This is a genomic window from Pseudomonas sp. GW821-FHT03C07 (assembly GCF_059420925.1).
The window spans coordinates 228,535-283,295 of sequence record NZ_JBWKUQ010000008.1; the positions used below are offsets into that span (position 1 = coordinate 228,535).

Below are 54,761 nucleotides of genomic sequence, written 5' to 3' on the forward strand. Positions count from 1 at the left end.
CATTGTCTTCATTCTCGGCGAAAGCTGGATCAATCAACTGGTGGTCGAGCAATGGCGCGGGCGTCTGGTGGCCCTGTATGGCAGCACCTATGCGCTGAGCCAACTGTCCGGTCCGTTGCTGCTGGCTGCCGTGGGCACCGAGGGTGATTACGGTTTCTGGGTCGGCGTGGGCTTGCTGGTGGCTGCGCCGTTCTTGTTGCTGGGGCGCAGCGGGGCGCCCACCTCGGAGTCCAGTCGCGTGACCCTGATGGACTTGCTGGGCTTCTGCCGGGGGTTGCCGGCCATTGCCTGGGCCATTTCGCTGTTTGCCGCCTTCGAGGCGATGATTCTGACGTTGCTGCCGGTTTACTGCCTGCGTCAGGGCTTCACGGCGGATATTGCCCTGGCCATGGTCAGCACCGTGGTGGTGGGCGATGCCCTGCTGCAGTTGCCGATTGGCGCCTTGGCCGACCGCGTGTCCCGGCGCGCGCTATTCAGCGGTTGTGCCCTGGCGCTGATGCTGTCGAGCCTGGCGGTGCCGTGGTTGATCGATACCTTGCTGATCTGGCCGTTATGGGTGTTGTTCGGGGCCAGTGCGGGCGGGTTGTTTACCTTGTCGTTGATCCTGATCGGCGAGCGTTATCGCGACGACGCGCTGGTGCGGGCCAACGCCCATGTGGCGCAGCTGTGGGGCATCGGCTGTCTGATCGGGCCGTTGGTGGCGGGAGCGGGCAGCCAGTGGGTCAGCGGGCATGCCTTGCCGTTGTTCATGGCCGCAGGGGCCTTGGGCTTGCTGGTGTTGGTGTTGCGCCAAGGGGCCTTCGGCACGACACAGCCGGCTACGCCCCTGTAGGAGCAAGCTTGCTCGCGATGACGGGCTCCCGGGCACCGATGAAACATCAGCCTGCCGGCTGATCGCGAGCAAACTTGCTCCTACCCATGACCGTGTGTATCAGGTAGTGGCGACGCGGACGCTATGAGCCTTCAGAGCATGCGCTCCAGCCCGATATGGTTGGCAAACCAGGCGTTGAACCGACGCCACCAGTTGCCCGGCTCGTGCCGCAGCTTGTGGAGCTGGCCGTTATCTTCGGTGAGCCAGACAATCTGCCCCTGCTCCAGATACGGCTGGTAGCTCAGGGCCGGGGCCATCCCGCGCAAGGCCAGGGCCCGAACCTGTTCCGCCAGCTCCGGGCTGTCCACCAGGACGCCGACTTCGGTGTTCCACAGCACCGAACGCGGGTCAAAGTTGAAGGAGCCGATAAAGGACTTCTGTCGGTCGAAAATCATCGCCTTGCTGTGCAGGCTGGAGTCCGAACCCTTGTAGGACGCGCTATGAAACAGATGTGGTCCGCTGCCGCCACGCTCTCCGGGCTGGCGCCGCAGTTCGAAGAGTTTCACGCCGTGTGCCAGCAAGGCCTTGCGGTAGGGGGCATAACCGCCGTGCACGGCCGGTACGTCGGTGGCCTCCAGTGAGTTGGTCAGCAGGCTGACCGAGACCCCGGCGTCGGCCTGCCCGGTCAGGTAGATCAGCCCTGGCTGACCGGGCACGAAGTAGGCGCAAATCATCATCAGTTCGGTATGAACGTTCCGCAGTTCCGGTGCCAACTGGGTCGTCAGCAACAGTCGTGGATCTGGCTCGTCCCTGGCCAGGACCTTGCTGGGCGCGTCCCACAGCGCCTGGTTCCAGGCCCAGATCAGTTCGTGGCGCCAGAGGTCCATGTGCGGTTCGCTCTTGTAGGCCCGGAGTCTCAGGTACAGGACGGTATTGTGCTGGCGATAGCTGCCCAGCGAGTCCTCGAGTCGCCGCCGGGCCTTGGCCAGTTCCACCGCGGACGGCGAGCTGGAGAGGAAGTCGCCGATGGGCGCGCTCAGGGTACTGTTCCAGTACTGGTCGAAGCTGTGTCCGAGCTGTTCGGCCACGGGCCCGAAACCGAGCAGGTCGATATCGGTGAAGTTCAGGTCCGGCTCGGCGCCGAAATATTCGTCCCCCAGGTTGCGCCCGCCGACGATGGCCGCGCTGTTGTCGGCCAGCCACAGCTTGTTGTGCATCCGTCGGTGTTGCTGCGACAGGTTGAACAAGCGGCCCAGGGTGCGGGTGGCACGGGTGCCGCGGCCGAGGTTCAGCGGGTTGAACAGGCGAATCTGGATATTCGGATGCGCGACCAGCGTGCCGATGACCGCGTCGAGCCCGTCGCTGGCGGTATCGTCCAGCAGGATGCGCACCCGTACGCCGCGATCGGCGGCCTTGAGCAACTCATCCACCAGCATGCGGGTGCTCAGACCGTCGTGGACGATGTAGTACTGCAGATCCAGGCTGACCTGAGCATTGCGGATCAGTTCGGCCCGGGCCCTGAACGCCTCGCTGCCATTGGCCAGCAGGCGAAAGCCCGAGCGTCCCTGCCAGGGCGCGGCCTGGGCCTGGATCGAACGGCCAAAGGCCGAGTCACTCGCTGGCAGGGCCTGGCTGGGAAACCGTGGGACCGCCAGGGAGGCGCATCCGCTCAACAGCACGGCAATGAGCAGCAAACAGGCTTTCAATGGGCATCGCCCCAGGTCATGGCAGGTGTCGGCATATGGACGCTGTCTGGCGGGTCAGGGTCAATCGATACTGCTCTCGTTTTGTGCCAGTAATTTGATCGCGGCCGCGCCGACTTTGCGCACGGCCTCTTCGATCAGCGCTGTCGGCTTGGCAGCGTAGTTCATGCGCAGGCAGTTACGGTATTTGCCTGAGGCCGAAAAGATACTACCCACCGCGATCTGCACGCCCTGGTCCTGCAGTGCGCGGTTCAGGCGCAAGGCATCGAAGCCCTCGGGCAGTTCGACCCAGAGCATGAAGCTGCCCTGGGGGCGGCTGGCCCGGGTGCCAGCGGGAAAGTAGCGACTGATCCAGTCGATCATCAGGTCGCGATTGCGCTGGTATTGGCTGCGCATGCGGCGCAGGTGCGGCTCGAAGTGGCCGTTTTTCAGGAAGTCGGCGATGGCCAGCTGAGGCTGCGGGGCGGTGGAGCCGGTGCTGATGTACTTCATGTGCAGCACTCGCTCGAGGTAACGACCAGGTGCCACCCAGCCGATGCGCAGGCCCGGGGCGAGGGTCTTGGAGAAAGAACTGCAGAGCAGCACGCGGCCGTCTTCATCGAAGGACTTGATGGTGCGCGGACGGGGGTAGGTGTAGGCCAGTTCGCCATACACATCGTCCTCGATAATCGCCACGTCAAAGCGCTGGGCCAGGGTCAGCAGGGCCCGCTTGCGTGACTCCGGCATGATGTAGCCCAGCGGATTGTTGCAGTTGGGGGTCAACTGTATGGCCTTGATCGGCCACTGTTCCAGGGCCAGTTCGAGGGCGTCGAGGCTGATGCCGGTGAGTGGGTCGGTGGGGATTTCCAGGGCCTTCATGCCCAGCCCCTTGAGGGTCTGCATGGCGCCGTGGAAGCTCGGGGAGTCCACCGCGACGATATCCCCCGGCTCGCAGATGGAGCGGATGCTGGTGGACAGGGCCTCGTGGCAGCCGGTGGTGATCACCAGGTCGTTGGGACCGAGCTGGCAGCCCGAGTCGAGCAGCAGTCGCGCCACCTGCTCGCGCAGCCCGAGGTTGCCGTGGATATTGTCGTAGGACAGGCCGCGCATGTCCTGGCGGCGGCTGATTTGCGCCAGGCTGCGCAGCAGCGGTTTCAGGGTCGGGCTGTCGATGTCCGGCATGCCGCGACCCAACTGTACGGTGTCCTCGCGGGGGACAGAGCGGATCAGTTCGAGCACCTGCTCCCACTGTGAAATATCCACGGGACGCTGCGCCGGACGCCCCACCACTGGCAAGGCTGGCAGTTCGCGGCCTACGGGCACGAAATAGCCGGACTTGGGTTTCGGTTGGGCCAGCCCGCTGTCTTCCAGGACCCGGTAGGCCTGCTGCACCGTACTCAGACTGACACCGTGCTCCACACTCAGCGCCCGTACAGAAGGCAGGCGATCGCCGGGGCGATAGAAGCCTTGTTCTATGCGGGTTCCAAGCAATTCGGCGAGGTTGATGTAGAGAGTCATGGCGCAGTTCTCGGGTGAGGTGGAAAGCAGTGGCCGGTACAGATAAGGTGAAAATACAGGATTCAGTCACGCTTTGGCGAGATCTGTATTGAGTTAATAAAAATTGATTGAATCTGTAATGGTTTTGGCCGTTCACCCATCCTGTGTACTCATGGCAACCGGGTAACAAAGGAGTAGAGGTAATGAACGGCATGAGCGATGTGCGTCTGGTGTTGCACAGTCAGGAACTGGTGATCGAGCACGAGCGGGTAGTCAAGGCGTTCTCCGCCCGCCGCTGCCCCCCGGCCTTCGGTTCCATGGGTCTGGCCTGGCATCGCCTGCGTACCCGCAGGGCCTTGCTTGGACTCACATCCGAGGAACTGCGTGATATCGGATTGAGCCCGGAGCAGGCATGGGAAGAGGGCTTGAAACCGTTCTGGCGCTCCTAGCACGAAACGTATAGGCGCCAGCTTGCTGGCGATGGCGGCCGATCAGACGATGCAAGACTGACGGGCCCCATCGCCGGCAAGCTGACGCCAAAGGGGCGATCGCGTTTCTTCAGATGCACAGGTTTGCTGCCGGGCGCGGCCTTTTCAGGCAAAATCCGCGTTCATTCTTCTTTCCGGTCGTTATTCGATGAGCTGCAACAGTCAGAAAATCCGCTTTCTGCGCCAGCAAATCCCGTCTTTCGAATGCGTGCCGGGCTGCCACGACTGCTGTGGGCCGGTGACCACCTCTTCCGCGGAGATGGCCCGCCTGCCGCGCAAGACCGCCGCCGAGCAGGAAGCTGCGCTGGACGAACTCAATTGCGTGCACCTGGGACCGAACGGTTGCACGGTGTATGACGAGCGCCCGCTGATCTGTCGTTTGTTCGGGACGACGCCGACGCTGCCATGCCCCAATGGCCGACGTCCCGTGGAGATGATTCATCCACGGGCCGAACAACAGGTGCACGAGTACATTGCCAGTACCCGGCAGGTACTGGTCTAGCGTCAATCCGGAATCGGCAGGTTCAGGCTCTCTTTCACTTCTTCCATCACGATATAGCTCTTGGATTCCCGCACATGGGGCAGCTTGAGCAGGATGTCGCCGAGCAATTTGCGGTAGGAGGCCATCTCGGAAATCCGCGCTTTCACCAGGTAGTCGAAGTCCCCCGACACCAGGTGGCATTCCAGCACATGCGGCAACTTCAGCACGGCACGTCGGAACTCTTCGAAGGTGTCGCCCGATTTGTAGTCGAGGCTGATCTCGACGAACACCAGCAGGCTGCCCTTGAGGTGCTGCGGGTTCAACCGGGCGTTGTAGCCCATGATGATGCCTTCGCGTTCCAGCCGGCGCACCCGTTCGGTACAGGGCGTGGTGGACAGGCCGACCTTTTCGCCAAGCTCGGTGAACGAGATGCGCCCGTCGGCCTGCAGGATGCGCAGGATGTTGCGGTCGATTTTGTCCAGCTCGCGCTTGGTCTGATGGTTGGTTCTCATTAGGGAATGCCCCTCCGTCAAAAGCGATAGTGCCGAGAATTCTCGCCAAATATAGGCACTTATATAGTGAAAAGCACTGGCTATTGTTTTTTACACTGCGCGCATCTTGATTTTGAACATTAAACACCGGCGGCTGGCCGCGGATTGAGGGATAGACACATGCGAGTTCTGGTATTGGGTAGCGGTGTCATTGGTACCACCAGTGCTTATTATCTGGCCCGGGCTGGTTTCGAGGTGGTGGTGGTCGACCGTCAGCCGGCCGCCGCCATGGAAACCAGTTTCGCCAACGCCGGCCAGGTCTCGCCCGGCTATGCCTCGCCCTGGGCCGCCCCGGGCGTGCCGCTCAAGGCCATCAAGTGGTTGCTGCAGCGCCATGCGCCGCTGGCGATCAAGGCCACCGCCGATATCGACCAGTACCTGTGGATGGCGCAGATGCTGCGTAACTGCACCGCCAGCCGCTATGCCGTGAACAAGGAGCGCATGGTCCGCCTGTCCGAGTACAGCCGTGACTGCCTCGACGAACTGCGCGCCGAAACCGGAATTGCCTACGAAGGCCGCAGCCTGGGCACCACCCAGCTGTTCCGCACCCAGGCGCAACTCGATGGCGCGGCGAAAGATATCGCGGTGCTGAAAGAGTCCGGCGTGCCTTACGAATTGCTCGACCGTGCCGGCATTGCCCGGGTCGAACCGGCCCTGGCCAGCGTCACCGATATCCTCGCCGGGGCCCTGCGCCTGCCGAACGACCAGACCGGCGACTGCCAGATGTTCACCAGCCGCCTGGCCGAAATGGCCGTCAAGCTGGGTGTGGAGTTCCGCTTCGGCCAGGACATTCAACGGCTCGACCATGCGGGCGAGCGCATCAACGGCGTGTGGATCGACGGCAAGCTGGAAACCGCCGACCGCTACGTGCTCGCGCTGGGCAGTTATTCGCCGCAGTTGCTCAAGCCGCTGGGGATCAAGGCACCGGTCTACCCGCTCAAGGGCTATTCGCTGACCGTGCCGATCACCAACCCGGCCATGGCCCCGACTTCGACTATCCTTGACGAGACCTACAAGGTCGCGATCACCCGTTTCGACAACCGCATCCGTGTCGGTGGCATGGCGGAAATCGCCGGTTTTGACCTGTCGCTGAATCCGAAACGGCGCGAAACGCTGGAGATGATCGTCGGCGATCTTTATCCTCAGGGCGGCGACCTCGAGCAAGCCAGCTTCTGGACCGGTTTGCGTCCGACTACACCGGATGGCACGCCGATCGTGGGGGCAACCGCCTTCCGCAATCTGTTCCTGAACACCGGTCACGGTACGCTCGGCTGGACCATGGCTTGTGGCTCCGGTCGCCTGTTGGCTGACCTGATGGCGAAGAAAAAACCGCAGATCAGTGCCGAAGGCCTCGATATTTCCCGTTACGGCAAAATGCCCCAGGAGACTGCAAAACATGGCAATCCAGCGCCAGCTCACCAATGAACGCATGAGCCAGATCGTTGTGCACAGCGGTACCGTGTATCTGGCAGGGCAGGTCGGTGACGACATGAGCGCCGGGATTGAAACCCAGACCCGTGAAGCCCTTGGCAATATCGAGCGTTTGCTGGATCTGGCGGGTACCGACAAGAGCAGGTTGTTGTCGGTGACGATTTACTTGAAAGACATCGATGCGGACTTCGCCGGCATGAATTCGGTCTGGGACAAGTGGCTGCCAAAAGGCGTCGCGCCGGCCCGTGCCACGGTTGAAGCGAAGCTGTGCGAAGCGCAAATCCTGGTCGAGCTGTCGGTTGTGGCCGCTCTGCCTTAAGTGCGATCCCTCTCCCGGTGCGTGGTGGTTTGATTGCCGTTCGCACCGGTTTTTTATTCCCTCCCTTGACTGTCCAGAAGTTTGCCGCCATGCGTCCTGCCCGTGCCCTGATCGACCTCCAAGCCCTGCGTCACAACTACCAATTGGCCCGTGAAGTGTCGGGCGCCCGAGCCCTTGCGGTGATCAAGGCCGATGCCTACGGTCATGGCGCGGTGCGCTGTGCCCAGGCCCTGGAGGCCGAGGCCGATGGTTTCGCCGTGGCCTGTATCGAGGAAGCGCTCGAGTTACGGGCCGCGGGTATTCGCGCGCCGATCCTGTTGCTGGAAGGCTTTTTCGAGGCCGACGAACTGGCCTTGATCGTCGAGCACGATTTCTGGTGCGTGGTGCATGCGCTGTGGCAGTTGGAAGCCATCGAGCAGGCAGTGCTGGCCAAGCCGATCAACGTCTGGCTCAAGCTCGACTCGGGCATGCACCGGGTGGGACTGGAGCCCGCGGACTACCAGGCGGCTTACCAGCGCCTGCAGGCGAGCGGCAAGGTGGCGAAGATCGTGCTGATGAGCCACTTCGCCCGCGCCGACGAACTGGGTAGCCAGCGCAGCGCCGAACAGGTGGCGATCTTCGACGCCGCGTGCCAGGGTTTGTCGGCCGAGGTCAGCCTGCGCAACTCTCCGGCGCTGCTCGGTTGGCCGCAGATTCCCAGCGACTGGGTACGTCCCGGCATCCTGCTGTTCGGCTCGACACCCTTCGAAGAAGAAAACCCGCTGGCCGCGCGCTTGCAGCCGGTCATGACCCTGGAGTCGAAAGTCATCAGTGTGCGCGAGCTGCCAGCGGGAGAGCCGGTGGGCTACGGTGGCCTGTTCGTGACGTCCAGGCCGACGCGGGTCGGCGTGGTTGCCATGGGTTATGCCGACGGCTATCCGCGGCATGCGCCGACCGGCACGCCGGTGCTGGTGGCAGGCCAGCGCAGCCAGTTGCTGGGGCGGGTATCGATGGACATGTTGTGCATCGATCTGACCGATGTGCCCCAGGCCGGGCTGGGTTCGACGGTGGAGTTGTGGGGCAAAAACGTCCTGGCCAGCGAGGTTGCGGTCCGGGCCCAGACCATTCCCTATCAGATTTTTTGCAACCTGCGCCGGGTACCACGGCTCTACACCGGGAGCTAGGGGGCAGCCGCGCCGCGCCACAGGTCGTCCCACCGAGTCGGATTCGGGCTCGAGTGTTGTAAATACTGAACGCTATGCCATGATATCGCTCAATTACAACATCGCCTGAATCCCTGGGAGACTGCCGTATTGGACGTCGGTGAACGACTGCAATCCATCCGTAAACTGAAAGGTCTGTCTCAGCGTGAACTCGCCAAACGCGCGGGCGTCACCAATAGCACCATTTCAATGATTGAAAAAAACAGTGTCAGCCCTTCGATCAGTTCGCTGAGAAAGGTGCTTGGCGGCATTCCCATGTCCATGGTCGAGTTCTTTTCCGAGGAAATCCTCCAGGAAAAACCGACCCAGATCGTCTACAAGGCCAACGAGCTGATCGATATCTCCGATGGCGCCGTGACCATGAAGCTGGTCGGGCGTGCCCATCCCAGTCGTGCCATCGCCTTCCTCAACGAGATCTATCCTCCGGGTGCCGATACCGGAGCGGAAATGCTCACCCACGAAGGTGAGGAGACGGGCATTTTGTTGGAAGGACGACTGGAACTGGTGGTTGGTGCAGAAACTTTCGTTCTCGAGGCGGGCGACAGCTACTATTTTGAAAGCACCAAGCCGCATCGCTTCCGCAATCCGTTCGATACTCCAGCGCGACTAATCAGCGCAGCGACACCGGCGAACTTTTAACAGCGAGAGGCGCCACGTCAGGGATTTCAAGGCGCCCGGCAGTATTGATTGGCCATGGGTTAATACCCCTGTAACTCTAGGGGTTGTTTCGCAGGGACAGTCGAACCGCTATACTCACGCCCGCCTGCGAAACCGTGGTTCGCGGCGTGATTAGCCACCATTGAGGGTGTACGCGTGAATCCAATTATGAAAATGCTGGCCGTACCAGCAACCGTAGTCGCCCTGTGGGCCGTCAGCGCTCAGGCAACGACAATCAATGACGATATCGCCAAGCGTCTGGAGCCGGTGGGCAAGGTGTGTATCCAGGGCGCAGAGTGCAAGGGGATGGAAGTGGCCGCTACCGTGGGCGGTGGCGGCGGAGCCAAGACACCGGATGAAGTGATCGCCAAGCATTGCAACGCTTGCCATGGCACCGGCCTGCTGGGTTCGCCGAAAATCGGTGATGCCGCGGCCTGGAAAGACCGCGCGGATCACCAGGGTGGCCTCAGTGGCCTGCTGGCCAAGGCCATCACCGGTCTTAACGCGATGCCGCCAAAAGGCACCTGCGCCGACTGCTCCGATGACGAGCTCAAAGGTGCGATCGAGAAAATGTCCGGGCTGAAATAAGACCGATCTTCTCTGAAAAAGCCGCTTACGAGCGGCTTTTTTGCTTTTGGTGAACGCGGGACCTGTGGGAGCCGGCTTGCCGGCGATGAGGCCCTTGAGTCAGGTGCTGCATTCACGGACGCCATCGCCGGCAAGGGCGGTGTTTCGACGCGAGGAATGGGGACAGCATGATGCCTGCGGGCTCGGGCTGTCATTTTCAGCAAATTCCCGGCAAGCTCGGTCCAACCTCAATTCATGGAAAGGCGAGGAGGGTCCGATGGTGCAGTGCTGTTCTATCGAGCGTGCGGTCGATGAGGTGTTGGCGCGACTGCCGGCGCATATTCACATGGCCAGCCCCCTGGGCCTGGGCAAACCCAATCGGTTTATCAATGCGCTCTACCAGCGCATCAGGCAATTGCCGGAGCGTCGGCTGACGATCTACACCGCTTTGAGCCTCGGCCGCCCGGCCCTGGGTGACGGCTTGCAACGGCGGTTCCTCGAACCCTTTGTCGAACGGGTGTTCGGCGATTATCCCGAACTGGATTTCCTCGCCGACCTGCGTCGGGACAGCCTGCCGCCGAATATCCACGTCCGGCAGTTCTTCATGCAACCCGGCAGCCTGTTGCACAGCACGCAAGCCCAGCAGGATTACGTCAGCAGCAACTACAGCCATGCCGCCCGCGACATCAACGCCGCCGGCCTGAACCTGATCGCGCAACTGGTGGCCGAGGCCCCGGAACATCCCGGGTACCTGAGCCTGAGCTGCAACCCGGACATCACCCTCGACCTGCTGCCGATGATCGCCCGGCGCCGCGCTGGCGGAGAAACCATCCTGATGCTGGCGCAGGCTCACAGCCACTTGCCGTACATGCCTGGGGATTCGGAGATCAGCCGTGACGCCTTTGACCTGCTGATCGACGAGCCGGAACGCAGCACCCTGTTCTCCACCCCGAACATGCCGGTGGATACCCAGGATCATTTTATCGGCCTGCACGCCAGCACCCTGGTGCGCGATGGCGGCACCTTGCAGATCGGCATTGGTGCCATGGGCGACGCCTTGACCGCCGCGTTGCTGGCCCGTCAGGCGGACAACGAGGGTTACCAAGCGTTGCTGGCGGATATCGATCTGTCGCCCTGGAAAGCCTTGCTCGACAAGGAAGGCGGTATCGAAGCTTTTGCCAAGGGGCTTTACGGTTGCAGCGAGATGTTCGTCAACGGCCTGCTGGTCCTGGTGGACGCGGGCATCGTGCGGCGCAAGGTCCATGCCGACCTTGAGCGGCAACGCCAGGCCAATGCCGGTGTCGTGCAAACCGGTGGCATCATGGTGCATGGCGGTTTCTTTCTCGGGCCGCGCAGTTTCTATCAGCGCCTGCACGAGCTGTCCCGGGACCAGCTGGGCGAATTCAATATGACCGCCATCAGCTACATCAACGAACTGTTTGGCGAGGAAGAACTCAAGCGCCTGCAGCGCCTCGACGCGCGGTTTATCAACAGTGCCTTCACCATGACCCTGCTGGGGGCGGGTGTGGCGGACCAGCTCGAAGACGGGCGGGTGCTCAGCGGGGTCGGCGGGCAGTACAACTTCGTGGCCCAGGGTCATGCGCTGGAGGGCGCGCGGTCGATCCTGATCTTGCGCAGTTGGCGCGAGGCGGGCGGTGAGGTCAGTTCGAATATCGTCTGGGAGTATGGGCATTGCACCATCCCCCGGCACCTGCGCGATATCGTGGTGACCGAGTACGGTATGGCCGACCTGCGCGGCAAGACCGACGCCGAGGTGATCGAAGCGCTGTTGAATATCGCCGATTCACGCTTTCAGTCGGGGTTGATCGAACAGGCGCAACAGGCTGGCAAGCTGCCGGGGGATTTCCGTCTCGACCCGCGTTTTACCGATAATCGTCCGCAGCGCTTGCAGGCGATTCGGACACGGCATCCGCATTTGTTTCCGGAGTATCCGCTGGGCAGTGATTTCAGCGCGGAAGAGCGGGATCTGCTGCGGGCGCTGAACTGGCTCAAAAGCAAATTCAAGCTCACCGAGATGCTTGAGCTGGGCAAGGCGGCGCTGGATGCCCCCGAGCCGGCGGCCTTTGCCGTGCATCTGGAGCGCATGCGCCTGACCCACCCGGAGGGGTTGAAGGAGGAGCTTTTTCAGCGGTTTCTGCTGGCGGGGTTGCAGGAGACGCTGCCTGACTGAAGCTCCGCGAAATCGGGTACGACACACCCTTGTAGGCGCCAGCTTGCTGGCGATGGCGTCCGGATAGGCGCCGCAAGGCTCAAGGGCTTCATCGCTGCGCTGCGGCGTCCCGACAAGCCAGCCCCTACAGTTTCCGTGTTGACCGTTGTTGCAAGTCAGGGGCAATGGTGGTGTTGAGGTGTGGCCTTATTCGATAAAGCTCACAACACCGCCGGCCAGGGACTTCACCCGGGCCAGCGATTCCACGCGATAACCCTGCGCGTCCAGTTCGGCCCGGCCGCCCTGGAAGGATTTCTCGATGACGATACCCAGGCCCGCCACGGTCGCGCCGGCCTGCTTGATGATCGAGATCAGCGCCTGGGACGCTTTGCCGTTGGCCAGGAAGTCATCGATGATCAGCACGCGATCACTGCTGGTCAGGTGGCGCGGGGAAATCGCCACGGTGCTTTCAACCTGCTTGGTGAAGGAGTACACCGTCGCCGACAGCAGGTTTTCCGTCAGGGTCAGGGACTGGTGCTTGCGGGCGAAAATCACCGGCACGCCGAGGTTCAGCCCGGTCATGATCGCCGGGGCAATCCCCGAGGCTTCGATGGTGACGATCTTGGTAATGCCCGAGTCGGCGAACAGTGTGGCGAATTCGTCACCGATCAGTTTCATCAACTGCGGGTCGATCTGGTGGTTCAGGAAGGCGTCGACCTTCAGTACCTGATCGGAAAGCACGATGCCTTCTTCGCGAATTTTCTTGTGCAGTGCTTCCACGGAACGTCCTCGAATAGCGCCTTTGCGCTGAAGATAGATTAAAAAATGCGCAATTCTAGCGCTTTAACATCGCGCGTATATCCGCCAGCGCCGAATTGCCGCGTACGGCTTTGACTTCGGTCGGCGTGTCGTCGTTACCTTCCCAGGCCAGGTCGTCCGGTGGCAGTTCATCGAGGAAACGGCTCGGCGCACAGTCGATGACCTCGCCGTACTGCTTGCGCTTGGCGGCAAAGGTGAAGGCCAGGGTCTGACGGGCTCGGGTAATGCCGACATAGGCCAGGCGCCGTTCTTCCTCGATGGTGTCGGCCTCGATGCTGGAGCGGTGCGGGAGGATTTCCTCCTCCATGCCCATGATGAACACGTAGGGGAATTCCAGCCCCTTGGACGCATGCAGGGTCATCATTTGCACGCCTTCGGCGCCGTCCTCTTCTTCCTGCTGGCGTTCGAGCATGTCACGCAGCACCAGCTTGCCGATGGCGTCCTCGACGGTCATATCGCCGTCTTCGTCTTTTTCCAGGGTGTTCTTCAGCGCTTCGATCAGGAACCAGACGTTACCCATCCGGTAGTCCGCGGCCTTGTCGCTGGAGCTGTTGGTACGCAGCCAGTTCTCGTAGTCGATGTCCATGACCATACTGCGCAGGGCGGCAATCGGATCTTCGCCAGCGCACTGCTCACGCACCCGGTCCATAAAGCGCTTGAAGCGCGCCAGGCGGTCGGTGAAGCGGCTGTCGAGGTGTTCGCCCAGACCGATTTCGTCGGTGGCGGCGTACATCGAGATCTTGCGTTCGGTGGCGTAGTTGCCGAGCTTTTCCAGGGTGGTCGAGCCGATCTCCCGGCGTGGCACGTTGATCACCCGCAGGAAGGCGTTGTCGTCGTCCGGGTTGACGATCAGGCGGAAGTAGGCCATCAGATCCTTGACTTCCTGGCGCCCGAAAAAGCTGTTGCCCCCCGACAGCCGATAGGGAATCTGGTGGTGCTGCAGCTTCAGCTCGATCAGCTTGGCCTGGTAGTTGCCCCGGTAGAGGATGGCGAAATCACTGTAGGGCCGGTCGGTGCGCAGGTGCAGGCTGAGAATCTCCATGGCCACGCGTTCGGCCTCGGCATCCTCGTTACGGCAACGGATGACACGGATCTCATCACCGTGACCCATTTCGCTCCACAGTTGCTTTTCGAATTCGTGCGGGTTGTTCGAGATCAGCACGTTGGCGCAGCGCAGGATCCGGCTGGTGGAGCGGTAGTTCTGCTCCAGCATCACCACTTTCAGGGACGGGTAGTCGTCCTTGAGCAGCATCAGGTTTTCCGGCCGCGCACCGCGCCAGGCGTAGATCGACTGGTCGTCGTCACCCACCACGGTGAACTGGTTGCGCGTGCCGATGAGCATTTTCACCAGCAGGTACTGGCTGGCGTTGGTGTCCTGGTATTCGTCCACCAGCAGGTAACGGACCTTGTTCTGCCACTTTTCCAGGATGTCGGCATGTTCCTCGAACAGCTTTACCGGCAGCAGGATCAGGTCGTCGAAGTCCACCGCGTTGAACGCCTTGAGCGTGCGCTGGTAGTGGGTGTAGACGATGGCCGCGGTCTGCTCCTTGGGATTACGCGCATTCTCCAGGGCTTGGGGCGGCAGGATCAGGTCGTTTTTCCACGAGCCGATCATGTTCTTGATCTCGTCGACGCCGTCGTCGCCCGAGTATTCCTTCTGCATGATGTCGGTCATCAAGGCCTTGACGTCGGCCTCGTCGAAGATCGAGAAGCCCGGCTTGTAGCCCAGCCGCGCATGCTCCTTGCGGATGATGTTGAGCCCCAGGTTGTGGAAGGTCGATACCGTCAGGCCACGGCCTTCGCCGCCCTTGAGCAGGGTACCGACGCGCTCCTTCATTTCTCGCGCGGCCTTGTTGGTGAAGGTCATGGCGACGATGTATTGGGCGCGGATGCCGCAGTTCTGGATCAGGTGGGCGATCTTGCGGGTGATCACGCTGGTCTTGCCGGAGCCGGCGCCGGCGAGCACCAAAAGAGGGCCGCCGACGTAGTTCACGGCTTCTTGCTGCCGGGGATTGAGTCGGGACATGACGGCGTCAGGAGTCTGTTGCGAAAAGGGCGGGCATTTTAACAGGCTGAACGGATTCTGCCGCGACTCTCCGACACTGTGACGTGCGCCGCTATCTAAATTTGCCGGTTTTGTTACTTTGCCGCAGGATGCGCAGCATATTCCCGGCTATTGTTCAGAATTGTGTTACACAAAAAAGCACTTGATAATCAATCCTACTTAAGTCTCCCGAGCGTGTCGCAATGTTGATCGTCAACGTTTTTTGCAGAGTCTAGGGAGTCAGCTTGCCTACGTCTGTCGAACCCTTGCGTTTGCTGCTACTGGCCGATGAGCCTGAGTGGGCGGCCTTGTTGCGCGAGTGTCTGGCTCCTCTGGGAGACTCGGCCGTGCTGATCCATGCGCCGTCCTGGGAGGTGGTCAGCCGCCTGTTCGAGGCCGACCGCACGGCGCTGTTGTTGACGGTGCCGAACTTGCAGCCGGCGCCGGGACGCTGCAACCTGCCAACCATCCTGTTGTTGGAAGAAGAACCGTTGATCGCACCCCTGGGGGTCAGCGACTGGCTGGTTCGCCAGGGACTCGATACGCCGACCTTGCGTCGCTGTCTGCGCCATGTGCGTGAGCGCGGCGTACTGGAAAACACCTTGCAGCGCCTGGCCGAGCAGGACCCGCTGACCGGCATCGCCAATCGCCAGGGCTTCCAGACCCTGCTGGCGGCGCGGCTGGCCGAGAACGAAGGGCGCGGCCTGGCCCTCGGGCACCTGGACCTGGACAATTTCCGCCATGCCAACGACGCCCTGGGTCACCAGGCCGGCGACCGGCTGATCCTGCAGGTGGTGGCGCGGCTCAAGAGCCAGCTTGAGGCGGGTGACCAGTTGGCGCGCCTGGGCAGCGACGAATTCGCCCTGCTGATCGACACCCGTCGTGCACCCCAGCGCGCCGAGAGTGTGGCCGAACGGATTGTCGAGGCCATGGCCGAACCTTACTGGGTCGACGGTGAGAGCCTGTTGATCGGTTGCAGCCTGGGCATCGCCCATACCCGTGCCAATGCCGGTGCCGATCCACTGATGTGGCATGCGCATATCGCCATGCAGCAGGCCAAGAGTACCCAGGGCTGCACCTTTCATACCTTCAATGAGCGGATCAATCGTAACGCCCGTAGCCTCGCCGACCTGGAAAGCGAGCTACGCCGGGCCCTGCGCCGTGACGAACTGGAACTGCATTACCAGCCGCGCCTGGACCTGGGCAGCGGCCAGATCGTCGGCCTCGAGGCCCTGGTGCGCTGGCGGCATGGCGAGCGCGGGTTGTTGCCGCCCAGCGAGTTCGTACCCCTGGCCGAGCAAAGCGGCCTGATCGTGCCGTTGGGCTACTGGGTGATTTCCCGGGCGCTGCGGGATATGCAGGCCTTGCGCGCGCTGGGGCTGGCGCCGCTGCACATGGCGGTCAACCTGTCGTTCCGGCAGTTCCAGGACAGCCAGTTGCTCCCGACCTTGAGCCGGCTGATTGCCGAGCGCGGCGTTGAGGCGCAGTGGCTGGAGTTCGAGCTCACCGAAACTGCGGTGATGCGTCGTAGCGACCTGGTCAAGCAGACCATGGATGCCCTGGGGCGGTTGGGGGTGCGTTTTTCCCTGGATGACTTCGGCACCGGGTTTTCTTCCTTCGTGCACCTCAACAGTCTGCCGATCGCCTTGCTCAAGGTGGACAAGAGTTTTGTCGGTGGCATGGAGTTGCGTGAGGAAAACCGCAAGCTGGTGCATGCCATGGTCAACCTGGCCCACAACCTTCATCTGGAGGTGGTGGCCGAAGGGGTTGAAACCCCGGAGCAACTGGCCTTGCTGCGCGAGTTCGGCTGCGACCAGGCCCAGGGTTACCTGATCAGCAAGCCGTTGCCGCTGGCGGAGCTGGTGGAGTACCTGACCTTTGGTGCCGCTCAGCCAGTGGCGCAGGAGGTGGTTTGACGCCGCGGGATGCAGTCTGTCGACTCAGGCGGCATCCATGACGCTGCGTTGTGGGCTTTGTGCCGAATGGCGTCCGAGCATCCGCTTCATCCGCCATTCAAACGCCAGCGTCAGGCTTACTGCCGCGCAAGCCAGGCCCAGCGCCAGGCCCCACCAGACACCGGTTGCTCCGCCATTGAAGTCGAACGCCAGCAACCATGCCGCCGGGGCGCCGATCAGCCAGTAGCAGGCGAGACCGACGAGGAAGGTGGTCTTGGCGTCTTTCAGGCCCCGGATCGCGCCCATGGCGATGGTCTGGGTGCCATCGAACAGCTCGAACCAGGCGGCCACCGCCAGCAGCCTGACGGCCAGTTCGATAACCGGTTGGAACGCCGGGTCGTTGCGATCCAGGAACAGTCCCACCAGTGGGTTCGGCGCCAGCCAGAACAGCGCGGCAAAGGCCAGCATGGCGGCCGCCCCGAAAGCGATGCCGACCCTTCCGGCCAGGCGCGCGTCCAGCAGTTGCCCGGCGCCGTAGTGCAGACCGATGCGCAGGGTGATGGCGTAGGAGATCCCCGCCGGCACCATAAAGGCCGCCGAGACGATCTGCAGGGCGATCTGGTGCGCGGCCAGTTGCGTACTGCCCATGGTGCCCATGCACAGCGCGGCAAAGGCGAACAGCCCGACCTCCACGGCATAGGTACCGCCAATCGGCAGACCCAGGCGCCAGAGTTCGCGCAGATACTGCCAATTGGGCCGCGACAGGCCCCGCAGCAAGGGGTAGTGGCGGTACGCCGGGTGCCGCTTGATATGCCAGGCCAGCGCCAGGGCCATGCAGCTGGCGACCAGCGCCGTGACCAGGCCGATCCCCACCAGGCCCAGCTTGGGCAGGCCGAACATCCCGGTGATCAGGGCATAGTTGAGGGAAAAGTTGGCCACGGTGCCGCACAGGCTGATCACCATCACCGGGGTCGCGCGGCCCAGGGCGCTGGTGAACCCGCGCAGGGCCATGAAGCTCAGGTAGCCGGGCAGGGCGAACGGCAGCACCGTCAGGAACTGCGTGGCGGCGTGCACGTTGGTGGGGGTCTGGCCGAACATCAGCAGCAGCGGCTTGAGGTTCCACAACAGCAGGCCGGCCACCAGGGCCATGGCCCAGGCCAGCCACAGCCCGGCCTGGGTCAGCCGGGTCGCGCCTTCGATATCGCCGGCGCCCTGGCGAATGGAGACCAGGGTGCCGACGGCCGCGATCACGCCAATGCAGAAAATCGACACGAACGAATAACTCGCCGCGCCCAGGCCGCCACCGGCCAAGGCCTCGGGGCTGAGTCGGGCCATCATCAGGGTGTCGGTCAATACCATCAGCATATGCGCCAACTGCGAGGCGATCAGCGGCCCGGACAGCCGCAGGATGGCCCGGAGTTCGGTGCGTGCTGAATGCTTCATGATCATCAGGCTCGACAGGTGGAAGGCAGTGAGAACCGTTGATTCTCAGGGTTCCCAGGCATTTGCACAAAGGGATAAAACCGATTGCTCGCATGATAAAAACTCATGCAAGGAGGTTTCTGCTAGGGTTGCCGCATTGCGTTATCGGAGCGCTCCCCATGTCTCGTCGTCTGCCCCCCCTGTATGCCTTGCGCGCTTTCGAAGCTGCGGCCCGCCACAGCTCGTTCACCCGGGCGGCGGAGGAGCTGTCCATTACCCAAAGTGCGGTCAGCCGGCATATTCGTACGCTCGAAGAGCACTTTGCCTGCCGGCTGTTTCAGCGTAACGGGCGCAATCTGCAACTGACCGAGTCCGCGCGCTTGCTGCTGCCGGGGATCCGCGAGGGCTTCGGCGCCCTGGAGCGGGCTTGCAATACCTTGCGCGCTGAAGACGACATCCTGCGCATGAAAGCGCCGTCGACCCTGACCATGCGCTGGCTGCTGGCGCGGCTGAGCCGTTTCCGGCATTTGCAGGAAGGCAATGAGGTGCAGCTCACCAGTGCCTGGATGGATGTCGACAGCGTGGACTTCAACCAGGAGCCATTTGATTGTGCGGTGTTGCTCAGCAACGGCCATTTCCCGCCTGACTGGGAGGCCAGTTACCTGTTTTCCGAGTGGTTGATTCCGGTGGGAGCACCTACGCTGCTCAATGAGCAGCCTTGGGATGCCGAGCGTCTGGCCAGCGTCGAGCTGTTGCACCCGACGCCCGATCGGCGAGACTGGCGCAGTTGGCTGGAGCGCATGGGCCTGTCCGAACGGATCTCCCTCAAGGGCGGCCAGCTGTTCGATACCCTGGAGCTGGGCATGATTGCCGCGGCGCGGGGTTACGGGGTGTCTATGGGGGACCTGCTGATGGTGGCCGAGGACGTGGCCCAGGGACGTTTGAGTTTGCCGTGGCCGACCGCCGTCGATAGTGGTGAGCAATATTACCTGGTCTGGCCGAAAACCCGGCCGGGCGGCGAGCGCCTGCGGCGGCTCAGCGATTTTCTTCAGGGCGAGGTCGCGGCCATGGTCTTGCCCGATGTCGAGCGCCTGGGCTGATACGCTGTTTTTGGCGGCCACTGATATCCGTTCAAATGACTCAAGTATTCGCTGGCGCCGCCGAATCTACCGACATGGAACCGCCGTCCCAAGCGGTTCGCTCATGCCTTGTTCATTGGAAATGTTTCCGCGCGGCCTGACAGTACCCACAGGATTCGCCGCCCGCCCAGGAGCCTCATCATGTCTCGACCTCGTGCCCGTATAGCCTCGCAGCTGGGGTTGGCACTCGCCGTTATCCTGGCGCTGGTGATCAGTGGTAGCACCGTGTTTGCCCTGCGTTCGCTGGACTCGGCCAACCTCGACACCCGCGAGGAACACCTGGCCAGCGAGGCGCGCCTGCTGGCCGACCAGTTGAACACCTTCCACGGCACCTTGCGCGAAAGTACCCAGCGCCTGAGCGGGCTGTTCGAAAAGCGTTTCAGCAGTGGCCTGAGCGTGCGCCCCGAGCAAATGATCGCTGTGGGCAGCGTGCAAGCTCCGGGCCTGTACCTGGGCACTGAGCTGCTGAACAACAATTTCACCGAAGTGGACACGTTCAAGCAGATGTCCGCGGGTGTCGCGACTCTATTCGTGCGTAGCGGTGAAGATTTCGTCCGGGTCAGCACCTCTCTGACCAAGCAGGACGGCAGTCGCGCCATCGGCACCTTGCTCGATCACCAGCATCCGGCCTACCAGCGTTTGCTGGCGGGCCAGGCGTACGTCGGGCGGGCACTGCTGTTCGACCGCTCCTACATGACCCAGTACACCCCGGTGCGCGATGCCGACGGTAAGGTGATCGCTGTGCTGTTCGTCGGTTTCGACTACACCGATGCGCAGAATGCGCAGTTCGACAACCTCAAGCGCTTTCGCATCGGCACGACCGGTTCCCTGGCCTTGCTCGATGAGCAGAAGCATTGGCTGGTGCCGCCTGCCGGGGTGACGGATCTTGCACCGGCAATCCCGGTGGTCGTCGATCTGGTCCGGCAACCGGGCCATGGGCGCTTCTGGAGTGACAAAAGCGAGGATTTCTACAGCGTGGCGGTGACCTTTGAAGGGGGGCCGTGGACCGTAGTGGCGAGCATGCCCAAGGCCGAGATCCGCGCCGTGACCTGGAGTGTCGGCATTCGACTGGTGATTGGCAGCCTGCTGGCCATGCTGCTGGCGGTCGGCGCGGCGATCTGGCTGCTGCGCAGCAAGTTGCGCCCCTTGGGCGACTTGGTGCGCCAGGCGCAAGCCCTGGGGGCCGGGGATTTGAGCGTACGTCTGAACCTGTCCAGTCATGACGAGATTGGCCAGTTGGCCGACAGCTTCAACCAGATGGGGCAGGCGCTGTCATCGATGGTCGAACACATCCGCAAGGCGGCTGCCGAGGTCAGCAGCCGTGCCCATGTACTTACCGGCTTGTCCGGCGGTGCCTATGAAGGGATCGAACAGCAATCCGGCGAGATCAGCAGCATGGCCGGTGCCGTGAAGCAGTTCAGTGCCACCTCGCTGAATATCGCCGACAACATGGGCAATACTGAGCGGCTGGCCCAGGAGAATGCCCGGCAGACGCGCATCGGGCGCACCGCCATGGAGGAGGCCTCGACGTCCCTGGAACAGATCGCCGGTTCCCTCGGCAGCACGGCGCAGGTGATCAACGCCCTGGGGCAACGCTCCGAGGAGATCGGCGGGATTGTCGGGGTGATCACCTCGATTGCCGATCAGACCAATCTGTTGGCGCTGAACGCGGCCATCGAAGCCGCCCGTGCCGGTGAGCAGGGCCGCGGCTTTGCCGTGGTGGCGGATGAGGTGCGTAGCCTGGCGGGGCGTACCCGTGAGGCCACCGAGCAAATCTCCGGGATGATCCAGAGCATCCAGCAACAGACCGATCACGCCATCAACACCATGGAAGAGGGCAATCGGCTGATGCAGGAAGGTCTGTCGCGCAATGCCAACGTGGCTTCGGCCTTGGCGCAGATTGACGAGCAGAGCCGTTCGGCCGGGCAGCAGTTCGCCGTTATCACCACCGCAACCCAGGAACAGAGCAGCACCGCGACCCGGCTCAGCGGCAACCTGCAGGGCATTGCCCTGGCCAACAGCGAGCAACGCGAGGTGGTGTCCAATCTGGCGGTCACGGCCCGGGAGCTGGAGACCCTGGCGACGGAGCTGCGTCAGGAGGTGGATCAGTTTCGCTGAGGCGGCGCCTCGTCGCAGACGCTGAAATACGGGGGAGTACAGGCGGTCCTCGAGCTGACGGATATTTGTTTGGCTGACTTGCTGAAACGTTTCATCAGCGCTATAAAAGTCGAACAACTCCAATAAGGACAGCCCATGACTTCTCTCCGCTTGCTCTTCGGCGTTACCGCCCTGACCGCTGCTTCCCACGCCATGGCCTGGGACTACGTGCTGCTCGACAGCGACACGCCCGCGCAGAACCGGCAGATCACCAGTCAACAACTGGGGATCAAGACCGCCAAGCCTTTCTCCATCACGATGCGCACCTTGCACGGTGGTCGCCAGGAAGGGGTCAGCATCGTCGACATCGATAACGGCACGATGAAACTCTCAGTGGTCCCGACGCGCGGCATGAACGTCCTGCACGCGTCCGTGGGCGATGTGCGCCTGGGCTGGGACTCGCCCGTTAAGGAAGTGGTCAATCCGGCCTTTATCGAGCTCAATGGCCGTGGTGGCTTGGGCTGGCTGGAGGGTTTCAACGAGTTGGTGGTGCGTTGCGGCTATGAGTGGGTCGGGCATCCGGGGCTCGATAACGGTGAACTGCTGACCTTGCACGGGCGGGCGGCGAATATTCCGGCCAGCAAGGTCTCGCTGCATATCGACGAGAAGCCACCTTATGCCATTCGTTTGCAGGGTGAGCTGAAGGAGCAGGCGTTCAAGAAAGTCGACTTCTCGGTGGTCACCGAGCTGTTGACGGTGCCTGGCAGCGTGAGCTTTGCGCTCAACGACACGCTGACCAACAACGGCGACTATCCCAAGGAATACCAGGCGCTGTACCACAGCAACTTCAGCACCCCGTTCCTGGAGCAGGGCGCGCGTTTCGTGGCGCCGGTGAAGCAGGTCTCGCCGTTCAACGACAAGGCCAAGGGCGACCTGGCGGACTGGCAGACCTATCGCGCGCCGACCAAGGACTATGACGAGACCGTCTACAACGTCGTGCCGTATGCCGATGCCAAGGGCGACACCCTGGCGGTGTTGCACAACAAGGCCGGCAGTCTCGGGGTTTCGCTCGGGTTCAATACCCAGCAACTGCCGGTGTTCTCCCTGTGGAAAAACACCGATACCCAGGGCCAGGGTTATGTCACCGGGCTGGAGCCGGGGACCAGCTTCTCCTATAACCGCCATTACCAGCGTCCGCTGGGGCTGGTGCCGACTATCGAGGCCGGGCAGAAACGCCAGTTTCAGATCAGTTACAGCCTGCTGGCGGACAAAGCGGCTGTGGATAAGGCGGTGCAGCGGGTGACGCAGATTCAGGATGGACGCAAGACGGAGGTGCGGGGCACGCCATTGGTGGATTTGAGCAAGGAATAACCCTTTGGGGATGGGCCGGCCGATAACGCAATGTTTCGGCCCGGCCTGGTTCAAGTGACGTCCTGCCTATTGGGACACTGGACGGTACTGAAGCGCTTCGGCCAAGTGTTCACGCTCGATATGTTCCACCTGTTCCAGATCGGCCAAAGTGCGCGCCACCTTGAGCAACCGATGGGCTGCCCGCAGCGAAAGTGTCAGTCGTTCACAGGCCGTCTCCAACCATTTTTCATCGCCTGTGGATAACTTGCAGTGCGCGCGCAGTGCCGGTAAATCGAGAAATGCATTGGCACAGCCTTGACGCTGTTGCTGGCGTTGCCGGGCTTCGGCGACTCGGGCGGCGGCCTGGGCGGTGTTGTCGCCATCTTGCTGGCTGGGGCTGAGCGCCGTGGCTTCTCGGGCCACTGTCAGGTGCAGGTCGATGCGGTCCAGCAGCGGGCCGGAGAGTTTGTTGCTGTAGCGCTGGATCTGTTCCGGGGTACAGCGGCAACGTCCACTGGGATCGCCAAGATATCCACAGGGGCAGGGATTCATCGCCGCTACCAGTTGGAAGCGTGCCGGGAAGCGCACCCGGTCGCGGGCCCGGGAAATCACGATATGGCCGGACTCCAGTGGTTCGCGCAACACCTCCAATACCTTGCGGTCGAATTCCGGCAATTCATCGAGGAACAGCACGCCGTGATGGGCCAGGGTAATTTCACCGGGTCGCGGTCGAGGGCCACCACCCACCAGCGCCGGGCCCGACGCGGAATGGTGGGGTTGGCGAAACGGTCGCTGCGGCCAACTGCTCAAGGGTACATGGCTGGCAACCGACTGGATGGCCGCGACCTCCAGCGCTTCCTGTTCGTCCAGCGGCGGTAGCAGGCCGGGGAGGCGGCTGGCGAGCAGGGTCTTGCCGGTGCCAGGCGGGCCGCTGAGCAGCAGGTTATGTGCTCCGGCGGCGGCGATCAGCAGGGCGCGCTTGGCGGCGAGTTGGCCTTGTACTTCGCTCAGGTCCGGGTAGGGCTTGCTCAGGTGCAACAGGCCATTGGATTCGAAGGGTGTGATCGGCGCATGCCCGTTGAGATGGGCCACCAGTTGCAGCAGATGGTCGACGGCAATCACCGTCAGCCCGGAGGCCAGCGAGGCCTCTTCGGCATTGGCTTGCGGCACCACCAGCGTGCGCCCGGCGGCACGTGCGGCCAGGGCCGCCGGCAACACGCCTTGCACCGGGCGGATGGCGCCGGACAAGGCCAGTTCGCCCAGGCATTCCAAATTGTCCAGGGTCAGGGCTGGCACCTGCACACTGGCGGCGAGGATGCCGAGGGCGATTGCCAGGTCGAAGCGTCCGCCGTCCTTGGGCAGGTCGGCTGGGGCGAGGTTGAGGGTGATGCGTCGTGCCGGAAAGTCGAGAGCCGAGTTGAGGATCGCACTGCGGACCCGGTCCTTGCTTTCCTTCACGGCGGTTTCGGGCAGCCCGACCAGCGTCAGCATCGGCAGGCCGTTGGCCAGATGGGTTTCGACGGTGACGGCGGGGGCTTCCACGCCCACCTGGGCGCGACTGTGGACGATGGCCAGGGACATGCTCTTTCCTTGAACGCGAAGGGGCCGCTTCCTGCGGTTCTGGAAGACTAGTTGAACGGAGGGAAGGGCTTGGGGGCTTTTATGTGTCCAGACGATTCGTTGTCTTTTTGTGGACGCGTGACGCTGGATTAACGTCGGGCAGTGAGGTCGCCAGAAACAAGTAGGCCCCGCATGACGGGGCCACATATACCTAGGTTCTTCACCGTTTCAGTCGCCCGGGAGTGGAATGGCTAGGGCGGCGAAGAAATTGTATTGGAATCTTTTTCTCTTGGTAGTGATGGCAACAGTGGACCGCACGCTCACTGTGTCCAGTCCGTGGCTCCCAAGGGCGGCTCAATGTTGCTCAACTGCGTACGAAGACCATAAGTGGGGTGTAATCGCCGGCATCGGCGTCACGGAGGGACTGGATATAGCGATTACGCACCTCATTGGTCGAAACCGGATTCCCGTTACCCCAGGAGAAATCAGTGCAACCGCACTGCCTTAGAAGAGCATCGGTCATGTAACGAGCATGCCGGCCATTTCCGTTTGGGAAGGGGTGTATCGACACGAGCTGGTGATGAAAGCGAGCCGCTATTTCATCAGGTGTGAACGTCTCGTTCTCTACCCAGTACGCGACATTACCTAGAAGCTGATCCAGCTTGATCGAGATCTGTATCGGATCACAGCCGATGTTTTTTTCAGTTCTACGAAATGTGCCAGCCCAGACCCATGTGTCGCTGAACATCTTCTTGTGAAGGTCGCGGCAGAAGTGTTCGTTAAGCACCTCAAGCTTTTTCTGGCGATTCAGCCATTGCCGGGCCTTGAGTAAGTTTTCCGCTTCCCACTCGTCAAGCTCGCCCTGGGTACTGATATGTTTTGGCTTGAGGCCTGCGGCTTCGTCAGGATCCAGAGGGGTTTGGCCGGGTTTCAGTTCGAGTTCTACCGCCATAGTCGAGCCCACGTTCCAGCCAGGAGTTCCTGGCGCCGTTCAGTTACCTTGCGCTCGATGAATGAGTCGGACGGCCGTTGGTCTTCAAGGGTCATCATGTGCGAAACCCCCATGACTTCTTTCCGGGCCAACGATTCTGCGCGCTCTTCGACCATGTCATGCAAAGGCTTCTTCGGTATCAGTGCATAGACAAGCTCGCAGTCCAGTCCATTGGCCAGTTTTCTCAGTTGCCCAAGGGTAATTCGGTCATCTGCCTCCGATTGCTCGGATTTTTGAAGCGTAGCGGGCGCCACGCCGAGCAGAGCAGCCTGACTGCGCACAGTTCTACCCAGGGATTCTCGAATCGAGCGCAGCCAGCCACCACGAGGGATAGTTTTCCCTTTGAGGGTTACGAAGGGCTCGAGGGCCCGTTCCACCTGGGCCAGGCGCAGGTTACTGAGTGAGGAATTACGCATAAAATCTCCTTTTTGACAGCCTATAAGCTATCAAAATAGGCATTTATGTATGCCTATAGGCTAACAGTTTAGCATTTTTGTTAGCCTATAGACTAACGAAGTATTATGTTTGACAGCCTATAGGTGTACAGAAATAGATATCTTGTATGCCTATAGGCTAACAATTTTAGCGATGGCTTGAACATTAAAGCGGGTGCCGGTGGCTCTGTGCAGTCCTCCGGTGCGTCGAGGAGGCCCCAACCTCACGAAAACGATGGAAGCAGGCGTGACGCTCGTTTCCACCACGGTGCGTTTCGGGCAGTCCAACCAGTGTAAGCATCGGAAGGCCGCTGGCCAGATGGGTTTCGACGGTGACGGCGGGTGCTTCCACGCCCACTTGGGCGCGGCTGTGGACGATGGCCGGGGACATACTCTTTCCTTGAACGCAAAGGGGCCGCTTCCTGCGGTTCTGGAAGATTAGTTGAGCGGGGGAGGGGCCTTGGGGCTTTTATGTGTCCAGACGATTCGTTGTCTGGTTCATCAGGGAGGATCATGCCGGGATCGTTGGTAATTTCTGAGGTGAGAAATGATCAGAAAGGAGGCACCCCCGAGGGAGTGAACAAGAGTGCAATTAATTTTGCACTTAGGTAGCGATGTAGCCAAAATAATTGCACTTGAGTGGTATTAGTTAAGTGCTATTATTCCTTCACTTACTTCGCTTAAGTGAAGGAATAACAGTATGGCCAAGAAAATTGCACCGCTTTTACCGGTAACCGAGCGCCTGCTTGCAGACCTCGGTGAACGGCTTAAACTCGCCCGATTGCGGCGCAAAATCACGGCCAAACAGGCTGCCGAACGCGCCGGCATGTCCCAGATGACCCTGCGCGCCCTTGAGCACGGTTCGTCCGGCAGCACCATCGGCGCTTATTTGGCTGTCATGCAGGTGCTGGGGCTTGAGAAGGACCTGGCCAAGCTCGCTGGCGAGGACGAGCTTGGCCGTCACCTGCAAGATGTGAGTCTTCTTCCGAGCAAGAAAAAAACACTGACCTCCGCACGAGCCCCAGGCGAAGCGCCGAGACTTCAAAAGAACACGCCGCAGGATCCGTTGGGGAAAGACACGGTTCACAAGGCGCGTGTTCCCAAGAAGGCTGCGGCCTCCCAGGTTGTAATCCAAAGCGACAACGGCGCAATTAGCGGTGACTCACTGGCAGCCTTGATCCCGCCTCGTCGAAGGGCTGACAAACAATGAGTACCATGATTGGGGTTTACGCCGACTGGGACGGGCTGGATGAGCCTCAGCGTCTCGGCTGGCTGCATGCTCGGAAGACGCGCCAATTAGAGAAGTTCGAGTACGAAAATGACCCGCTGGCGCTGAAAAATCCCGTATTGAGCACCGTTCAGATCGACCCGAGTATTGGCCCCTACGCTGGAGCTCAGTATCCAGGCGGTGGCCGCGACATGTTTGGGGTATTCGGCGACTCCTGTCCTGATCGCTGGGGCCGACTGCTTATGAAGCGTCGCCTGGAGCGCGATATCCGTGACGGCTTGGCTCCTGCGAACAAGAGACTGGGTGAGTCGGACTTTCTGCTCGGTGTCCATGACCTCTATCGGGTTGGCGCCCTTCGGTATCGACTGAATGATGAGGGCGGTTTTCTCGACGACCAGCACAATGTAGCCGCTCCACCCTTCGTTGAAATTTACGCTCTTGAGCGCGCCAGCCGTGAGTTGGAGCTCGACCCGGACAACAGGGCGGCGGATGGCCGGGAATGGTTGCGCATGCTGATCGCACCCGGTGGTTCACTTGGTGGCGCCCGGCCAAAGGCTAGCGTGGCTGACGATGACGGGCATTTGTGGATCGCCAAGCTCCCCTCTACGCGAGACACCTACGATGTCGGTGGGTGGGAGTTGGTGGTCAATGCGCTCGCGCAAGCCTGCGGTCTGAACGTCGCCTCGGCAATGGCCAAGCGCTATGCGAGCAACTATCACTGCTTCATGGTCAAGCGCTTCGACCGGACCGCGGCCGGCAGCCGCCTCCATTTTGCATCTGCCATGACGCTCACCGGTCACGTCGACGGTGATGACGCTGGCAGTGGTGTCAGTTATATGGAGCTGGCTGAAGTTCTGATGCGAAATGGCTCAGATACCAAGCGGGATCTGGAGGAGCTCTGGACGCGCATCGTGTTCAATATTCTGGTTTCGAACACGGATGACCACTTGCGTAATCATGGCTTCATCCTTGAGCCAGGCAAGGGCTGGCGTCTGTCCAACGCATACGACTTGAATCCCGTGCCCGATGGCGACGGTCTGAAGCTCAATATCACCGAGTACGACAACGCCCTGGATCTTGAACTCGCCAGAGAGGTGGCCGGTTTTTTTCGGGTGGGTATGGGGGACGCGGATGAGATCATCGCCGACTGCGTTGATGCTGTTAGCCAATGGCGAACGGTTGCTCAAGCCCTGGGCCTTTCGCAGCGTGAGCAAGACTACATGGCTCCTGCCTTCGCGAGAGCGCAAGGCTAGTGCGCCGTCCCTCACAGTGGGGTTGTCAGCCTATAGGCATACAGGAATCTGTTTTTTGTACGCCTATAGGCTAACAACCTTGGCGGTGGCTCGAACATCAACGCTGGCGATCGGATTTTCACCGCGCCCTTTCTTACCTAAACAGGTGATGGAGGATTGAAATAAACCGCGTCAGAAAGCGATAAGGTCGACTTGATAAAACGAGTGCCTTCGTCGGCCAACACTTCTAACTCGCCAGATTCCAGCCCTGCGAAAGCGACACGAGCCACGACTTCAGGAGCCGACTTGGGTACGTCAAAGCCCTTGGTAAGATCGGTATCGATAAACCCTACGTGCAACGCCAATACGTGAGTATTTTGCGATTTCAACCCCAGACGTAGTGCGTTGGTCACACTCCAGGCTGCGGACTTGGATGCGGCATAAGCAGCCAGCATCGGTATGCTCAGCCATGTCACGTCCGATAGCACATTAATTACGGCGCCCCCGCCATTGGCCGCCAGTATGGGAGCAAACGCCTGAGTTACACGCACGATGCCGTAACAGTTAGTGTCCATCAAGTGTCGAGACAACTCGATCAGGCCTGAATCCAAAGCTCCCTCATTCAGAACAGCGATGCCAGCATTGTTGACCAATAGCGTCGTATCCGGGCAGTGCGCGACAGCCTGTGTCACAGACGCCGAGTCCGTCACGTCGATTTTTACCGGTATCAGTCCGGGAACATCGAAGCGGTCCGGATCACGAACCCCGGCATAAACCTTGGAAGCACCTTGTGCCAAGGCGGCCTTGGCAAATGCCAAACCCAAGCCACGACTGGCCCCTGTTACGAAAACAACAGATCCTGCGATATTCATTGGTTAGCCCTGGTTAGTCTGAAAAGGCCAGCGTTGTCATTCTGGCGATATGCTTTAGGTGTCTTGGCGCTTGGGCATGTAAGGGGCTATTTCACTGGCGTCCTTAGTGGTTGGGTCAAGGCGCGTGTTGACGGTGGAGCCTCCGATGTAACGCTCAGAAATTTTCCAGCCTGTTGCGGTTCGACGGAGACGGTCCATCATCGGTGAGTACAGCCATATTGCCGGGAGATCGTCAGTGCTTTTTATCGCTTGCCCGGCACCAAGGACGGCAGCCGACTCAGGGGTTGCGTAGCGCACCAGCAAGTTCTGATAGCGAACGACTACGCCTTCCTCATCCGTATCAACAATGTGGTTTGTGGCGTGGCGACTCACGCCTGGAATCAGGTACGGGTAATCGTGAGCAAAAAAGTGTCGGATTTGCTCGTGCCCGTTAATGGTGCCGTGGAAATGGTAAGCAACGGCATCAGGTAGGAATGCATCAACCATCGCTTCTACGTCCCACGTCTCGAACCACCAGTTCACTCGGTTTACAAAATCGATAGCGCTGATTCGATCGGCGGGATCGACATCGACCCCGTTCTGGATTTTCGGAAAAGCTTTCATCGCCAGCCCTCGGTTGATTTTATATGTGTAATTACACATATAAGTGCAAAAAATTAGCGACCCTCGACGTCAAGCTTCAAAGACTCCCGTATCGACGCCGCACGATCACGGCCGATCTGAGCTTCGTACTCTTTCTGTGCCGCCTCCCAAAGAGGTTCGCATTCACTGATCTTGGACAAACCACTTGCCGAGAGCGACAGACTGAGTGCGGATCTAGGGCCTTCAGCCCGACTATCAACAAGGCCCTCCGTTTGCAGGGGTTTGAGTGCCCTGACCAAGGTGGTTCTCTCCATCACCATGGCTTCAGCAAGCTCGGCGATGGAAATGCCAGGTCGCTCGTGCACTTTCGCCAAAATAGAAAACTGCGAAATAGAAATATTGGCGCCCGCCAGATTGCGGTCGTACAGGCGTGTCATATGCCGAGCACTGCGCCTGACAGCAAGGCAATAGCAGAGGTCGGTACCAGATAATTGAGTCATGACCTAATTTATGTGTGCAATTACACATATGTCAAGTGATATATGAATGGGCCTGTCAAATCGGGTGAGCAGCGCAGAGGTTATCGCCAACAGCCATGCCGGTTGGGTGGATTTGCGGCTCACAGCGCCGGTGCTCCTCCGGCGCCTCAACCTGGGCAAAGCGATGGCGATTGTGCAATGGCCCACGCTTCGCACCTGAGCTAAATCACGCCGGCAATAAACCCAGCGCCTGATAGGTGGCTACAGCGCTGTCGAATACTGAAATATCCCCGCGTCCACGAGCCACAAGCTGAGCGCCTTCGACCGCAGCATAAATCGCCAGTGCATGTTCTCTTCGCTTTTCTGCTGAGATGTGAGGTTTGCTCACCTGGAGCACCTCCGTCAGCCAGTCAACATTTGCGCGGGTAAAACCATCCACTTCAATCCGAACCTCTTGAGGGAGGTCGTCGAACTCTGCCGCCATAATGCCGCAGAGGCACATGCGGTTGTCGTTGATTAATGCCATGCGAAAAATATCTGTGTAACCCTTCATCCAGACACTTACATCGTCAGATGCGTCCCGCAAACCTTGCAGGTAAGAAACGCCGTCTTCGGTATAGCGGCGTGCTAGCGCTGCACCCAGATCCCCTTTGCTGGGAAAGTGGTAGTGAATGCTGGCGCTTTTAATGCCCACATCCTTGGCGAGTTCGCGAAAGCTCAGGCCGTTGTAACCCCATCGCTGCACCATCTTTCTGGCCGTTGCCATGATGGTTTCACGGGTGTCAGGCGTCGCCATGAAAAATCACCTCTCTATCGGCAGATAGTCTTTGACGGATTCGAAAAGCTCTGCGCACTATATGTCTATCAGTAGGTAGGTGCCATGGGGCACGTATGAAAATTTTCGATATCCCAGGTTTTCCTAACCCGCTACGTATTCGAATCGTCTTGGCCAAAAAAGGGCTGGGCTCTCAAGTGGAGTTTGTCAAAATCGACCTGCCGGCCGCGGAGCATAAGCAGCCTGCGTTTTTGGCCATCAATCCACTGGGTACCGTTCCTGTTCTGCACTGCCAATGACTTCGGTTGACGTTGTCAGGCAGTGGAGACGGTCGTTCGAGCCCTAGGCTTTTCGTCGTCTGAGCAAGGCTGGGTGGCTGTTGGCTCGCCCAGCCCACGCACTCTGACTCTCTCAGTGAGCGTCGGATGGCAATCCACCGCTCCCGCACAAAGCAGGAGCAGGCAATGAAACGTCACTCCACCGGCGGATTCAGCTTCGCCTCCAACTCCGCCACTTTCGCCTCCAGGCTCTCCAGCCGCGCACGGGTCCGCGCCAACACCACCATCTGGCTATCGAACTCCTCCCGGCTGACCAGGTCCAGCTTGCTGAAGCCGCTCTGCAACAACACCTTGAACTGATTTTCGAATTCCTGGCGGGGCAGGGGTGTTTCGCCGCTGAACAAACGGGAGGCGTGGCCGCTCAGGGCATCGAGGAAAGCTTTGGGCGCAAGCATGGCTAAGGTTCCGGAAACAGATTACCGGCCAGTGTACCACGCAGTGTCTATAGTGATTTCCATGGGGGCGGGTGCACGGTTTTCGCGCATCGCGCTAGCGTCCTGCGCACCGTTGTTGTGCGTATGGCTCTGGTGCAACGTGTTTTTTCACCCTTCACGGCGGCCAAGGGACTGAAAACATTGGTTTTTACGGAGCTGGCAAGCTTTCTGCTTAGTTGCCAGTGACCCATGCACTGATGCAGTCGCTGTGACGAATGCAGTGCGGCAGACGAAGCTGGGAAGTTTCGCCAGCAGCGGTTAGCTGGCGTCGAGCGGTAGATGTGGACCGACGATGCGTTACAAAGCCAGGCACTGCGCTTAGACTTGAGTCGGGTTTGTTTTCCTGGGGCAAGTCCACCAATTCGGGAGAGAGTTTCATGAAGCTAGTCACTGCCATCATCAAGCCGTTCAAGTTGGACGACGTGCGCGAGTCGCTGTCCGAGATCGGCGTGCAGGGCATTACCGTTACTGAGGTCAAAGGCTTCGGTCGGCAGAAGGGTCACACCGAGCTGTATCGCGGCGCGGAATACGTGGTCGACTTCCTGCCCAAGGTGAAGATTGATGTCGCCATTGACGACAAGGATCTTGACCGGGTTATCGAGGCGATAACCAAGGCGGCCAACACCGGCAAGATCGGTGACGGCAAGATCTTTGTGGTCAATCTGGAACAGGCTATTCGCATCCGTACCGGCGAAACCGATACCGACGCAATCTAAGCCGCCAAACCCCAACGCCCCAGGAGAAAACAATATGACTCTGCGTAAATTCGCAGGGCTAGGAGCCCTGTTGTCCCTCGTAATGCCAGCCTTGGCCATGGCGGCGGACCCGGTACCAGCTCCAGTCCTCAATTCCGGCGATACCAGCTGGATGCTGACCTCGACAGCCCTCGTGCTGTTCATGACGATCCCAGGCCTCGCGCTGTTCTACGGCGGCATGGTGCGCTCGAAAAACATTCTTTCCGTGATGATGCAGTGCTTCGCCATTACCGGCCTGATCACCATTCTGTGGTTCATTTATGGCTACAGCATGGCGTTCGACACCACCGGGATGGAAGCCAACGTCGTCAACTACAACTCCTTCGTCGGTAGCCTGGCCAAGGCCTTCCTCGCCGGTATCACGCCAGCCAGCATCACCGGGCCGACGGCGCTGTTCCCCGAGGCGGTGTACGTCACCTACCAGATGACCTTCGCCATCATCACTCCGGCGCTGGTCGTCGGTGCCTTCGCCGAACGCATGAAGTTCTCCGCGATGCTGGTGTTCATGGGCGTGTGGTTCACCCTGGTCTATGCGCCGATTGCGCACATGGTCTGGAGCGGTCCGGGTTCCCTGCTGGGCGACTGGGGCGTGCTCGACTTCGCCGGCGGCACCGTGGTCCACATCAACGCCGGTGTCGCCGGTCTCGTGGCCTGCCTGGTGCTGGGCAAGCGCAAAGGCTTCCCGACCACCCCGATGGCGCCACACAACCTTGGTTACACCCTGATGGGCGCGGCCATGCTGTGGGTCGGCTGGTTCGGCTTCAACGCCGGTTCCGCCTCCGCGGCCAACGGCACCGCCGGTATGGCGATGCTGGTCACCCAGATCGCTACCGCCGCCGCTGCGCTGGGCTGGATGTTCGCCGAGTGGCTGACCCACGGTAAGCCAAGTGCCCTGGGCATCGCTTCGGGTGTGGTTGCCGGTCTGGTTGCCATTACTCCGGCTGCTGGCACCGTGGGCCCAATGGGCTCGCTGATCATCGGCCTGGCGGCGGGTGTGGTGTGCTTCTTCTGCGCCACTACGCTGAAACGCAAACTGGGCTACGACGACTCCCTGGACGCCTTCGGTGTGCACGGTATCGGCGGTATCCTCGGCGCGATCCTGACCGGTGTGTTCGCCGCACCGTCCATGGGCGGCTTCAACACCGCTACCACCGATGTCGCCGCACAAGTCTGGATTCAGTGCAAAGGTGTCGGCTTCACTGTCATCTACACCGCGATCGTGACCTTCATCATCCTCAAGGTGCTGGACGCCGTGATGGGGCTGCGCGTGACCGACGACGAAGAGTCGGTGGGCCTGGACCTGGCGCAACACAACGAGCGTGGCTACAACGTGTAAAGGCTGCAAAAAAAATTGCCCGGCTTGCCGGGCATTTTTTTGTCTGGAATTTGTCATTGGAAAACGGACTGAAAGGATTTATCCAAAGGCATTACGGCCAAAACCCCAGGGCGTTTTTGTAAGGGCCGATTGCTTACAGCAAAGCAAGAGTATTAGGCGCTTTGCTTTTTTCCACAGCGCGCTAGAATGCGCGCCGAAGGGCGGAGAACTGTATGTGGCAACAGACCCTGATTACCTTGCGGGCCAGGCCCCGGGGTTTTCATTTGGTGACCCAGGAGTTGCTCGACGGTTTGCCTGGGCTCCAGGCATGCCAGGTCGGTCTGTTGCATTTGTGGCTGCAGCATACCTCGGCCTCGTTGACCATCAACGAGAATGCCGATCCGGCGGTCCGTCGCGACTTCGAACGTTTTTTCAACCGGCTGGTACCCCAGGTCAAGGCCGATTATGAACACAACGACGAAGGCGCGGACGACCTGCCGGCGCACTTCAAGGCCAGTTTGCTTGGCTGTCAGCTGACTTTGCCGGTGACGGCGGGACGGTTGGCCCTGGGCAGCTGGCAAGGTGTCTATCTGGGCGAGCACCGGGATCATGGCGGTGCTCGTAAAGTCCTTGCCACCCTTTACGGTGACGGGGCATAAGCCGCTGGTATGCAGCGGATGTTGAATTTTTTCCGGCGGCCTTCGACAGTCGGCGTAGCTGGGCTATAACTAATCTGCTTTTCGCAAGTCATGAGGTAGAACATGAGCGACGATGATCTGGAAAACGACGACCTCGAGGTCGGTGAAGACGACGAAGCCGAAGAAGGCTTGGAAGCGGCGGCTGAAGACGTAGACGTTGCCGATGACGACGGTGGTGACGCGCCGGTACCGACTGCCAAGGGCAAGGCCAAGGCAGCGGTGTCGGTTGACGAACTGCCGAGCGTTGAAGCCAAGAACAAGGAACGCGATGCCCTGGCCAAGGCCATGGAAGAGTTCCTCGCGCGTGGCGGCAAGGTGCAGGAAGTCGAGGCCAATGTGGTGGCCGATCCGCCCAAGAAGCCGGACAACAAATACGGCAGTCGGCCTATCTGAGTCTCAGCGCCGGGTTTCTGCTTGGTTGAAACAGCCCGCCGTCGCTGCGGGCTTTTTCATGGGCGGACAGTGGTGTTTGGCACCGGCTGCGCCGGTGAGCGCGAGCAAGCTTGCTCCTACAGGGGCACGCGTTCAGTCGGCGGTGTTCCAACTGGCCAGCAGCGCTGGCAACTCGGTCAGGCTGCGAACCTGCGCATCCGGCTGCCGCTGCGCCTCCCAAGCCTTGCCCGTCGGGTTGTACCAGATCGCCCGCAGGCCGGCCTGCTGGGCACCGGCTATGTCGTCCCCAGGGTGGTCGCCAATATGCACCGCCGCGCTGGCCGGGACATTGCCGCCACGCACCAGGGCTTCATGGAACAGCCGTGCGTCCGGCTTGGCAATGCCGATGTCTTCGGCGCACAGCGCAAAGCGGAAATAGTCGGCGAGCCCGAGGCGGCGCACGTCCGCGTTGCCATTGGTGACCACGCCCAGGGCAAAGGAGCGGCCCAGGGCCTGCAGGGTTGGCTCGACCTCCGGGAACACCTCGATCTGGTGCCGGGCGTGGATAAATACCTCGAAGCTCTCATCCGCCAGCAGTGAAGCCTGTGCGTGCGAGTAACCGGCCTCTTCCAGGGCATGGAACAGCACCCGCCGACGCAAGGCGCTGATGCGGTGCTTGAGCGTCGGCTCCTGGAGCAACACCCGTTCGCGAATCGCCCACAGATGCTCCACCGGCACGCCGCCCAGGTTTGGTGCATGTTCGGCCAGCCATTCACGCAAAACGTTCTCCGCGCTGTGGATCACCGGTGCGGTATCCCACAGGGTATCGTCGAGGTCGAAGGTGATCAGCTGAATCGTCATTGCTCACTGTCCTTGCTGCGTTTGGCCCGGGGATGGGCGCTGTCATAGACGGTTGCCAGGTGCTGGAAGTCCAGGTGGGTGTAGATCTGCGTGGTCTTGATGTCCGCGTGGCCGAGCAGTTCCTGCACGGCGCGCAGGTCCTGGGACGACTCCAGCAGGTGGCTGGCGAAGGAGTGCCGGAGCATGTGCGGGTGCAGGTTCTGCCCCAGTTCGCGCTCGCCGGCGGCCTTGACCCGCAACTGAATGGCCCGGGGCCCGAGGCGACGGCCTTGCTGGCTGACAAACACGGCGTCGTCGGGCGGATTGCTCAGGGCGCGCAACGGCAGCCAGTTCTGCAACGCCTCCCGGGCTTTGCGACCGATCGGCAGGACGCGGGTCTTGCTGCCTTTGCCGTGGACCTGCACCAGGCCGTCAGCCAGGTCCAGCTGCTCCAGATCGAGTCCGGTCAGCTCCGACAGGCGCAGGCCCGAGGAGTAGAACAGCTCGAGAATGGCCTGGTCGCGACGAGCGATAAAGTCGTCCTCCACCCCGCCGTCGAGCAATTGCAGGGCGCGGTCGGTGTCCAGGGTCTTGGGCAGGCGCCGTTCGCCCTTGGGCGGTGCCAGGCCGGTGGCCGGGTCGTGAGTGCACAGGCCTTCGCGGTTGAGGTATTGATACAGCCCACGCACCGCCGAAAGCAGGCGGGCCAGGCTGCGAGAGGATTGGCCCTGCTGGTGCAGGCGGGCGATCAGCCGGCGCAGACGCTGGATATCCAGGGCGCTCCAACTGCCGATCTGTTCCTTGGCGCAAAAGGCCAGGACCTTGTCCAGGTCGCGGCGATAGGCTTGCAGCGTGTGGGGCGACACCTGGCGCTCACTGCGCAGGTGCTCGCAGTAGGCGTCCAGCTGTCGTTCCATGGCTAGCGCACCGAGCGCAGGGCGGGGGTGAAGCGTGGAACCACGCGGCCCATGACTTCGGCGATATAGCTGAGGAACAGGGTGCCCACCGAGCTTTTGTAGTGTTGCGGGTCACGGCTGGCCACGGCGAGGACGCCATGCACACCCTGATGACTGATGGCGACCACCGCGGTAGAGCCAATCTGCTTGCGTTGTTCTTCACCGAACAGGAAGTCCAGCTCGTGTTCACGCAGGCTGCCGCTGATGCTCTTGCCTTCCGAGAGCAGGCCGCCGATGGCTTGCTGGGCTTCGGCATGGCTGACCCAGCGACCTACCGGCATGGCGTTGTCGCCGAACAGGATCAGGCTGACGAAGGGCACCTGGAAATCCTCGCGCAGGCTGTCTTCCACGGCCATGACCAGGTCGTCGAGGCTGGCGGCGTCCATCAGCGCGAGGATCAGGCGGCGGGTTTTCTCGAACAGTCGATCGTTGTCCCGGGCCACATCCATCAGTTGCGACAGGCGATGGCGCATTTCGATGTTGCGCTCGCGGAGGATCTTCATCTGGCGCTCGACCAACGACACGGTATCGCCGCGTCGATGGGGAATACGCAACGCCGGCAGCAGTTCCTCGTGTTCGACGAAGAAATCCGCATTGGCCTCCAGGTAGGCGGCGACCTGCGCCGCCTCAAGGCTCTGTGCAGGCGGCTCGTTGGGCTGTTCGGCTGGAACCTGAGGCTGGTCGGTCATGGTATTGGCTCGCTTATAGACGCACTTGTCCTTCATACACCCGAACGGCTGGGCCAGTCATCATCACCGGTTCGCCGACACCCGCCCATTCGATGGACAGGCGTCCACCCGGCAGGTCGAGGGTCACCGGCGAATCCATCCAACCCTGGCTGATGGCGGCCACCGCGGCGGCGCAGGCACCGGTCCCGCAGGCCTGGGTTTCCCCGGCGCCACGCTCCCAGACTCGCAGTTGTGCGCGGTGGCGGTCAATCACTTGCAGGAAGCCGACATTGACCCGGGCCGGAAAGCGCGGGTGATGTTCGATCTTCGGTCCCAACTCATGCACCGGTGCGCTGTTGATGTCGCTGACCCGCAGCACCGCATGGGGATTGCCCATGGACACGGCGGCCAGGTCGACGCTCTGGCCGTCGACCTCCACGGCGTAGCTCGTGGCCTGTTGCTCGGCCTGGAACGGAATCTCGGCCGGCGCCAGGCGCGGCGGGCCCATGTTCACGCTGATCTGGCCGTCCTGGCGGACATCCAGCTCGATGATCCCGCTCTTGGTTTCGACGCGGATCAGGCGCTTGGCGGTCAGGCGTTTGTCGAGTACGAAACGGGCGAAACAGCGCGCGCCGTTGCCGCACTGTTCCACTTCCGAACCGTCCGAGTTGAAGATCCGATAGCGGAAATCCACTTCCGGATTGCTCGGTGCCTCGACGATCAGCAATTGGTCGAAGCCGATGCCGGTGTGCCGGTCACCCCATTGCTTGGCGTGCTTGGGCTGGATGTGCGCGTGCTGGCTGACCAGGTCGAGGACCATGAAGTCGTTGCCCAGGCCGTGCATCTTGGTAAAACGCAGCAGCATGGTCTTACTCCGGCAGCAGGCTTTCGCCGGCATACAACTCGGCGACCGTCTCGCGACGACGCACTTCGAACATCTGCTCGCCATCCACCAGCACTTCGGCGGCGCGGCCGCGAGTGTTGTAGTTGGAACTCATGACGAAACCGTAGGCGCCGGCCGAGTGCACGGCCAGCAGGTCGCCTTCCTCAAGGGTCAGCTGACGTTCCTTGGCGAGGAAGTCACCGGTCTCGCAGATCGGCCCGACGATGTCGTAGACCCGCCCGGCGGCTTCGCGCGGACGCACGGCGCTGACGTCCATCCAGGCCTGGTACAGGGCCGGGCGGATCAGGTCGTTCATCGCCGCGTCGACGATGGCGAAATCCTTGTGCTCGGTGTGCTTGAGGTACTCGACCTGAGTCAGCAGCACGCCGGCATTGGCGACTATGTAGCGGCCCGGTTCGAACATCAGCGCCAGGTCGCGACCGGCGATGCGTTCGCGCACGGCCTTGATGTAGTCGGCCACCTGTGGCGGCTCTTCGTCGCGATAACGCACGCCCACGCCGCCACCGAGGTCGATGTGCTGCAGGTGGATGCCGCATTCGCCGAGGCGGTCGATCAGCGCCAGCAGGCGGTCGAGGGCATCGAGGAAGGGTTCCAGGGTGGTCAGTTGCGAGCCGATATGGCAATCGACGCCCAGCACTTCCAGGTTCGGCAGCTGTGCGGCGCGGATGTAGACATCTTCGGCATCGGCAATGGCGATGCCGAACTTGTTCTCTTTAAGCCCGGTGGAGATGTACGGGTGGGTGCCGGCATCGACATCCGGGTTGACCCGCAACGAGATCGGCGCACGCACGCCCAGCTCGGCCGCCACCACTTGCAGGCGCTCCAGCTCGTCGGTGGACTCGATATTGAAGCAGTGCACGCCGACTTCCAGGGCGCGACGCATGTCTTCGCGGGTCTTGCCGACGCCGGAGAAGACGATCTTGTCGGCGCTGCCGCCGGCGGCCAGGACACGTTCCAGTTCACCACGGGAAACGATGTCGAAACCGGCACCGAGGCGTGCCAGGACGTTCAGCACGCCCAGGTTGGAGTTGGCTTTCACCGCGAAGCAGACCAGGTGCGGCATGCCTTCGAGGGCGTTGGCATAGGCGTTGTACTGCGCCTCGATGTGGGCGCGGGAATAGACGTAGGTTGGCGTGCCAAAGCGCTCGGCAATGGCGGACAAGGCTACACCTTCCGCGAACAGCTCACCGCCACGGTAGTTAAAAGCTTCCATGGTGATCCCTTAGTAGGTGTCGTGCTGGTGCGCTTTGGCTTGCGAGGACTTGGCCTGGTCGTCCGGGTTCTGGCTGTCATCCGGCAGATACAGCGGACCTTTTTGACCACAGGCGGAGACGAGGCAAGCGATCGCGAGGAGCGCAGCAAGGGAAGAGATCAGGCGCTTCATGGCGAAATCCTTTGAAAAAGCGTTAATTGCGCCGGAGTATACCGGCCACCCGGCGGCTTGCCTATGCGGGCCGCTGCCCGTCCGGCGGCACCCGGGCACCGTTTGTGGATTATTGATGTCACTCTTGGCCCCACGTGGTTATGCTTTGCAATCGTCCGGGAGCGCTCGTATCTTGCGGCGCTTGAAGGGACACGCATTTTTCGAGGTTCGCGCAATGAGTTTGACTGAAGCCCGTTTTCACGATCTGGTCGATAACACCCAGCAAAATCTGGAAGATGTGTTCGACGAGAGTGGCCTGGATGTGGACCTGGAAAACTCCGGCGGTGTGCTCACCGTGAAGTTCGAAGGCGGCAGCCAGTTGATCTTCAGTCGCCAGGAGCCTCTGCGTCAGCTCTGGCTGGCGACGTCCAAGCCCACCGGCGGTTATCACTTCGAGTACAAGGAAAGCACCAGCGAGGATGAAGACGGCAGCTATTGGTTCTGCGTGAAGAGCGAAGAGAAGCTCAACGAGATCCTGGCGCGCTTTACCCTGGAGCAGGCGGGTGTCGACCTGGATTTCGAAGAGATCTGATCGTGACGCAGCAAACCGCGCCGGTACGCCCCGCCAAGCCGTTGTACAGCAACGTCAGTTCGGCCGTGCCGTCGCCTTGTGTGAGTCTTTGCCGGCTGGACGAGCAGAAAATTTGTATCGGCTGTTTTCGGCATGTCGAGGATATTCGCGAGTGGCGTTCGGCGGATGACGCCCGTCGCCGGGTGATCTGCGAGCAGGCCCGGCAGCGCCAGGCGCAGGCCTGAGGGCCTGGGAATGGGGGCTTGAAAGCCCTGCGAAACCTGTGGGAGCCGGCTTGCTGGCGGTTGCGATGTCACATTCACCACCGCCATCGCCGGCAAGCCAGCTCCCACAAGGCCCACGTCTGTCCTGAACAGACTTTTGCCGTCTTCCCCCGGGTTGTGTATTTACGCTGCTGTGGTAGTGTCGGACTACGCCTCGCGTTGACGAGGCCTGTGAAAACCCCGCCTTTCGTGGCGGGGTTTTGCTTTTATCGTGCAGAAAAAAGGAGTCTGCCTGGATCATGAGCACCGCACCTTCCATCATCCTCACCCGCCTTGACGTGCAACGTCTGGAGCGCCTGATCGACAGCCTGGACGACACGCTGCCCGGCGTCATCGCGTTGCAAGCCGAACTGGACCGTGCCGACAGCGTGGTCGGTCACGAAGAAGTGTCCGCCGGTGTCGTGACCATGAACTCCCGGGTGCACTGCCGTGAAGAGGTCAGCGGCAAGGATTATCGCCTGACCCTGGTGTATCCGCAGGACGCCAATGCCGATGAAGGGCGGATTTCCATTCTCGCGCCGGTGGGCAGCGCGCTGCTCGGTTTGCAGGTCGGCCAGCATATCGATTGGCCGGCTCCAGGCGGCAAGACCCTGAAGCTGAACCTGCTGGAAGTGGAATACCAGCCGGAAGCCGCCGGCGACTTCCACCTCTGAGCCCGCCGTGGCGCCCCTGACCGGGCGCAGGCGCATACCCGTCATCCGCCGCGGGTGCCCTCAGACCTGATCCAATGCCAGGTTCAGTGCGCTTTCCAGTTCGGCCTTGTAGCGCAGGTAGAGATTGCTCGAACCCTGTCCGTCACCGATCAGCGCGCTCAAGTCGAGGTCGGTGATGTAGCAGCGGTAGCGTTCGATTTCCCGGCGTTGGCCGACGATTTCCCGGGCGACCGTGATAAACAGCTGGTCGCCGTATTCCAGTTCGGAAAATTCCCGCTGATTGCAGTACAAGGTGACCTGGACCGCATCGGTCCCGGCCTTGCCGACAATCGCCTGGACGTCATAGAACGGTTTGTTGACCGGTGTTTGTGGCGCCGGCCGGGTTTCGACCCGCCGCGCCCGCCCCGGTGCCGAAGGCAGCAACTGGTAGTACAGGGTTTCCAGCGCCGCCGCGGGCTGTGTCGTGTCCATGGGCATCAACGCCTCGCGACGGTAGAGAATCGACTGCAGGAAGCGTTGCAGCGGCACCAGCAGGCTTTGCTCGTCGTGGAACGGCAGGCGCTGTTGCCAGAGGGCGTTGAACTCGTCGAGCACATACAGTTCGGCGTAGGTCTCGTTGATCCGATAGAACACCTGCACGCATTCAGGCTGGCCCATGGGCAGTACCAGGGCCAGGTCGTGCTCCTCCATCGCCCGGATGTCCAGGTACAGCGGGCTGTAGGCGGACAGGTCCTGGTTCAGGTAGTTGAACAGCGCCGGCAGGTTGTCCAGGGCGACATGCTTGACCTGGCCTTGCACCAGTTCGAGGACGTGATAGTGCTGCTGGACCTGGACCAGATAACGATGGTTGAGGCTGCCGAGCAACAGTTCCTGGGCGGTGTTGAGCACTTCCTCGACCCGCTGGGCAATAAACTGTGCGCGGTTGTGGCAGAAGCAGCGCACCCGCACCCGCGGCAGTGGGCGACCGACAGGCAGGTGGTTGAGGTAATCGCGCACGCAGTCGAGCAGTGCGTGAGGGCCGTGGTAACGGTTGATCAGCACTTCGTTCCAGCTGTTGAGCGTGACCTTATCGAGGGTCAGCACCAGGTTTTCCCTGACCCCGGCGTAACTCAGGGAGTCGGTGCGCTCGGTGGTCATCAGGATATTCAGGTCGCGGTGGTGCTTGAGCGGGTCCACGCCGATATTCACCAGGATCAACACTTCGGCGGCGATGCTGGGGCGCAGCAATTGCTCCTCGCTGACGCTGCCCAGCGGCAGGGCGAGGGTCTGTTGCAGGCTGCCGAGCAGGTTGAACAGTTCGAACTCGGTCAGGTCGCTGCTGCCAGGGTGCAGCGACAGGCGCGTGGTAGGGTCGATCACGCCGTTGCGATGACACCAGGTCAGCAGTTCCAGCAGTTCGCGGCTGCGCTTGATCGGGGCGAAATTTTCCCATTCCAGGGCATTCAGACTGCCGTTGTACAGGCCCCAGTGGGATTGCCCCGGTTCCTTGCGGTTGGGCGACTGGACCAGGGTGAGGGTGTCTTCGGCCAAGTCCGGGGCGATGCCGGGGTTGATGAACTCGATCTTGCCGGCCTTGCGCTCGAACGCGGCGTACAGGCGGCGGCCGAGGACATTGAGGTCGCGCTTGTTGATCAGGCTGACCGCCTGTTCGGTGCGGGCGAACTGAGTCAGGAAGCGGTAGCTGTAGTTGAGCTCATTGACCAGGGCCCGGCGTTCAGCGCTGACCTGGCGGACTTTCCATTGGCTGCGGCTGTCGAGCAGCGCCAGTTGCCGGCGGTCCCAGCCCCATTCGCTGGCCAGGCGCTCCAGCAACCGGCGCTGCCAGCTCGTGCTGCGCGCGTTCGGGCCGGTGAGCTTGCGGTTGACCTTCAGGTACAGGCTGCGCCGCACCAGTTCCAGGCGTTCCGGTTCGTTGCGGATCTTGAGGTACTCCTCGATGCGCCGGTAGACCACGATATAGGGGTCCAGCTCGTCGAGGTCCAGGTGATTGGCGAACACCGCCTGCTTGAAACGCAGGCTCAGGCACTCGACCTGCGGGTGTTCGCTGGCGTAGACCTCGATCAGCAGCAGCTTGAGCACCGATTTGTAGGGCGACTCGATGCCCTTGAACAGTTGCCAGAGTCCGGCCCCGATGAATTCCCCTGGCGGAATCCGCGCCAGGTGACCGAGATCGAGAGTTTCGTTGGCGCGGATAAAACGCTTGGACAACAAGGTGTGGGTGTACTGGTCGTAGTGCTGTTCCTCGTACACCGGCACCAGCCACCACAGCGGTGTGCGCCCGGCGAGCCAGATGGCGGTGCGGTAGAACTCGTCCAGCAACAGGTAGTGCTGGGTGGTGCCGCAGTCTTCCGAGCTCAGTTGCGTGTCGCGCTCGCCGCGCACGAAGCGGCTTGGGTCGATCAGGAAGAAATGTGCCTCGGCGCCCTGGCTGGCGGCCCAGTCCTCGAGCAACTGGCATTTCTTGCGCAGTTCGGCCAGTTCGCCCTGGCTCAGATCGCTGGCGTGGCAGACCCACATGTCCATGTCGCTTTGCTCGGCCTGGGCGAGGGTGCCGAGGCTGCCCATCAGAAACAGGCCGTGGATCGGCCGCGGCGGATTGCCGTGGCGGGTCTTGTAGGAAAAGGAGCGAGTCAGGCGCTGGGCTTCGGCCAGGGCCAGTTCGCCGGGCTCGTAATGCGATAGCCCGGCCGGGGTGCTGCCCGAGACATAACCGGGCAGCAGCGGGTGATTGACGTGGAAAAACAGCGGCAACAGGTTCAGCACCACCTGTTGGCGCGGTGACAGACCTTCGAGGGCGCGGTCCAGGCGTCCCTGGTTGAGCTTGAGGAAGCGCGCGCGCAGTTGGCTGAGGACTTTGCGATCGATTCCCTCGTCCAGGTTCGGGCGAATTTCGTGGGTGCGCGTCATGTCTAACTCAAACCGGCTCGCGGGGCTCGAAAGGAAGGGGGTCACAAGGGTGGCAGTTTAGCGCCGAAGTGCAAGGACGCTTAAATAGAATTTTTCTTGACGCCGGTTTTTCGGCGTTTTGTCGTCGGCGCCCGCGAGATCCGGCAGGAAGAGATCCCGTGGGCGCGGCGAAGGGTCAGGCGGCTTCTTTGATGGCCAGGATGGTCAGCAGGCCTTGGGCATGCTCGGCTGCGTCACGGCCCAGGCTGGTCAGGTAACCGCCGTCGGCTTGGGTGATCAGCTCTTTCTCGAACAGGCGTTGGGCAGCGGCGATGGCTTTTGGCGCGGCGGTCTGATGAATTTTCAGGCCTTCCTGGGAATTGTCCAGATTGAACAGTGCAAGGATTTCCAGTTCGGCAACCAACTCAGGGGTATACGACATAAGGACTCCAGACTTTCTAGGAATTATTGGACGACAGCGCCCCTAAGGTGATCGCAGTTGAGCGCGCTGTCCAGTCTTCGATGCGTGTATGGCGGACGGTGGGGACAGCGCCTCGGACCCGGGTGGTGGCGGGGCGTTGTCAGTGTAGACAGGGGGCGCTGCAAATCCAGGGGATTTACTGATTCTCGGGCGGCAGCTCCGGCAGGGCGCGCAATGCGGTCTCGTACCACTCAGTATTGAATGCGCGATCCTCATCGAGCATTGCATCGATCTCCACCGCCAGCACATGGGCCATCAGGTTGAGGATCTCTTCGCGCTCGTAACCCACCAGGGTCAGTTTGTTGAAAATTGCCTTGGCTGCTGGCGGATTGTCGGTCTCGATCTGGTTTTCGATGGCCTGGGTCAAGGTGCTCTCGGCGAACGCTTCGTCGTCGTTGTCGATATCGGTTGGTTCGCTCATGGCGGACTCCTCAAGGAAAGGCGACCAGTTTAACTGCATTCAGGGGCGTGATGCTGCTGGCAAGAGGTCGTTCGAGGTTCTATAACTGCCGGGGCCAACCCCCTGCACGGCCTGGAGGCTTTGTGATGCTCAAACTTTATGGATTCGCGGTCAGCAACTACTACAACATGGTCAAGCTGGCGTTGTTGGAAAAGGGCCTGCCTTTCGAGGAAGTGCCGTTCTATGCCGGGCAGACCCCGGAGGCCCTGGCGATCAGCCCGCGGGGCAAGGTCCCGGTGCTAGGTGTCGAACAGGGGTTTATCAACGAAACCGCGGTGATCCTGCCCTATCTGGATGACACCCAGCCGGGGCCGAAGCTGTTGCCGGCCGATCCCTTCCAGCGTGCCCGGGTGTTGGCGCTGGCCAAGGAAATCGAGTTGTACATCGAGTTGCCGGCGCGGGCGTCGTTCGCTGAAGCTTTCTTCGGGATGCCGGTGCCGGAGGCGATCAAGGAAAAGACCCGGGCCGAATTGCTGCTGGGCTTCGCCTCGCTCAAGCGTCATGGCACGTTCGGTCCTTATGTGGCGGGCAGCGAGTTCAGCGTGGCGGATATCTACTTTCTCTACAGCGTCGACCTGGCCTGCGCGGTCGGTCAGAAGCTGTTCGGGATCGATTTGCTGGAGGGGATGCCTGAGGCCAGGGCGCTGCTCGAACGCTTGCAGCAATGGCCGAATGTGCAGCGGATCGCCGCGGACAAGGACGCGGGGATGCCGGCGTTCCTGGCGATGATTGCGGCCAAGAAATAGTTTTGTGGCGCTCATCAGGGCGCCATCGCCGGCAAGCCGGCTCCTACAAGGAGCGGGGCCCGACGGTATCTCGCGGTGACACACGGTTCTGTGGGAGCCGGCTTGCTGGCGATGGCGCCCGCAAGATTAATGCAAGGCTTGCAGGCCTCATCGCCGGCAAGCCGGCTCCTGCACAGGGATCAGCGGCTGGCGAGCAACGCCTGGCCGCGCGCAACGGCCAACTTCACCTGTGCCGGTGCCGTCCCGCCGATATGGTTGCGGGCATTGACTGAACCTTCCAGGGTCAACACCGCAAACACGTCTTCATCGATCTGGTCGCTGAACTTGCGCAATTCTTCCAGGCTCATTTCCGCCAGGTCCTTGCCGGTTTCCACGCCGTATTTCACCGCATGGCCGACGATCTCGTGGCAATCACGGAACGGCAGGCCGCGCCGCACCAGGTAGTCCGCCAGGTCGGTCGCGGTGGAGAAACCACGCAGCGCCGCTTCGCGCATGATGGTGTGCTTGGGTTTGATCGCCGGGATCATGTCGGCAAACGCCCGCAGCGAATCGCGCAGGGTGTCGGCGGCGTCGAACAGCGGTTCCTTGTCTTCCTGGTTGTCCTTGTTGTAGGCCAGCGGTTGGCCCTTCATCAGGGTCAGCAGGCCCATCAGCGCGCCGAACACCCGGCCGGTCTTGCCGCGTACCAGCTCCGGCACGTCCGGGTTCTTCTTCTGGGGCATGATCGAGCTGCCGGTGCAGAAGCGGTCCGGCAGGTCGATGAACTGGAACTGCGCGCTGGTCCACAGCACCAGCTCTTCGGAGAAACGCGACAGGTGCATCATCGCGATGCTGGCCGCCGAGCAGAACTCGATGGCGAAGTCACGATCCGAGACGTTGTCCAGGGAGTTGCCGCCGACCGCGTCGAAACCCAGCAGTTGGGCGGTATATTCACGGTCGATCGGGTAGGTGGTGCCGGCCAGCGCTGCGCTGCCCAGGGGCATGCGGTTGGTGCGCTTGCGGCAGTCGACCAGGCGCTCGTAGTCGCGGCTGAGCATTTCGAACCAGGCCAGCATATGGTGCCCGAAGGTCACCGGCTGGGCGGTCTGCAGGTGGGTGAAGCCGGGCATGATGCTGCCGGATTCGCGCTCGGCCTGTTCCAGCAGGCCTTTTTGCAGGCGGGTGATTTCAGCCAGGATCAGGTCGATTTCGTCGCGCAGCCACAGGCGGATATCGGTGGCCACCTGGTCGTTGCGGCTGCGCCCGGTGTGCAGCTTCTTGCCGGTGACGCCGATGCGGTCGGTCAGGCGCGCTTCGATATTCATGTGCACGTCTTCCAGGTCCACGCGCCAGTCGAAGTTACCGGCCTCGATTTCGCCCTGGATGGTGGTCAGGCCCGCGACGATGCTGTCGCGTTCGGCATCGGTCAGTACGCCGACCTTGGCCAGCATCGTGGCGTGGGCGATGGAGCCCATGATGTCGTGGCGATAGAGGCGCTGGTCGAACGTGACGGAGGCGGTGAAGCGTGCGACGAAGGCGTCGACGGGTTCACTGAAGCGGCCGCCCCAGGACTGATTGGTCTTGTCGGTGCTCATGGATTCGCTCGTGATCTGCTGAAAGTGGGTTGCCGGAAAAGTCGTCGCCGATCATAACAGGGTTGCGTCGATGCCCGTCAGCCGGCCAGCGCCCACAAGATGGGTTTGCGCTACTGGCGGATTATATTTCGACCGAATCTGTCGAACGGCTTGTCGACGTGGGCGCGGGCGCAGAGACTGGGCTCATGCCTATTTCACGATCGAACGAGGGGCGTGATGCGCCCGCGACCCAGGAATTCTTCCTCCCGGAACTCTGCCTGCCCGAGGCGCTGCTGGTGCTGGTGGTGCTGGCCGAGTTGCTGGTGATGGTGCTGGTGCTGGCCGAACCGATGCCCGTCGGTTTCGACTGGGTGCGTCTGGCACTGACCTCCTTGTATGTGCAGTGGCTCGTGCTGTTGTCGGCGGCGTTGTTGTGTGGCGCGCGGGCCTGGCTGGCGCGCTTGCGCCCGGGGCTGGCCGGCGTGTTGTGCTGTGCCCTGGTGGTCGGGCTGAGTCTGGCCTGCACCGGCCTGACCGAGTATTTCGCCCTGGCCGGTCCGCCCTCGGCCGGGGGCACGGCCGGGCGCTATCTGCGCCATGGCTTGATCAGCCTCATTATGTCGGCCCTGATGTTGCGCTACTTTTACTTGCAGAGTCAGTGGCGTCGCCAACAGCAGGCGGAGTTGCAGGCGCGGATCGAGGCCTTGCAGGCGAGGATCCGCCCGCACTTTCTGTTCAACAGCCTGAACAGCATCGTCAGCCTGGTGGCGAGCGATCCGCGCCAGGCCGAGCAGGCCGTGCTGGATCTGTCCGACCTGTTCCGCGCCAGCCTGGCCAAACCCGGCAACTTGCTGTCATGGCGTGACGAGCTGGAATTAGCGCAACGATATTTGTCGATTGAGCAATATCGTCTTGGCAACCGTCTACAGTTGGACTGGAGGGTGGGCACAATTCCAGAGGATTTGCCGATCCCGCAATTAACCTTGCAACCACTGTTGGAAAACGCTCTGATCTACGGCATCGCACCGCGCATCGAAGGCGGCGTGGTCAGGGTCGAAGCCGACTACAAAGAGGGAGAGTTCATATTGTGTATCAGCAATCCCTACGACGATGCCGCACCGCGGCTGGTGTCGAGCGGTACTCAATCGGCACTGGCAAATATCGGTGCTCGACTTACGGCACTTTTCGGGCCTCGCGCTAGTCTTAGCGTGGATCGCCGTGACGGTCGTCACTTCACCTGTCTGCGCTATCCTTGTGCGAGACTCACGCAGGAATCCAGTGCAATATGAATGTCCTGATCGTTGATGACGAACCCCTGGCCCGCGAGCGCCTGAGCCGTTTGCTCGGCGAACTCGAGGGTTACAGTGTCCTGGAGCCCAGCGCCACCAATGGCGAAGAGGCATTGTCCCTGATCGACAGCCTCAGGCCCGATGTGGTCCTGCTCGATATCCGCATGCCCGGCCTCGACGGCCTGCAAGTAGCGGCGCGGTTGTGCGAGCGCGAGGCACCGCCCGCCGTGGTGTTCTGCACCGCCCATGACGAGTTTGCCCTGGAGGCTTTCCAGGTCAGCGCCGTGGGTTACCTGGTCAAGCCCGTGCGCGCCGAGCACCTGCTCGAAGCGCTGAAGAAGGCCGAGCGTCCCAATCGCGTGCAACTGGCGGCCCTGACACGCCCCGCCGCCGAATCCGGCAGCGGTCCGCGCACGCATATCAGCGCCCGTACCCGCAAGGGCATCGAGCTGATTCCGCTGGACCAGGTGATCTACTTCATCGCCGACCACAAGTACGTGACCCTGCGCCACGAGGGTGGCGAGGTGCTGCTGGACGAGCCGTTAAAGGCCCTGGAAGACGAGTTCGGCGACCGCTTTGTGCGTATTCATCGCAACGCCCTGGTGGCCCGCGAACGCATCGAGCGCCTGCAACGCACGCCGTTGGGGCATTTCCAGCTGTTCCTCAAGGGCCTGGGCGGTGAAGCGCTGATCGTCAGTCGACGCCATGTCGCCGGCGTGCGCAAGATGATGCAACAGCTTTAGTTCGTGCCTTGCGCGAGGCGCAAGGTACCGTCAACCCGGTATATCCAGGCCAGGGAGGCCGCTTATTGGCTGATACAAGTCAAAGCGGGCCGGGCCGAGCTGTTATTATCTGCCGTATCTATTCAGTACGGATCGATCCATGTCTTCTCGCGAAATCCGCATCGCTACCCGTAAAAGCGCGCTGGCCCTGTGGCAGGCCGAATACGTCAAGGCCCGCCTGGAACAGGCTCATCCCGGTTTGTCGGTCATCCTCGTGCCCATGGTCAGTCGCGGCGACAAGCTGCTCGACTCGCCGCTGTCGAAAATCGGCGGCAAGGGGCTGTTCGTCAAGGAATTGGAAACCGCGCTGCTCGAGCATGAGGCCGACATCGCCGTGCATTCGATGAAAGACGTGCCGATGGATTTTCCCGAAGGGCTCGGCCTGTTCTGCATCTGCGAGCGCGAAGACCCGCGCGATGCTTTCGTTTCCAATACCTTCGCCAGTCTTGACGAGCTGCCGGCCGGCAGCGTGGTCGGCACCTCAAGCCTGCGCCGCCAGGCGCAACTGCTGACCCGCCGGCCCGACCTGCAGATCCGTTTCCTGCGCGGCAACGTCAATACCCGCCTGGCCAAGCTGGACGCCGGCGAATATGACGCGATTATCCTCGCCGCGGCCGGCCTGATCCGTCTTGGCTTTGAAGACCGTATCACCTCGGCCATCAGTGTCGAAGACAGCCTGCCGGCTGGTGGCCAGGGCGCGGTGGGCATCGAGTGCCGCAGCGCCGACGCTGAGATCCATGCGCTGCTGGCGCCGTTGCACCATGCCGATACCGCCGTGCGGGTCACCGCCGAGCGCGCCTTGAACAAGCATTTGAATGGTGGTTGCCAGGTGCCGATTGCCTGTTACGCGGTGCTGGAAGGCGAGCAGATCTGGCTGCGCGGACTGGTCGGTGATCCCAAGGGCGGCCTGTTGCTCAGCGCCGATGCCCGGGCACCGCGAGGCGATGCCCAGGCCCTCGGCGTGCAGGTTGCGCAAGCGCTGCTGGCCCAGGGCGCGGATGCGATTCTCCAGGCGGTCTACGGCGAGGCTGGCGAAGAGTGAGTGGTTGGCGCCTGTTGTTGACTCGGCCGGCGTCAGAATCGGCCGAGTTGGCGAGCGCCTTGGCGGCTGCCGGGGTGTTCAGCAGCAGCCTGCCGTTGCTGGACATCGAGCCCTTGCCTCTCGACGGTGCCGGGCGGGCGATGATCTACGATCTGGCCCACTACCATGCAGTGATCGTGGTCAGCAAGCCGGCGGCGCGCCTGGCGGTCGAGCTGGTGGACCAGTATTGGCCGCAGCCGCCGTTCCTGCCATGGTTCACGGTCGGCGCCGCGACCGCGCGGATCCTCGCCGATTACGGCCTCGAGGTTGCTTATCCGGGCGAGGGCGACGACAGTGAGGCCTTGCTCGCCTTACCGGCGTTGCAACAGGCGCTGGCGCGCCCCGAGCCGCGGGTATTGATCCTGCGTGGCGAGGGCGGACGCGAGCTGCTGGCCGAGCGTTTGCGGAGCCAGGGTGCTAGTGTCGACTACCTTGAGTTGTACCGGCGGCGTTTGCCCGAGTACGCCGCGGGTATCCTCGCCCAGCGTGTCGCGGCGGAACACCTGAACGCCCTGGTGGTCAGCAGTGGGCAGGGTTTTGAGCACCTGCACCAGCTGGCGGCGACAGCCTGGCCGGAGCTGGCGCGCCTGCCGTTGTTTGTTCCAAGCCCGCGGGTGGCCGAGATGGCGCGCGCCGCGGGGGCCCAATATGTGGTGGATTGTCGTGGTGCCAGCGCCACGGCTTTGCTAGCGGCGTTGCGGGAGCATCCCGTACCCGCTCTCTAGAATGCAAAGGATGGACACGTGAGCGAAACAGCCTTGCCGAAAGAACAAGCCCAGCCGGTGGTCGATACCCCGGTTCAACCGCCGGTGGCGCCAGTGGCGCGCCGTGGTAATGGCCTGGCGCTCCTCGCCCTGTTGCTCGGCGCCGCTGGCGCGGCGGCGGGCGGCTGGGGTGTCTGGCAGGTGCGCAACCTGCAAGCCAACCATCAACAGCAGACCGGGCAGATGCAAGACCTGGGCAACCAGGCTCAGTCCCTCAAGCTGAGCGAACAGCAGTTGGCCTCGCGCCTGGACCAGTTGCCGGGGGCCGCCGAACTGGAGGAGCGCCGACGCCTGGTAACGCAGCTGCAGGGTGATCAACAGCGCCTGAGTCAGCGGCTGGAGAGCGTGCTGGGGGCCAGCCGCAAGGACTGGCGCCTGGCCGAGGCCGAGCACCTGCTGCGCCTGGCCAGCCTGCGCTTGTCGGCCTTGCAGGACATCACCAGCGCCCTGGCCCTGGTGCAGGGTGCCGACGATATCCTGCGTGAACAGAACGACCCGGGCTCCTTTGCCGCCCGCGAGCAGGTGGCCAAGAGCCTCGCGGCGTTGCGCAGCACCGCGCAACCGGATCGCACCGGCCTGTTCCTGCAACTGGGCGCCTTGCGCGACCAACTGCCCCTGCTCAACGAGCTGGCGCCGGAGTACAAGGATCGCGGCGATTCCTTGCTTGGCCTGACCGCCGACGGTGATGGCGCCAGCCGTTGGGCCGTATGGTGGGATGAGATTTCGCGCTATATCCGTATCGACTTCAACGCCAACAAGAACATCCGGCCGTTGCTGGCCGGGCAGAGCCTGGCGCAGGTCCGCCTGGCCCTCAGCCTGGCCCTGGAGCAGGCCCAATGGGCCGCGTTGAACGGTCAGGCCGGGGTCTACACCCAGGCCTTGACCGAGGCCCGCGACGTGCTGACCGGCGGTTTCAATGTGGACAACCCGCAGAGCAAGATCATGATCGAGCGCCTGGCCGAGCTGAGCAAACAGCCGGTGACCGTGCTCACGCCTGATCTGGCCGGGACCCTGGCGGCGGTGCAGGCCTATCTCGAGCGGCGGCATGTCGAGATCGAGACCCCGGTCAGCCCGAGCGCGACCCCGGCCGAGGAGACCAGCCCATGAAGCGTTTCTTCCTGATCCTGTTGCTGGTCGTCGCCATTGCGGCGGGCCTTGGCTATGCGATCTCGCGGCACGCGGGCTACGTCCTGATCGCCTATGACAGCTTCCGTTACGAGTCGAGCCTGTGGGCCTTCCTGGCCGTGCTGCTGCTGGCATGGCTGGTGCTGTGGCTGGTGAAATTCCTGGTGGTGTTGGTGACCACGTCGGGCTCGGTGGCCAATCCCTGGTCGCGGCGCAATCGCAGCCGGCGTACCCAAATCGCCATCGAGCAGGGCCAGATGGACCTGGCCGAAGGCCGTTGGGCCAGTGCCCAGCGCCATTTGCAGCGGGCCGCCGAAGCTGAGCGCCAGCCGCTGCTGTACTACCTCGGCGCGGCGCGGGCCGCCAATGAGCAAGGCAAGTACGAGGAATGCGACAGCCTGCTGGAACGTGCCCTCGACCGCCAGCCCCAGGCTGAGTTGGCGATTGCCCTCAGTCACGCGCAGTTGCAAGTGGACCGTGGCGACAGCGACGGGGCGCTGAATACCCTGCAAGCCATGCATGAGCGCCATCCCCACAGCATCCAGGTCCTGCGTCAGTTGCAGCGCCTGTATCAGCAGCGCGGCGACTGGCCGGCGCTGATCCGCCTGTTGCCGGAGTTGCGCAAGGACAAGGTGCTGGCAAAGGCTGAATTGGCCGAGCTGGAGCGCCGTGCCTGGGGTGAGAACCTGAGCTTGGCGGCCCAGCGCGAAGAGGGCGAAGCGGGTCTGCACGCGCTGGATCGGGCCTGGCAACAATTGAGTTCGGCGCAGCGCCAGGAGCCGCCATTGGTGCTGGCCTATGCCGAGCAGTTGCGTCAGCTCGGTGCCGACATCCAGGCCGAAGAAGCACTGCGTGAGGCGCTCAAGCGCCAGTACGACAGCCATCTGGCACGTTTGTACGGCTTGTTGCGCGGGCGTGACCCGGCCCGGCAGTTGCAGACCGCGGAAGGCTGGTTGAAAGACCATCCGGAGGATGCCAGCCTGTTGCTGACACTCGGGCGCCTGAGTCTGCAAAACAGTCTGTGGGGCAAGGCCCGCGACTACCTGGAAAGCAGCCTGCGGGTGCAGCGCCATCCTGAAGCCTGTGCGGAGCTGGCGCGATTGCTCGCCCAGCTGGGTGACACCGAGCGCAGCAACCAGTTGTTCCAGGAAGGCCTGGGCCTGTTGGACAAGCGTTTGCTGGCCTCGCCACTGCCGGTGTGAAGGGGGCAGGGGGACGGGGTGCGGTTGCAGGCATCCCGTCTTTGCGTGTCAGGATGCTTCCCTCTCCCTGGCGAAGTCTGATTCCTACTGTTGGATTAATGGTTTCATAGGATGTCCGTCGGTAATTCCTTACAGGCTTAAGGAATTGTCTGCTCTGGCTCGCCTTGAAAGGGCCAAGGGCTTTCCTCTACCGTAACTGCCTGTCTCTCCTGTTACGGATAAGCCATGTTCTTGGCCCGCTCACGTTCTCTGTTCTCCCTGGCCTTGTTGACAGGTGCCCTGGTCATGGGGGCGTCGCTGTACCTGGAGCGTGTGACCGGGCTGGAGCCTTGTTCACTGTGTATCGTCCAGCGTTTCTTTCTCGCCGGGTTCTGCCTGGTCTGCCTGACGGCGATGTTGCACGGTCCGGGTCGCATCGGCCGTTGGATCTATGGCGGCCTGAGCCTGTTGCTGGCCCTGGCCGGTGCCGCCACGGCGGCGCGACAGGTCTTGCTGCAGCGCGTGCCGGCCGAGCAGTTGATGATCTGCCAGCCCGACCTGCATTGCCTGATCCAGCAAGTACCGCCCCTCGAGGCGTTCAAGCTGATGTTCCGGGCCACGGCCGAGTGCGCGCAGATCCAGTGGACCCTCTTCGACTTGAGCATTCCCGAGTGGAGCCTGCTGGCTTTCGTGGGCATGAGCCTACTGATGATCTATCAGCTGGCGGGGCCGGATTCGGTGGCGGGTGGGACGCAGAAGTAACCGGCAGTCGAGCTCCGGATTAAACACTTGTATGAACTTTCTCTCCTGCGTACCTTGAAGCAGGTGTCGAGCGGGCATAATCTGGCCCGCATCGCGTTATTGCAATCAGCTGTTCTGTTTGGCCAAGTCAGGAGCCTCGAGGTGCTCGGGGCATCGGTCGGCATGACCCAGAAGGGAAGAGATCACCATGCTCGAAAGTTGTCGGAATGCTCAGGAACGCTGGGGTGGAGTGCACCTGCTGATTGATCGCTGGCTGAAGGAGCGTCACGAGCTCGTGCGGGCCTACGATGCCCTCGGTGCCGAGCCGGGTGCCCTGGCGCAGAATCCCGGGCCCTTGCAGGAGTTCTGCGGTCTGCTGGTGGATTATGTGTCGGCTGGCCATTTTGAAATCTACGAGCAGCTGACCGGCGAGGCCAAGGCCTTTGGCGACCAGCGCGGCTTGGAACTGGCCGAGACGATCTACCCGCGTATCGATGTCATTACCGAGAAGCTGCTGGCCTTTAACGATCTGTGCGACGAAGGCCAGTGCGTGGCGCATAAGTTCCAGGAGCTGGGCGGCTTGCTTCACGAGCGCTTCGAGCTGGAAGACTGCCTGATCGAAGTGCTGCATACGGCCCACAAGGAAAAGGCTGAAGCCCAGGCCTGATGCCGATCGCTACACATGAAAACGGTGCGCTCAGGCGCACCGTTTTTCATTGTGGCGGCGCCTGTCAGCTGGCCACGCC

Annotated in this window: 57 protein-coding genes and 1 pseudogene (2 of these 58 only partly in view); 32 read left to right on the forward strand and 26 right to left on the reverse strand. The window is 61.8% G+C overall.

The window, feature by feature from the left end:
• Positions 1-832: the 3' portion of an MFS transporter gene (locus AC07VG_RS17900; protein WP_495000118.1), read on the forward strand. 320 nt of this gene lie to the left of the window's left edge; 832 of the gene's 1,152 nt are visible here — the last part of the coding sequence; its start codon lies off the left edge, out of view; its stop codon occupies positions 830-832.
• A gap of 131 nt (positions 833-963) precedes the next feature.
• Here AC07VG_RS17900 and AC07VG_RS17905 read toward each other — a convergent pair whose 3' ends face one another.
• Together AC07VG_RS17905 and AC07VG_RS17910 are read right to left on the reverse strand one after the other, a co-directional pair.
• Positions 964-2,517: a phospholipase D-like domain-containing protein gene (locus AC07VG_RS17905; protein WP_495021617.1), complete on the reverse strand. Its 1,554-nt coding sequence runs from the start codon at positions 2,515-2,517 to the stop codon at positions 964-966.
• Between the two features lie 60 nt (positions 2,518-2,577).
• Positions 2,578-4,011 carry an aminotransferase-like domain-containing protein gene (locus AC07VG_RS17910; RefSeq protein ID WP_495000116.1) on the reverse strand — a complete coding sequence of 478 codons (1,434 nt, stop codon included), beginning with the start codon at positions 4,009-4,011 and terminating at the stop codon, positions 2,578-2,580.
• A 182-nt stretch (positions 4,012-4,193) separates the two neighbouring features.
• Between AC07VG_RS17910 and AC07VG_RS17915 the strand changes: the two genes are divergently transcribed.
• Together AC07VG_RS17915 and AC07VG_RS17920 are read left to right on the forward strand one after the other, a co-directional pair.
• A complete protein-coding gene (locus tag AC07VG_RS17915; protein WP_495021618.1) occupies positions 4,194-4,439 on the forward strand; it encodes a DUF1127 domain-containing protein in 246 nt (81 codons plus the stop codon).
• A gap of 187 nt (positions 4,440-4,626) precedes the next feature.
• Positions 4,627-4,980: a YkgJ family cysteine cluster protein gene (locus AC07VG_RS17920; protein WP_495000114.1), complete on the forward strand. Its 354-nt coding sequence runs from the start codon at positions 4,627-4,629 to the stop codon at positions 4,978-4,980.
• 2 nt (positions 4,981-4,982) lie between these two features.
• Here the strand turns inward: AC07VG_RS17920 and AC07VG_RS17925 are convergent, their stop codons facing one another.
• Complete coding sequence (locus AC07VG_RS17925; protein WP_017125528.1) at positions 4,983-5,471, reverse strand: Lrp/AsnC ligand binding domain-containing protein; 489 nt, start codon at positions 5,469-5,471, stop codon at positions 4,983-4,985.
• A 159-nt stretch (positions 5,472-5,630) separates the two neighbouring features.
• On the opposite strand from AC07VG_RS17925, the gene dadA reads away from it, so the two are divergent.
• From dadA to AC07VG_RS17955, 6 genes are all read left to right on the forward strand, one after another.
• Positions 5,631-6,935: a D-amino acid dehydrogenase gene (dadA, locus tag AC07VG_RS17930; protein WP_495000113.1), complete on the forward strand. Its 1,305-nt coding sequence runs from the start codon at positions 5,631-5,633 to the stop codon at positions 6,933-6,935.
• Positions 6,907-7,260, forward strand: coding sequence for a RidA family protein (locus AC07VG_RS17935; protein WP_495000112.1), 354 nt, complete (start codon positions 6,907-6,909; stop codon positions 7,258-7,260). Before dadA ends, AC07VG_RS17935 begins: the two co-directional genes overlap by 29 nt.
• Positions 7,261-7,349: 89 nt before the next feature.
• Positions 7,350-8,423, forward strand: a complete 1,074-nt coding sequence (gene alr, locus AC07VG_RS17940) for an alanine racemase (RefSeq protein ID WP_495000111.1) — start codon at positions 7,350-7,352, stop codon at positions 8,421-8,423.
• A 129-nt stretch (positions 8,424-8,552) separates the two neighbouring features.
• Positions 8,553-9,101 carry a cupin domain-containing protein gene (locus AC07VG_RS17945; RefSeq protein ID WP_495000110.1) on the forward strand — a complete coding sequence of 183 codons (549 nt, stop codon included), beginning with the start codon at positions 8,553-8,555 and terminating at the stop codon, positions 9,099-9,101.
• A 186-nt stretch (positions 9,102-9,287) separates the two neighbouring features.
• Entirely contained in the window at positions 9,288-9,707 is a 420-nt protein-coding gene (locus AC07VG_RS17950; protein ID WP_495000109.1) for a c-type cytochrome, read from the forward strand.
• Positions 9,708-9,963: 256 nt separating this feature from the next.
• A complete protein-coding gene (locus AC07VG_RS17955; RefSeq protein WP_495021619.1) occupies positions 9,964-11,877 on the forward strand; it encodes an acetyl-CoA hydrolase/transferase C-terminal domain-containing protein in 1,914 nt (637 codons plus the stop codon).
• Positions 11,878-12,063: 186 nt separating this feature from the next.
• On the opposite strand, the gene AC07VG_RS17960 is transcribed toward AC07VG_RS17955, so the two are convergent.
• Both AC07VG_RS17960 and rep read right to left on the reverse strand, forming a co-directional pair.
• Complete coding sequence (locus AC07VG_RS17960; protein ID WP_495000107.1) at positions 12,064-12,636, reverse strand: xanthine phosphoribosyltransferase; 573 nt, start codon at positions 12,634-12,636, stop codon at positions 12,064-12,066.
• Between the two features lie 55 nt (positions 12,637-12,691).
• Positions 12,692-14,701 (reverse strand): DNA helicase Rep, encoded by a 2,010-nt coding sequence (rep, locus tag AC07VG_RS17965; RefSeq protein WP_100942151.1) that lies wholly within the window; start codon positions 14,699-14,701, stop codon positions 12,692-12,694.
• A 263-nt stretch (positions 14,702-14,964) separates the two neighbouring features.
• Between rep and AC07VG_RS17970 the strand changes: the two genes are divergently transcribed.
• The gene (locus AC07VG_RS17970; RefSeq protein ID WP_495000106.1) at positions 14,965-16,635 is read left to right on the forward strand and encodes a putative bifunctional diguanylate cyclase/phosphodiesterase; all 1,671 of its coding nucleotides are present in this window, start codon (positions 14,965-14,967) and stop codon (positions 16,633-16,635) included.
• A gap of 24 nt (positions 16,636-16,659) precedes the next feature.
• On the opposite strand, the gene AC07VG_RS17975 is transcribed toward AC07VG_RS17970, so the two are convergent.
• A complete protein-coding gene (locus AC07VG_RS17975) occupies positions 16,660-18,063 on the reverse strand; it encodes a NorM family multidrug efflux MATE transporter (protein ID WP_495021620.1) in 1,404 nt (467 codons plus the stop codon).
• A gap of 152 nt (positions 18,064-18,215) precedes the next feature.
• On the opposite strand from AC07VG_RS17975, the gene AC07VG_RS17980 reads away from it, so the two are divergent.
• From AC07VG_RS17980 to AC07VG_RS17990, 3 genes are all read left to right on the forward strand, one after another.
• Positions 18,216-19,136 carry a LysR substrate-binding domain-containing protein gene (locus AC07VG_RS17980; protein ID WP_495000104.1) on the forward strand — a complete coding sequence of 307 codons (921 nt, stop codon included), beginning with the start codon at positions 18,216-18,218 and terminating at the stop codon, positions 19,134-19,136.
• Positions 19,137-19,316: 180 nt separating this feature from the next.
• A complete protein-coding gene (locus AC07VG_RS17985) occupies positions 19,317-21,293 on the forward strand; it encodes a methyl-accepting chemotaxis protein (RefSeq protein ID WP_495000103.1) in 1,977 nt (658 codons plus the stop codon).
• Positions 21,294-21,428: 135 nt separating this feature from the next.
• Positions 21,429-22,643, forward strand: coding sequence for an aldose 1-epimerase family protein (locus AC07VG_RS17990; protein ID WP_495000102.1), 1,215 nt, complete (start codon positions 21,429-21,431; stop codon positions 22,641-22,643).
• A 66-nt stretch (positions 22,644-22,709) separates the two neighbouring features.
• Here AC07VG_RS17990 and AC07VG_RS17995 read toward each other — a convergent pair whose 3' ends face one another.
• From AC07VG_RS17995 to AC07VG_RS18010, 4 genes and pseudogenes are all read right to left on the reverse strand, one after another.
• Positions 22,710-24,203 (reverse strand): YifB family Mg chelatase-like AAA ATPase, encoded by a 1,494-nt coding sequence (locus AC07VG_RS17995; RefSeq protein ID WP_495021621.1) that lies wholly within the window; start codon positions 24,201-24,203, stop codon positions 22,710-22,712.
• A 343-nt stretch (positions 24,204-24,546) separates the two neighbouring features.
• Positions 24,547-25,134 carry a mobile mystery protein B gene (locus AC07VG_RS18000; protein ID WP_495000094.1) on the reverse strand — a complete coding sequence of 196 codons (588 nt, stop codon included), beginning with the start codon at positions 25,132-25,134 and terminating at the stop codon, positions 24,547-24,549.
• A complete protein-coding gene (locus AC07VG_RS18005; RefSeq protein ID WP_495000093.1) occupies positions 25,125-25,589 on the reverse strand; it encodes a mobile mystery protein A in 465 nt (154 codons plus the stop codon). The genes AC07VG_RS18000 and AC07VG_RS18005 overlap by 10 nt, the downstream gene beginning before the upstream one ends.
• A 289-nt stretch (positions 25,590-25,878) precedes the next feature.
• Positions 25,879-25,998: pseudogene (locus tag AC07VG_RS18010) on the reverse strand (hypothetical protein); the annotation flags it as partial.
• 309 nt (positions 25,999-26,307) lie between these two features.
• Between AC07VG_RS18010 and AC07VG_RS18015 the strand changes: the two are divergent.
• Together AC07VG_RS18015 and AC07VG_RS18020 are read left to right on the forward strand one after the other, a co-directional pair.
• Positions 26,308-26,817, forward strand: a complete 510-nt coding sequence (locus AC07VG_RS18015; protein ID WP_495021622.1) for a helix-turn-helix domain-containing protein — start codon at positions 26,308-26,310, stop codon at positions 26,815-26,817.
• Positions 26,814-28,088, forward strand: a complete 1,275-nt coding sequence (locus AC07VG_RS18020) for a type II toxin-antitoxin system HipA family toxin (protein WP_495021623.1) — start codon at positions 26,814-26,816, stop codon at positions 28,086-28,088. Before AC07VG_RS18015 ends, AC07VG_RS18020 begins: the two co-directional genes overlap by 4 nt.
• Positions 28,089-28,225: 137 nt before the next feature.
• Here AC07VG_RS18020 and AC07VG_RS18025 read toward each other — a convergent pair whose 3' ends face one another.
• The 4 genes from AC07VG_RS18025 to AC07VG_RS18040 all read right to left on the reverse strand — a co-directional run bounded on the left by AC07VG_RS18025 (position 28,226) and on the right by AC07VG_RS18040 (position 30,796).
• Complete coding sequence (locus AC07VG_RS18025; protein WP_495021624.1) at positions 28,226-28,939, reverse strand: SDR family oxidoreductase; 714 nt, start codon at positions 28,937-28,939, stop codon at positions 28,226-28,228.
• Positions 28,940-28,993: 54 nt separating this feature from the next.
• Positions 28,994-29,542 (reverse strand): nuclear transport factor 2 family protein, encoded by a 549-nt coding sequence (locus tag AC07VG_RS18030; RefSeq protein WP_495000089.1) that lies wholly within the window; start codon positions 29,540-29,542, stop codon positions 28,994-28,996.
• A 53-nt stretch (positions 29,543-29,595) separates the two neighbouring features.
• Positions 29,596-29,958, reverse strand: coding sequence for a MarR family winged helix-turn-helix transcriptional regulator (locus AC07VG_RS18035; RefSeq protein ID WP_495021625.1), 363 nt, complete (start codon positions 29,956-29,958; stop codon positions 29,596-29,598).
• Between the two features lie 268 nt (positions 29,959-30,226).
• On the reverse strand, positions 30,227-30,796 hold the full coding sequence (locus tag AC07VG_RS18040) for a TetR/AcrR family transcriptional regulator (protein ID WP_495021626.1): 570 nt from the start codon (positions 30,794-30,796) through the stop codon (positions 30,227-30,229).
• 95 nt (positions 30,797-30,891) lie between these two features.
• Between AC07VG_RS18040 and AC07VG_RS18045 the strand changes: the two genes are divergently transcribed.
• Positions 30,892-31,074, forward strand: coding sequence for a glutathione S-transferase N-terminal domain-containing protein (locus tag AC07VG_RS18045; protein WP_495000086.1), 183 nt, complete (start codon positions 30,892-30,894; stop codon positions 31,072-31,074).
• Positions 31,075-31,247: 173 nt separating this feature from the next.
• Here AC07VG_RS18045 and AC07VG_RS18050 read toward each other — a convergent pair whose 3' ends face one another.
• Positions 31,248-31,508: an accessory factor UbiK family protein gene (locus AC07VG_RS18050; protein ID WP_495021627.1), complete on the reverse strand. Its 261-nt coding sequence runs from the start codon at positions 31,506-31,508 to the stop codon at positions 31,248-31,250.
• 416 nt (positions 31,509-31,924) lie between these two features.
• Between AC07VG_RS18050 and glnK the strand changes: the two genes are divergently transcribed.
• The 4 genes from glnK (at position 31,925) to sutA (ending at position 34,708) form a co-directional block, all read left to right on the forward strand.
• Complete coding sequence (glnK, locus tag AC07VG_RS18055) at positions 31,925-32,263, forward strand: P-II family nitrogen regulator (protein WP_002555808.1); 339 nt, start codon at positions 31,925-31,927, stop codon at positions 32,261-32,263.
• 34 nt (positions 32,264-32,297) lie between these two features.
• Positions 32,298-33,638, forward strand: coding sequence for an ammonium transporter (locus AC07VG_RS18060; protein ID WP_495000085.1), 1,341 nt, complete (start codon positions 32,298-32,300; stop codon positions 33,636-33,638).
• 212 nt (positions 33,639-33,850) lie between these two features.
• Positions 33,851-34,276 (forward strand): secondary thiamine-phosphate synthase enzyme YjbQ, encoded by a 426-nt coding sequence (locus tag AC07VG_RS18065; protein WP_248794970.1) that lies wholly within the window; start codon positions 33,851-33,853, stop codon positions 34,274-34,276.
• 102 nt (positions 34,277-34,378) lie between these two features.
• Positions 34,379-34,708 (forward strand): dormancy-specific transcriptional regulator SutA, encoded by a 330-nt coding sequence (gene sutA, locus AC07VG_RS18070; RefSeq protein WP_495000084.1) that lies wholly within the window; start codon positions 34,379-34,381, stop codon positions 34,706-34,708.
• A gap of 132 nt (positions 34,709-34,840) precedes the next feature.
• Here sutA and AC07VG_RS18075 read toward each other — a convergent pair whose 3' ends face one another.
• From AC07VG_RS18075 to lptM, 6 genes are read right to left on the reverse strand one after another with little or no spacing between them, the layout of a single operon-like run.
• Positions 34,841-35,548 (reverse strand): HAD family hydrolase, encoded by a 708-nt coding sequence (locus AC07VG_RS18075; RefSeq protein ID WP_495000083.1) that lies wholly within the window; start codon positions 35,546-35,548, stop codon positions 34,841-34,843.
• A complete protein-coding gene (gene xerC, locus AC07VG_RS18080) occupies positions 35,545-36,444 on the reverse strand; it encodes a tyrosine recombinase XerC (protein WP_495000082.1) in 900 nt (299 codons plus the stop codon). The genes AC07VG_RS18075 and xerC overlap by 4 nt, the downstream gene beginning before the upstream one ends.
• A gap of 2 nt (positions 36,445-36,446) precedes the next feature.
• On the reverse strand, positions 36,447-37,172 hold the full coding sequence (locus tag AC07VG_RS18085; protein ID WP_495000081.1) for a DUF484 family protein: 726 nt from the start codon (positions 37,170-37,172) through the stop codon (positions 36,447-36,449).
• Between the two features lie 13 nt (positions 37,173-37,185).
• Positions 37,186-38,016 (reverse strand): diaminopimelate epimerase, encoded by an 831-nt coding sequence (dapF, locus tag AC07VG_RS18090; protein WP_495000080.1) that lies wholly within the window; start codon positions 38,014-38,016, stop codon positions 37,186-37,188.
• Between the two features lie 4 nt (positions 38,017-38,020).
• A complete protein-coding gene (lysA, locus tag AC07VG_RS18095; RefSeq protein ID WP_495000079.1) occupies positions 38,021-39,268 on the reverse strand; it encodes a diaminopimelate decarboxylase in 1,248 nt (415 codons plus the stop codon).
• Between the two features lie 9 nt (positions 39,269-39,277).
• Positions 39,278-39,439, reverse strand: coding sequence for an LPS translocon maturation chaperone LptM (lptM, locus tag AC07VG_RS18100; RefSeq protein ID WP_495000078.1), 162 nt, complete (start codon positions 39,437-39,439; stop codon positions 39,278-39,280).
• A gap of 214 nt (positions 39,440-39,653) precedes the next feature.
• Between lptM and cyaY the strand changes: the two genes are divergently transcribed.
• The 3 genes from cyaY (at position 39,654) to rnk (ending at position 40,926) form a co-directional block, all read left to right on the forward strand.
• Complete coding sequence (gene cyaY / locus AC07VG_RS18105) at positions 39,654-40,010, forward strand: iron donor protein CyaY (RefSeq protein ID WP_495000077.1); 357 nt, start codon at positions 39,654-39,656, stop codon at positions 40,008-40,010.
• On the forward strand, positions 40,010-40,234 hold the full coding sequence (locus tag AC07VG_RS18110; protein WP_495000296.1) for a DUF1289 domain-containing protein: 225 nt from the start codon (positions 40,010-40,012) through the stop codon (positions 40,232-40,234). Before cyaY ends, AC07VG_RS18110 begins: the two co-directional genes overlap by 1 nt.
• Before the next feature lie 278 nt (positions 40,235-40,512).
• A complete protein-coding gene (gene rnk / locus AC07VG_RS18115; protein WP_495000076.1) occupies positions 40,513-40,926 on the forward strand; it encodes a nucleoside diphosphate kinase regulator in 414 nt (137 codons plus the stop codon).
• A 60-nt stretch (positions 40,927-40,986) separates the two neighbouring features.
• Here rnk and AC07VG_RS18120 read toward each other — a convergent pair whose 3' ends face one another.
• From AC07VG_RS18120 to AC07VG_RS18130, 3 genes are all read right to left on the reverse strand, one after another.
• Complete coding sequence (locus AC07VG_RS18120; RefSeq protein ID WP_495021628.1) at positions 40,987-43,833, reverse strand: class I adenylate cyclase; 2,847 nt, start codon at positions 43,831-43,833, stop codon at positions 40,987-40,989.
• 175 nt (positions 43,834-44,008) lie between these two features.
• Positions 44,009-44,254 (reverse strand): TIGR02647 family protein, encoded by a 246-nt coding sequence (locus tag AC07VG_RS18125; protein WP_495000074.1) that lies wholly within the window; start codon positions 44,252-44,254, stop codon positions 44,009-44,011.
• A gap of 175 nt (positions 44,255-44,429) precedes the next feature.
• Positions 44,430-44,714: a hypothetical protein gene (locus tag AC07VG_RS18130; RefSeq protein WP_495000073.1), complete on the reverse strand. Its 285-nt coding sequence runs from the start codon at positions 44,712-44,714 to the stop codon at positions 44,430-44,432.
• 125 nt (positions 44,715-44,839) lie between these two features.
• On the opposite strand from AC07VG_RS18130, the gene AC07VG_RS18135 reads away from it, so the two are divergent.
• Positions 44,840-45,499, forward strand: a complete 660-nt coding sequence (locus AC07VG_RS18135; RefSeq protein WP_495000072.1) for a glutathione S-transferase family protein — start codon at positions 44,840-44,842, stop codon at positions 45,497-45,499.
• 179 nt (positions 45,500-45,678) lie between these two features.
• Here AC07VG_RS18135 and argH read toward each other — a convergent pair whose 3' ends face one another.
• Entirely contained in the window at positions 45,679-47,073 is a 1,395-nt protein-coding gene (gene argH / locus AC07VG_RS18140; RefSeq protein WP_495021629.1) for an argininosuccinate lyase, read from the reverse strand.
• A gap of 185 nt (positions 47,074-47,258) precedes the next feature.
• Here argH and AC07VG_RS18145 point away from each other — a divergent pair, with 185 nt between their 5' ends.
• The 8 genes from AC07VG_RS18145 (at position 47,259) to rsd (ending at position 54,682) form a co-directional block, all read left to right on the forward strand.
• Positions 47,259-48,341, forward strand: coding sequence for a sensor histidine kinase (locus tag AC07VG_RS18145; RefSeq protein WP_495000070.1), 1,083 nt, complete (start codon positions 47,259-47,261; stop codon positions 48,339-48,341).
• Positions 48,338-49,084 carry a LytR/AlgR family response regulator transcription factor gene (locus AC07VG_RS18150; RefSeq protein WP_495000069.1) on the forward strand — a complete coding sequence of 249 codons (747 nt, stop codon included), beginning with the start codon at positions 48,338-48,340 and terminating at the stop codon, positions 49,082-49,084. The genes AC07VG_RS18145 and AC07VG_RS18150 overlap by 4 nt, the downstream gene beginning before the upstream one ends.
• Positions 49,085-49,223: 139 nt before the next feature.
• Positions 49,224-50,165 carry a hydroxymethylbilane synthase gene (hemC, locus tag AC07VG_RS18155; RefSeq protein ID WP_495000068.1) on the forward strand — a complete coding sequence of 314 codons (942 nt, stop codon included), beginning with the start codon at positions 49,224-49,226 and terminating at the stop codon, positions 50,163-50,165.
• Entirely contained in the window at positions 50,162-50,929 is a 768-nt protein-coding gene (locus AC07VG_RS18160) for a uroporphyrinogen-III synthase (protein ID WP_495000067.1), read from the forward strand. Before hemC ends, AC07VG_RS18160 begins: the two co-directional genes overlap by 4 nt.
• Positions 50,930-50,947: 18 nt before the next feature.
• Positions 50,948-52,075 carry a uroporphyrinogen-III C-methyltransferase gene (locus tag AC07VG_RS18165; protein ID WP_495021630.1) on the forward strand — a complete coding sequence of 376 codons (1,128 nt, stop codon included), beginning with the start codon at positions 50,948-50,950 and terminating at the stop codon, positions 52,073-52,075.
• Complete coding sequence (locus AC07VG_RS18170) at positions 52,072-53,295, forward strand: heme biosynthesis HemY N-terminal domain-containing protein (protein ID WP_495000065.1); 1,224 nt, start codon at positions 52,072-52,074, stop codon at positions 53,293-53,295. The genes AC07VG_RS18165 and AC07VG_RS18170 overlap by 4 nt, the downstream gene beginning before the upstream one ends.
• Positions 53,296-53,520: 225 nt before the next feature.
• The gene (locus AC07VG_RS18175; protein ID WP_495000064.1) at positions 53,521-54,036 is read left to right on the forward strand and encodes a disulfide bond formation protein B; all 516 of its coding nucleotides are present in this window, start codon (positions 53,521-53,523) and stop codon (positions 54,034-54,036) included.
• Between the two features lie 187 nt (positions 54,037-54,223).
• Positions 54,224-54,682 carry a sigma D regulator gene (rsd, locus tag AC07VG_RS18180; RefSeq protein WP_495000063.1) on the forward strand — a complete coding sequence of 153 codons (459 nt, stop codon included), beginning with the start codon at positions 54,224-54,226 and terminating at the stop codon, positions 54,680-54,682.
• 64 nt (positions 54,683-54,746) lie between these two features.
• Here rsd and AC07VG_RS18185 read toward each other — a convergent pair whose 3' ends face one another.
• A protein-coding gene (locus AC07VG_RS18185) for an FKBP-type peptidyl-prolyl cis-trans isomerase (RefSeq protein ID WP_495021631.1) crosses the window boundary here: on the reverse strand, positions 54,747-54,761 show its end. It continues 651 nt past the right edge of the window; the window shows 15 of its 666 coding nt (coding positions 652-666); its start codon lies beyond the right edge, outside the window — the gene reads right to left on this strand; its stop codon occupies positions 54,747-54,749.

Bases quoted from the DNA above. Each gene is read 5' to 3' on its own strand.
- AC07VG_RS17910 (WP_495000116.1), bottom strand. From the start codon at position 4,011: ATGACTCTCTACATCAACCTCGCCGAATTGCTTGGAACCCGCATAGAA.
- AC07VG_RS17915 (WP_495021618.1), top strand. From the start codon at position 4,194: ATGAACGGCATGAGCGATGTGCGTCTGGTGTTGCACAGTCAGGAACTG.
- AC07VG_RS17920 (WP_495000114.1), top strand. From the start codon at position 4,627: ATGAGCTGCAACAGTCAGAAAATCCGCTTTCTGCGCCAGCAAATCCCG.
- AC07VG_RS17925 (WP_017125528.1), bottom strand. From the start codon at position 5,471: ATGAGAACCAACCATCAGACCAAGCGCGAGCTGGACAAAATCGACCGC.
- dadA (WP_495000113.1), top strand. From the start codon at position 5,631: ATGCGAGTTCTGGTATTGGGTAGCGGTGTCATTGGTACCACCAGTGCT.
- AC07VG_RS17935 (WP_495000112.1), top strand. From the start codon at position 6,907: ATGGCAATCCAGCGCCAGCTCACCAATGAACGCATGAGCCAGATCGTT.
- alr (WP_495000111.1), top strand. From the start codon at position 7,350: ATGCGTCCTGCCCGTGCCCTGATCGACCTCCAAGCCCTGCGTCACAAC.
- AC07VG_RS17950 (WP_495000109.1), top strand. From the start codon at position 9,288: ATGAAAATGCTGGCCGTACCAGCAACCGTAGTCGCCCTGTGGGCCGTC.
- AC07VG_RS17955 (WP_495021619.1), top strand. From the start codon at position 9,964: ATGGTGCAGTGCTGTTCTATCGAGCGTGCGGTCGATGAGGTGTTGGCG.
- rep (WP_100942151.1), bottom strand. From the start codon at position 14,701: ATGTCCCGACTCAATCCCCGGCAGCAAGAAGCCGTGAACTACGTCGGC.
- AC07VG_RS17975 (WP_495021620.1), bottom strand. From the start codon at position 18,063: ATGATCATGAAGCATTCAGCACGCACCGAACTCCGGGCCATCCTGCGG.
- AC07VG_RS17980 (WP_495000104.1), top strand. From the start codon at position 18,216: ATGTCTCGTCGTCTGCCCCCCCTGTATGCCTTGCGCGCTTTCGAAGCT.
- AC07VG_RS17985 (WP_495000103.1), top strand. From the start codon at position 19,317: ATGTCTCGACCTCGTGCCCGTATAGCCTCGCAGCTGGGGTTGGCACTC.
- AC07VG_RS17990 (WP_495000102.1), top strand. From the start codon at position 21,429: ATGACTTCTCTCCGCTTGCTCTTCGGCGTTACCGCCCTGACCGCTGCT.
- AC07VG_RS17995 (WP_495021621.1), bottom strand. From the start codon at position 24,203: ATGTCCCTGGCCATCGTCCACAGTCGCGCCCAGGTGGGCGTGGAAGCC.
- AC07VG_RS18000 (WP_495000094.1), bottom strand. From the start codon at position 25,134: ATGGCGGTAGAACTCGAACTGAAACCCGGCCAAACCCCTCTGGATCCT.
- AC07VG_RS18005 (WP_495000093.1), bottom strand. From the start codon at position 25,589: ATGCGTAATTCCTCACTCAGTAACCTGCGCCTGGCCCAGGTGGAACGG.
- AC07VG_RS18015 (WP_495021622.1), top strand. From the start codon at position 26,308: ATGGCCAAGAAAATTGCACCGCTTTTACCGGTAACCGAGCGCCTGCTT.
- AC07VG_RS18020 (WP_495021623.1), top strand. From the start codon at position 26,814: ATGAGTACCATGATTGGGGTTTACGCCGACTGGGACGGGCTGGATGAG.
- AC07VG_RS18025 (WP_495021624.1), bottom strand. From the start codon at position 28,939: ATGAATATCGCAGGATCTGTTGTTTTCGTAACAGGGGCCAGTCGTGGC.
- AC07VG_RS18030 (WP_495000089.1), bottom strand. From the start codon at position 29,542: ATGAAAGCTTTTCCGAAAATCCAGAACGGGGTCGATGTCGATCCCGCC.
- AC07VG_RS18035 (WP_495021625.1), bottom strand. From the start codon at position 29,958: ATGACACGCCTGTACGACCGCAATCTGGCGGGCGCCAATATTTCTATT.
- AC07VG_RS18040 (WP_495021626.1), bottom strand. From the start codon at position 30,796: ATGGCGACGCCTGACACCCGTGAAACCATCATGGCAACGGCCAGAAAG.
- AC07VG_RS18045 (WP_495000086.1), top strand. From the start codon at position 30,892: ATGAAAATTTTCGATATCCCAGGTTTTCCTAACCCGCTACGTATTCGA.
- AC07VG_RS18050 (WP_495021627.1), bottom strand. From the start codon at position 31,508: ATGCTTGCGCCCAAAGCTTTCCTCGATGCCCTGAGCGGCCACGCCTCC.
- glnK (WP_002555808.1), top strand. From the start codon at position 31,925: ATGAAGCTAGTCACTGCCATCATCAAGCCGTTCAAGTTGGACGACGTG.
- AC07VG_RS18060 (WP_495000085.1), top strand. From the start codon at position 32,298: ATGACTCTGCGTAAATTCGCAGGGCTAGGAGCCCTGTTGTCCCTCGTA.
- AC07VG_RS18065 (WP_248794970.1), top strand. From the start codon at position 33,851: ATGTGGCAACAGACCCTGATTACCTTGCGGGCCAGGCCCCGGGGTTTT.
- sutA (WP_495000084.1), top strand. From the start codon at position 34,379: ATGAGCGACGATGATCTGGAAAACGACGACCTCGAGGTCGGTGAAGAC.
- AC07VG_RS18075 (WP_495000083.1), bottom strand. From the start codon at position 35,548: ATGACGATTCAGCTGATCACCTTCGACCTCGACGATACCCTGTGGGAT.
- xerC (WP_495000082.1), bottom strand. From the start codon at position 36,444: ATGGAACGACAGCTGGACGCCTACTGCGAGCACCTGCGCAGTGAGCGC.
- AC07VG_RS18085 (WP_495000081.1), bottom strand. From the start codon at position 37,172: ATGACCGACCAGCCTCAGGTTCCAGCCGAACAGCCCAACGAGCCGCCT.
- dapF (WP_495000080.1), bottom strand. From the start codon at position 38,016: ATGCTGCTGCGTTTTACCAAGATGCACGGCCTGGGCAACGACTTCATG.
- lysA (WP_495000079.1), bottom strand. From the start codon at position 39,268: ATGGAAGCTTTTAACTACCGTGGCGGTGAGCTGTTCGCGGAAGGTGTA.
- lptM (WP_495000078.1), bottom strand. From the start codon at position 39,439: ATGAAGCGCCTGATCTCTTCCCTTGCTGCGCTCCTCGCGATCGCTTGC.
- cyaY (WP_495000077.1), top strand. From the start codon at position 39,654: ATGAGTTTGACTGAAGCCCGTTTTCACGATCTGGTCGATAACACCCAG.
- rnk (WP_495000076.1), top strand. From the start codon at position 40,513: ATGAGCACCGCACCTTCCATCATCCTCACCCGCCTTGACGTGCAACGT.
- AC07VG_RS18120 (WP_495021628.1), bottom strand. From the start codon at position 43,833: ATGACGCGCACCCACGAAATTCGCCCGAACCTGGACGAGGGAATCGAT.
- AC07VG_RS18125 (WP_495000074.1), bottom strand. From the start codon at position 44,254: ATGTCGTATACCCCTGAGTTGGTTGCCGAACTGGAAATCCTTGCACTG.
- AC07VG_RS18130 (WP_495000073.1), bottom strand. From the start codon at position 44,714: ATGAGCGAACCAACCGATATCGACAACGACGACGAAGCGTTCGCCGAG.
- AC07VG_RS18135 (WP_495000072.1), top strand. From the start codon at position 44,840: ATGCTCAAACTTTATGGATTCGCGGTCAGCAACTACTACAACATGGTC.
- argH (WP_495021629.1), bottom strand. From the start codon at position 47,073: ATGAGCACCGACAAGACCAATCAGTCCTGGGGCGGCCGCTTCAGTGAA.
- AC07VG_RS18145 (WP_495000070.1), top strand. From the start codon at position 47,259: ATGCCTATTTCACGATCGAACGAGGGGCGTGATGCGCCCGCGACCCAG.
- AC07VG_RS18150 (WP_495000069.1), top strand. From the start codon at position 48,338: ATGAATGTCCTGATCGTTGATGACGAACCCCTGGCCCGCGAGCGCCTG.
- hemC (WP_495000068.1), top strand. From the start codon at position 49,224: ATGTCTTCTCGCGAAATCCGCATCGCTACCCGTAAAAGCGCGCTGGCC.
- AC07VG_RS18170 (WP_495000065.1), top strand. From the start codon at position 52,072: ATGAAGCGTTTCTTCCTGATCCTGTTGCTGGTCGTCGCCATTGCGGCG.
- AC07VG_RS18175 (WP_495000064.1), top strand. From the start codon at position 53,521: ATGTTCTTGGCCCGCTCACGTTCTCTGTTCTCCCTGGCCTTGTTGACA.
- rsd (WP_495000063.1), top strand. From the start codon at position 54,224: ATGCTCGAAAGTTGTCGGAATGCTCAGGAACGCTGGGGTGGAGTGCAC.